Source organism: Advenella sp. EE-W14 (assembly GCF_012923605.1).
Lineage (GTDB): Bacteria > Pseudomonadota > Gammaproteobacteria > Burkholderiales > Burkholderiaceae_B > Advenella > Advenella alkanexedens.
In genome coordinates, this window is sequence record NZ_JAAVNG010000013.1 from 1 (window position 1) to 57671 (window position 57671).

Sequence of the window (57671 nt, forward strand, 5' to 3'; positions counted from 1 at the left end):
TCTCAATCAGTTAAAATGCGGAGTCACTGATGGAAGACGGTGCTTTTGTTCCGGCCACAGCACATATCTCAATCAGTTAAAATCTACGTTGTCCGCAATGTCCTCGATATGTAGTTCCGGCCACAGCACATATCTCAATCAGTTAAAATACAAAGCCAATAACCATTTGATTTCAAATAAGTTATTGGCTTTGTATTTAACTAATTCCATATTTATTTCAAAATAAATCAAATTGATCTGGTGATTTTTTAGCTGGTTCTTTCACTTTACTCTGGAAAGAAATAATCTTTTCATACTGTTTATCAGTTAATTGCAGTATATTTACTTTACCACCCTTAGGCAACCCTGACTCAATTTTCTTACAGCAGGTTTCTATTTGCTTGGAACTCGAAAAAAAACGCATATACACACTAAATTGCGACATTTCAAACCCCAAATCCAACAGAGCATTCCTGAAATCAGTCGCTGCTTTTCTTTCTGCTTTTTCCATAACAGGAAGATCAAACATTACGATTATCCACATAAGCCTGTATCCTGATAACATAGAAAACCTCAATTCAGGTAAGTGAAATCGGCAAACTTGGTAATGGCAACTCAAGCCTGTCTCTTTCTTTTAACATTACCAATGCCAATGAAGTAGCAAGTTTTTGAGTACAAACGGTTAAGGGAGTAATACCGGCAAGAGTTTGCATATCCTCATACATTGTTCTTACCAGCATTCTTTTGGTTTCCTGGTTAACCTCATTATTTCCAGCTTGGACCAATTGGTAAACCTTTAAATCCACCATTGGCCTGAATGGTTCCATCAAGTCATCTACTAACCTCATGGCATTGCCTGCATTACTATGATACAAGCCAATACTTGGATGTAATCCCGCAGCCACTATAGCTCTAGCAGTGGTAGCACGCAAAACCGTGTAGCCATAATTTAACAATCCGTTAATCTGGGTTTCATCACGATCTCGCCTAAAATCCTTCCCAAATAACAGTGACCAGTATCTTCTTGCTGCCTGCGCCTCAATATTTGTTGAGTCACCACTTTTTATTTTTTTAATCAAAGCCTGTATTGGTATAAAAGGTGCACCAATTACTTCTAGCACACATGCCTGCTGCTCAAGTTTGGATTTAACAATACTGGCCCAGAGTTTTTTCCTTAACGGAACAGATGCTGCAATTTGCGCATCCATTCTTTTTGACTGCTCATAGTTCCCCTCAATAGGCAGTAACATGCCAACGGCATTATGATTTTCAGCACATAAAACAAACGGTGCCCCCATATTTGCCAGTGCGACCAAAATATTATTGGTATAGCTAATGCCATAGGCATTAGCTATTACTGCCGAAATATCATCTAAAGGCACACGGCCAAGCTCCTCACGATCCCCCTCGGTTGAATTGACTTTTAAAAAACCTCGATAAAGAGAAAGATGACGGTTATCTTCTGCAATTTCGACAATTCTACCGAGCATAAGCCTAGTCCTTGAATCCTGGATCGTTTACCTGACCAATGGGTGAAATCGTAATTTTTCTTCCCTGACTTTTCTGAAGAGAGCTTGCTGTCTTTGATATATATCTAAAGGGATCATCTTTATCACGATTTCTCGCATCGACGTTAGACTCCTGGTGAGAAGCCAATAGCATTTGCCCAGATGATTTAATTACAGCTACTCTTAAAGTCATAATAATATCATCATGCATACATCTCAAAATGTCGCCCCTAATTAAGCGCATCACCAATGGCTTACCTGAAATACTTTGCTCTCTATTCCTTAATACTGCATCCCCATGTTTTCTGACAACTTGGTATGCCTCAAACGTTGAAACTATCTCACCGTCCCACTTCCCTTTTTCATTCTTGACTATTTCAAGACAATAGTTGCTGTCCCCCTTATATCCTTTATAAGGGCGTAATGAGCCATCAGGTAAAACGCCATGTCTTTCCCTGGCTTTATTGCTAGTCATTTTGATGACAGCCAGCTTTTCCCTTATGAATTCTTTTTGGCCATTATTATTTTTATGATAACCAACATATCCGTCCTCCAATAAAGAATACGCTGTATCATTGTGCATTCTACCTTCATGGCTATGATCCGGTTTATGACTAACCCAAATATTATTCACAGCACGTTCCACATGCTCACGATAGGTTTTCCATGGAGGAGTCAAATTCTCAACCAAACGCTCCAGCCTCTTTTCTCGGGCCTGTTGATTCGCCCTGGAAAATTGTTGCAGTAAAGACCTGTCAGTAATACCAATAACACATGCATCAACGGCATGATGCCTATGATCATTACGATTTTTTTCACCGTGCAAACCCAAGACGTCATTAAGACCGAACTGGCTTCTTAATCTGGCTGTCATTTGGCCAGGAATCACCCAAGTATTCGGACATATCAATTTGATATATTCACGAGTTAATTTACTTAAATAACGGGTGTCATTCAACGCTCTTGCCAGAAAATCCTTGTCGTTTTTCAACCAAAGTTCATAGCCATCAGGCAGAAAACGATAAGACTTTTCTTTTTTCATGCCTTTTGAACGTTGCACCATTTCATCGTAATTAAAACCGGCAATTTCTTGTGTGCCGAACGCCTCATAAGGTGTTTTATTAGCCTTATATCGATTTGCCAATCTCATACACAAAGTTTTGTTATTCATACCATCATCAAGCGTTCTGGAATAAGGCAGAATATGCTCAATTTCGACCTCAGGGCTAAAAAGCATTGAAGCACTAATTTGCACTCCAGAGTATGGGCACTTTCTGTCCATAGGATCATACGCAAGTTCTTCCCAAAGAATCATTTTTTGGATATCGCTGCGACTCACCCTTTCTTCGCTAATACCCAATATGCCGGCGATTTGTTCACGACGCCTTGCATTGTTTCTCTGATTTTCAGCTTGCTGTTTCCTTTCTTTATCTTTCTGCTCCTTGCTTTGCTTTAAATCCCTGGCTACTTCAACCACCACCTCGGTGGGATGACCATATTTTTTTATCAGGGCGTTCACTACAATCCTGATTTGGTTTAAACCGATATGCACTGTTGGATTGGCAATTTTTCCATATCTTTTTTCTAATGAATCCTCAGGCTTGCCACTGCCAAAGCCAACATGCCTTTCCAGTGGAAGACCGTAATATGGCAGCTCTTCATGCACTTCTCCATCACGCGACTCATCCAACATACTATGATGATCAAAACCAGCCGCTAATACCGCCTTGTCATACGTTATAACTTCCTCTTGCAAGTAAGGCAGGATTCTGCCGATCGCCTCATAAGACAAAGATCCATAACCATCAGGCAAAGCCACTGAAGACAGACTTTCTGCCGTTGCCTCATCAACACCTGTATTATTAATTAACCATTCAATGAGCTTGGCCTCATCCTCTTCGACCAATAACTTCTGAACAATTTCATCTTGTTTGGTGACAGGAAAGGTAAACCAATTATTACCAAAAAAACTTTTCTTAGCCAAAATAGAGGCTGTTTTATTACCATTTAAATCCTGTCTTTTATCATCTTCGATGTTGAATCTGACGGCCCCTGAAAAACCTAATTTTTTACGTATTTGATCAAAAGAACGTTTTTGATTTTTATTTAACTCTTCAACGATTGAATCACGTTGCTGCCTGTTTAATGGAATTAAATTAAATTTTTCATCCAGATAACGTAAATTATTTACCTCTTGATAAATCCTGAATAATTGGACACTTGGCAATGCCAATGGAGCCCTTTCCAATTCTGGCAAAAATGTACAACGCCCAGGCTTAACCGGCTTTAGATTTCGTTGAAAAAGGAGAGTATTTTTCAATAAGGCTTTGTTTGACTCATTAAACAGCACTGGATTCCAGTGTACCTGCGCTTGCCACAGCTGCTCAAATTCATCCTCAATCATTGAGCGGTCAATATACAAATCATAATTTTTTTCTATTTTGTCACGACCATTATCCTGAGCCATTCTGGTCTGACGTAAACGGGCACGTACGGTTTCACCATTCAGCATACGTTTATACAAGTATTCACCTATGGTTCGTGCTTCACTATTTTCAATTTTTTCTTTTACTTTTTTTATAGCTGTTTTCAGTGCACCATTTTCATTCTCATTCTTGTCTGTTTTCCGATTACTTTTAAAACCACGACGCTGATTAATATGAAAAAGCGCTCTGGCAAATTCTGCTGGCGTTAGAGCTTCATCCAACCCCCTTGCCCGTAACTCATAGGGATTCAGTTTTTCCAATTCTTTTCTGGCTTCTGCTGTTGCAGGAAAAAAACCCAATTCAATTAATTGCCCAAGCATTCTGTTTTTTCTTTTCAACAGACGATCACGCCTTCTCCTGGCTGAGCGTGCTTGCCGTCTTGTAACCGCTAAAGAGGTTCCATCCTTTGGATTACGCCCATCTGGAAAGATACGCACACCTGCTTTCATAATTGCAGTAGGTGTATTTGTATCAGAGGCCAATCTTAAAACAGCCCAACCGATCGATGTACTTCCAACATCCAAAGCAAGCCTATAACGTCGTAGTAATGCCATAATTCCCTCAACTTAAAAAAATATTTTGTTATTTTTGTAATTCTATGTTACTATAAAAACCCTTAATTGATTGAGATATGTGCTGTGGACGCTAACAAGCAAATATATGCACAAAATGAAAAGCCGCACATGTGCGGCTTTTACTTTTAATATAAAGAAAATTTTTCACCTAAAAAATCAGGTTTTTTCAGCAATGCAAATCCTAACCATCCGGCTTGGATACAAAATCTCAATCCTCTCCAAATCAAACAACCAGTCATCAAAACACATCATTTCCCAAAACCCGCCTGTGGAAGGGTCTATCAGTTTAGACAAATCTGATTGATCCACCTGTTTGCCAGGTACGCCCTCACCGGGCAACCCTACAACCTCTATCCGCCATGCAGGCCCGGCAAGATCATTATCGGCCCGGTTTACAAACAAGTTGTGATATTCCCGCTGCGAACGCCATTCAAAATTATGCTTGGGTGGCATTGCCTTTCTCCTTAAATTTGTCATTACACTTTATACACACTCTTACATCAATCATAGCACTCAAAAATGAAAACAAGAACGTAAAATTACCCCACCCTCACAACCAACGCCGCACTTTCGCCTTATACGCCAGATATTCCTGCCCAAACAGTTTTTCCATGACTCTTTCCTCGGGAATAATCTGGAAACGGGTGATATACAGTACGTATGCCAGCACACCCAACAAAGCCCATACAGACCCCAGGTAAATGGCCCACGCCAGCAACAACAAAGCCATACCCAGGTACATCGGGTTGCGTGAATACTTATAAATACCCGTACACACCAGGGCCGATGATTTTTCAGGGCTCATGGGGTTCACTGTGGTTTTTGCTTTCCGGAATGAAACAGCCCCCAGAAAATCGCATGCCAGACCAATAAATGCCACGATGGCGGCAATACTCTGGCGTATCAGCGCCCCCTCTTCAACGCTCATGGCCGCCGGGATCAATTGCCACATCACAAGCCCGATGACAATCGCAATGAGTGGTGGAGGAATTCTGGTTTCAAGCTTATTCATAACAATATCCATAAAAACATGTCTGCCCAGGAAAATGGTAACAAAAAACCCGCACCACCATAAGCAGTGCGGGTTTTACAAACAGGTTATTGCCTAAGCAATAAACCGGCTTACATGTTTTCAATCATTACCTGACCAAAGCCAGAGCAGCTAACCTGTGTTGCGCCTTCCAGCAGACGGGCAAAGTCATAGGTTACTTTCTTGGACAGGATAGATTTTTCCATAGAGGAAATGATCAGGTCTGCGGCTTCAGTCCAGCCCATGTGACGCAGCATCATTTCTGCAGACAAGATTTCTGAACCTGGGTTCACGTAGTCTTTACCTGCGTATTTGGGTGCTGTACCGTGAGTGGCTTCAAACATGGCAACAGAGTCGGACAGGTTGGCACCGGGAGCGATACCAATACCACCAACTTGTGCAGCCAATGCGTCAGACACGTAGTCACCGTTCAGGTTCAGTGTGGCAATAACTGAGTACTCGGCAGGACGCAACAGGATTTGTTGCAGGAAGGCGTCAGCGATAGAATCCTTAACGATAATGTCTTTACCGGTTTTAGGATTCTTGAATTTGCACCATGGGCCACCGTCGATCAATTCAGCGCCGAATTCTTTTTGTGCCAGTTCATAGGCCCAGTCACGGAAACCACCTTCGGTGTATTTCATGATGTTGCCTTTATGAACGATGGTAACGCTTGGTTTGTCGTTGTCGATCGCGTATTGGATGGCTTTGCGAACCAGACGCTGTGTACCTTCACGTGATACGGGCTTGATGCCGATACCGGAAGTGTTGGGGAAGCGGATTTTGGTTACGCCCAGTTCATTTTGCAGGAAATCGATCAGTTTTTTGGCTTGATCGGATTCTGCCGGGAATTCGATACCGGCATAGATATCTTCCGAGTTTTCACGGAAAATAACCATGTCTGTTTTTTCGGGCTCACGCACGGGTGAAGGAACACCTTTGAAGTAACGTACGGGACGCAGGCAGACATACAGGTCCAGTTGCTGACGCAGTGCCACGTTCAGTGAGCGAATGCCACCGCCAACGGGTGTGGTCAGAGGGCCTTTGATGGAAACAACGTAATCCTTGACGGCATCCAGGGTTTCTTCTGGCAGCCATACGTCTGGACCGTATACTTTTGTTGATTTTTCACCAGCATACACTTCCATCCAGTGAATTTTACGTTTGCCATCGTAAGCTTTGGCAACTGCAGCATCAACCACTTTCAACATGACTGGTGTGATGTCTGCACCAGTACCGTCACCTTCAATGTAAGGAATGATTGGCTGGTCTGGTACATTCAGAGAGAAATCGGCGTTAACCGTGATTTTTTCGCCCGCTGCCGGGACTTTGATATGTTGATAAGACATGTTGGCTCCGTAACCCACATTAAGACAATTAACCTAAAACCTGCGGCCTGATAGGAGTAAACCGCAAGTCTTATATAAGACTGACATAGTTTAACTGAAAAAATTTAAACCGCCTAAAAACATTGCCATTTTTTCAGAAATATTTCCTGATTCGGACAATTCTGAGGCAAAATAGCATGTAACCTGTTTTTTATCTTCACTATACTTATGTTCAACCCTTCCCGTGACCAGGTCAGAGACTTCTTTATCGATACCTGGCGCAAACACCAGACTAAACAAATCCTGACTCCTCTTGAGTCCATCGCCCTGAACTGGATACAGCAACACCCTGAATATCACGGCGTACTTGAAAACCCCGAATCCAAAAGCAAGGATTTTTCAGTCGACCAGGGTCAGGTCAACCCGTTTTTACATCTGTCCATGCATTTGGCCATTGAAGAGCAAATATCCATTAACAGCCCTCCGGGCCTCAAGGATATCTTCCAGACCCTGGCTGCCGGCAGCAACCCGCACGAGGCCGCTCACGAAATCATGGAGTGTCTGGGAACAGTCATTTGGGAAGCCCAACGCCTGGGTAAACCGTTAGACAACAATCAATATCTGGATTTGTTGCGTCAGCGGGTAAAACGCCATTAACCGGTCCGTCGGCCCTCCCTGGGCTCATCAACCGGCCTGCCAAACACCTTGCCTGTTAGCGCCGGTGGCTTAAACCGCTGGGCAAGGTGGCCAGCCAGGCCGAAATATTCTCAATATCGGTCAGCGTCAGGTTCTGGACCTGCACCATCATAATCGGGTTTTTACGGACATTGGCAGAAGCGGGTGCATTGCGCGCACCACGGGCATAAGCCAGCAGGGCATGCTTCAGGTAATCGCCATGCTGTCCGGCCAGAATGGGATACATGGACGCCAGTGTGGTAACGCCATCGGCACCATGACAGGCCACACACCCTTTTGTCTCAAACGCGACCTTTCCGGCCTTTAAATCGGTGGCCTGCGCAGCCCCCGAAATGACCAGAGCAACTCCTGCCAACATTACATTTACCTGTTTCATGACAGTGTCTCCGACTATTGAATTTGTGCGTAATAGGCTGCCAGATCAAGCATGTCCTGCTCTGACAGGCTATGGGCAATGGCAATCATTGACGGGAAGGTACGGGATCCGGCCTGGTATTCTTTCAGGGCAGCAACAATATATTCAGCATTCTGACCCGCAATCTTGGGAACCGGGTAAACTTCGGGGAAACTGGCCCGGTATCCCTCTATGCCATGACAGCCAATACACATAAATACTTTACCTTTCCCTGCCTCTACATCCCCAACAGGGGCAGCCTGCTGTGCAAATGACTGCGCCCCTGTTGCACAGCCCGCCATGATGGCGAACAAATTTATGGTACGCTTTAACGATTGTTTCGTCATATATGGCTCTTCTTGGTGATTGTTAAGAATTTTAATTAAAAACAACGGATAGAGCTGCGATGGATTGATTTTACGATTTGTACTATCAATTCGGTTTAGTATTAATACTTAATGTATTGAACCCCTATTTTTATGTTGCAGGATGGAAATGAATATACCTATAAACCCTAATGACTCAACAAAATTCTCTGGAACAGACCGTTATATAGCGACGGAAGACCTTAAGCTGGCGGTGAATGCCGCCCTGACTTTACAGCGTCCACTGTTAATCAAGGGTGAACCCGGTACGGGTAAAACCATGCTGGCCGAAGAAGTGGCCCATGCCCTGGGACGCGACTTGCTGCAATGGCATATCAAATCCACAACCAAAGCGCATCAAGGGCTCTACGAATACGATGCCGTCTCCCGCCTGCGTGACTCCCAGCTGGGCGATGAGCGGGTTAAGGATATCCGCAATTACATTAACAAAGGCGTGCTGTGGAAGGCTTTTGAGTCGGAAAAACCCTGCGTTGTCCTGATTGACGAGATTGACAAGGCCGACATCGAGTTCCCCAACGACTTATTGCGCGAACTGGACCAAATGGAGTTTCATGTATACGAAACCCAACAAACCATTGTGGCCAAACACCGCCCCTTGGTCATTATTACCTCAAATAATGAAAAAGAGCTGCCCGATGCCTTCCTGCGCCGATGCTTTTTCCATTACATCCAGTTTCCCGATCGTGCCACGTTAAAAGACATTGTGCATGTGCATTTCCCCGATATCAAGGCCGAAGTCCTGCGTGCCGCCCTGGATCATTTCTTTACCCTTCGCGAAGCGCCCGGCCTGAAAAAGAAACCCTCCACCTCCGAGTTTCTTGACTGGCTGTCACTGCTGATTGCCGAAGATATCAGTGCCGGCAAAATTGATGCCCATGCCGCCACGGCAATACCCATCATGGCAGGTGCCCTCCTGAAAAACGAACAGGACCTGAGCCTGCTGGAACGACTTTCCGCCATGGCGCAAAATATGCGCCGCTCATAAGTCAGGCTACCCATGTTTATCAATTTCTTTTACCACCTTCGCAATCACAAGCTGCCGGTATCTGTCAAAGAATACCTCACCCTGCTTGAGATCTTGCGTGAGCAGGTCATGGCCCCTACCCTGCATGATTTTTATCTGTTGTCACGCATGACACTGGTCAAGGATGAAACGCTGTTTGACCGCTTCGACCAGGCCTTCTCCCTTTTTGCCAAAGGGGTCGAGGCCCAACTGGCCGACAGCAAGGAAATCCCGCTGGAATGGCTGATGAACGAATTGCAGAATTCACTCACGCCAGAAGAAAAAGCGGCCATCGAAAAGCATGGCTGGGAAAAACTCATGGAGCTGTTCAAGCAACGCCTTGAAGAACAGCAGGAACGGCATGCCGGCGGTAACAAATGGATAGGCACAGGAGGCACTTCCGCTTTTGGCAACAGTGGCTATCACCCTGAGGGCATCCGTGTAGGTGGAGAGTCCGCTGGCCATCGCACTGCCGTCAAGGTATGGGATGAGCGCCTGTTCAAGGAATATGATGACCAACAGGAACTGGGCACCCGCAACTTCAAGGTTGCCTTAAGACGCCTGCGCCGCTTTGCCCGCGAAGGAGCGGCCGAAGAGCTCGATCTGGATGACACCATCCGCAGTACGGCCCGCAACGCCGGCTATCTGGACGTCAAAATGATTCCCGAGCGTCATAATAACGTCAAGGTCCTTATGCTGCTTGATGTGGGCGGCAGCATGGATGACCACATCGCCCGCGTTGAAGAACTGTTTTCGGCGGCCAGCAGCGAATTCCATCACCTGGAAGTGTATTATTTCCATAATTGCGTTTACGAACGCGTCTGGCGCTATAACAGTAACGGGCGCCGCAACTACATAGACACCTGGGAGCTGCTGAGAAAATACAATGCCGACTGGCGCCTGATCCTGGTGGGCGATGCCACCATGAGCCCCTACGAAATCATGCACCCGGGCGGCTCGGTAGAGCATTACAACAAGGAAACCGGTGCTGCCTGGCTGCAGCGGCTTCTGGAACACTGGCCCAAATCCATCTGGCTCAATCCCGAACCCACCAGTTATTGGCCTTACCGGCAATCCATCGAACTTATCCGCAATATTGTGCAAGACCGCATGTACGGAGTCACGGTTGCCGGTCTGGAAGAAGGTATGCGGTTCTTGTCCAAATAGCCGCTTATTGTCAACGCAGTATTTGCCTAATCATACAAATAGCCATGAGACAACATCTGCCACTTTCGCCTTACATTACTTTATTACTACTTTCTTTTTTCCTTTTTATGTCATTACCCATTCCCGCCGCAGGCGCCCTCACCCAGCCGGTACAAATCCACAGTATCGAAGGCATTACCGAATACAAACTGGATAACGGTTTACGGGTTCTGCTGGCTCCCGATCAATCCAAACCCACCACCACGGTCAACATGACCTATCTGGTGGGTTCCCGCCACGAACAATACGGGCGTACCGGCATGGCTCACCTGCTTGAGCATTTAATGTTCAGGGGCACGCCCAACACACCCAATGCACTGTCTGAATTTTCCAAACGAGGCTTGCAGGCCAATGGCTCCACCTCGGCAGACCGTACCAACTACTATGCCAGTTTTGCCAGCAACCCTGAAACCCTGAAATGGTATTTGACCTGGCAGGCCGATGCCATGCGTAATGCCTCTATCCAGGAAGAAGACCTGAATGCGGAACGGGGCATTGTCCTGAATGAACTTGAGCGCGGAGAAAACAATCCTTTCCGGAGCCTGACAGAAAAAATGCGTTCAACGGCCTACCAGTGGCACAATTACCGCAACAGCACCATTGGTGCCCGCAGTGATCTTGAAGGCATGCAGGCCAGTGAGCTGCGTGATTTTTACGACCGCTATTACCAGCCCGACAATGCGGTTTTGGTGGTTGCCGGCAAATTTGAGCCCGAGCAAACTCTCAACCTGATCAATGGACTGTTCAGCACCATTCCCAAACCCGAACGCACCCTGACCGAAGCTCCCACGATAGAGCCCCAACAGGACGGCGAGCGCCAGGTTATCCTGGAGCGCAGTGGTGGCATGCCCTTTATTGCCGCCACTTACCATATTCCTGCCGCGTCCAGTGAACAATATATCATGCTGGATATCGCTGCCAGCATTCTGGCCGACAGCCCTTCGGGTCAGCTTTACAAAGCACTGGTGGAAAACAGCCTGGCCACCGGTGTTTTTGGCTTTGCCATGGCACACCATCACCCTGGACTCATCTTTTTTGGCGCCCAGCTGAATGACACCATGGACATCGCCAAAGCGCAGCAAACCCTGCATGAGGTACTTGAGCAAAGTGCCAGGCACCCCATCACCCAAGAGCAGCTGGATCGAGCCAAAAACAATTGGCTGACCCAATGGGATGAGTTGTTTTCCAGTACAGAACAAATGGGTATTGGCCTGTCTGAAGCCATTGCCTCGGGCGACTGGCGACTTTTCTTTCTGGAACGCGACCGGGTCAAGAACCTCACCCTGGAAGATGTCCAACAGGCCATCAACACTTATTTGCTGGCCAGCAACCGCACCAGCGGACTTTACAAACCCGCCGATAATCCGCAACGTGCTCCGTTTGAAACCACGCCCGATATTGCACAATTGTTGAAAGACTATAAAGGTGATCCCTCTTTTACGCAAACGGATGCTTTCGACGCTTCGCCTGAAAATATCGACAAACTGACCCAACGGGACGTGATCCGGTTGCCCAATGGCACCATTAGCACCGCCATGTTGGTCAAGCCCACCAGGGGCAATCGTGTCCAGGCCGATTATAAAATCCAGTTCGCCAATGCCAAGGCTATGGAAAATATGGCCAGCCTGTCCGCGGCCGCGGCTTCGTTACTGGATAATGGCACGGCCACCATGTCGCGTCAGCAAATCCAGGACCGTATCGATGCCCTGCAAGGCAGCATTCATTACGGCATCAGTGGCAACCGCTTGATGGTATCCCTTTCCACCCATAAAAAGCATTTCCCGGAGTTGCTGCAACTCAGCCTTGAACTCATCCAACAGGCCAGCTACCCGCTCAAAGAAGTGGATGAGTACAAGGAACGGGTTATCACGTCGATTCGAAACGCCATGACCGAACCTGGGGCACTGGCCAATAATATCCTGAGTCGCCACAGCAATATCTGGCCCAAAGGGGATGTCCGTTATGTCCCCACGTATGAAGAATTGATCGAAAACATCCAGGCCATCAAACCCGAAGCACTTCGTGAATTCCAAAGCAACTTCTTTGGTGCGGGTGATATTGATATTGCCGTGGTGGGCGACTTTGACCCGCTGCAAATCAGGCAAATTCTTGAAAATGGCCTGAAAGACTGGAAACAGGCGCCCCGCTATGAACGCATAGACACGCCCTACCATGCCGTCAAACCCGAGACGTTCACGATTGAGACACCCGACAAGTCCAATGCCGTTTATATGGCCAGATTGCCGATAGAAATGCAAAATGACGACCCGGATTATCCGGCTCTGTTCATGGCCAACTATCTGCTGGGTGCTACGGAAACGTCCCGCCTCTGGACCCGTATCCGCACCCAGGAAGGGATGTCTTACAGTATCCGCAGTTCATTGAATATTTCCTCTTTCGAGCCTTCCGGTACATGGGCATTGCAAGCCATTTATTCGCCCACCGAAAAAGAGCGGCTCAAGTCCCTGATTGATGAAACCATTCAGAAAACCCTGAAGGATGGCTTTACCGAAGAGGAACTGGCCGATGGCATCCGTTCAGTCCTAAACCTGCGTTCACTGGCCCGCTCACAAGATAGCGTCCTGTCTTCGACCTGGCTGAAATACCTGTCACTGGACCGCACCTTTGAATGGAACCGGAAGTTTGAGGAGTCCCTTCAAAAGCTGACCACGGCAGATGTCCTCCAGGCCATGAAAACCTATCTGAAGCCGGAAAACATATCTGAAGCTTTTGCCGGTGATTTTTTGGGTAAGGCTGACTAACCCGGTACGGGGCAAACCCCGTTCCATGGCCCCCTTACCCAAAGGGGGCTTACGGCACATATTGATAAAAAAAATGCACGTTATAAAACGTGCATTTTTTATTAAAAGCTGATGTTTTCTTTACCGCTGACTAACTGAAAAACTTCTTGACCCGATCAGTCCAGGACTTGTTCTGGGGTGAGTGACGGTCTCCACCATCTTTCAGCGCCGCCTCAAATTTACGCAACAGCTCTTTCTGCTCTTCATTCAGACGTACCGGTGTTTCTACAATCACGTGACAATACAAATCGCCCGGATAATTGGAACGAACGCCTTTGATCCCTTTGCCACGCAAACGGAAAGTCTTGCCGGTTTGTGTACCCTCAGGAATGGTAATTTCACCTTTGCCCCCCAAAGTGGGTACTTCAAGGTTTCCACCCAGGGTTGCCGTCACAAAAGGTAGCGGCACCTGGCAGTGCAGGTCATCACCATCACGCTCAAAAATACTGTGTTCCTTAAGGTGAATCTCAACATACAAATCACCTGGAGGCCCACCATTGACACCTGGCTCACCATTGCCCGCCGAACGGATGCGCATACCTTCATCAATACCGGCAGGAATCTTGACCTGCAGGGTTTTGTTCTTGCGTTTGCGGCCTACCCCATCACATGATGTGCAGGGATCCTTGATTTCCTGACCCGAACCATGACAGGTGGGACATGTTTGCTGGACGCTGAAAAAGCCCTGCTGCATGCGAACCGCACCACTGCCGCCACACGTATGACAGGTGGTTGGCTTGGTACCTGGCTTGGCGCCCGTGCCATGGCAAACTTCACAGTTCTCCCAGCTGGGCACACGTATTTCGGTATCGAAGCCTTTGGCGGCCTGTTCAAGGGTAATCTCAAGACTGTAACGCAAATCGGCTCCCCGGTAGACTTGCGGGCCACCGCCACGACGACCGCCCCCAAAGATGTCTCCGAAAATATCACCGAACACATCTCCAAAGTTGCCGGCACCGGCCCCCATTCCTGCATTGGGATCTACACCTGCATGGCCATAGCGATCATACGCTTCCCGTTTCTCGGGATCTGAAAGCATCTCATAGGCTTCCTTGATCTCTTTGAATTTATCTTCGGCCTCTTTGCTATCCGGATTGCGGTCAGGATGGTACTTCATTGCCAGCTTGCGGTAAGCCTTCTTGATTTCCTCATCCGTGGCGTTTTTGGCGACACCCAGAGATTCATAATAATCACGCTTTGCCATTATTTATACGCCTTTATAACTCTTTAACAAATTTCATAGATTTAAAAACAATACCCGGTTAAGCCTTTTAAGACAGAAACCGGGTATTCAGCTCACATTGAGGTGATCACTTATGCGTCACGCTTGACTTCTTTAAAGTCGGCATCAACCACATTCTCATCTGCGGGCTGGGCTGCTTCAGCCTGACCTGCCTGGGCCTGCATGTCTGCATACATTTTTTCACCCAGTTTCTGGGAAGCGGTCATGAGCGCTTCTGTCTTGGCGTCAATCGCTGCCTTGTCACCATCCTGCAGTGTTGCCTCAAGGTCTTTGATCGCTGTTTCGATGGCTTCTTTTTCAGATGCTTCCAGCTTGTCACCGTATTCAGTCAATGACTTGCGTGTTGAGTGAATCAGGGCATCAGCCTGGTTGCGTGCCTGTGCCAACTCAGCAATACGATGATCCTCTTCGGCATTGGCTTCCGCATCTTTAACCATGCGCTCAATTTCTTCCTCAGACAAACCAGAGTTGGCTTTAATGGTAATTTTGTTTTCTTTACCAGTGCCTTTATCTTTGGCAGAAACGTGCAGAATACCGTTGGCATCGATATCGAACGTGACTTCAATTTGTGGAACACCACGAGGTGCTGGTGGAATGCCTTCCAGATTGAACTCACCCAGTGCCTTGTTACCCGCAGCGATTTCACGTTCTCCCTGAAACACCTTAATGGTTACTGCTGGCTGGTTATCGTCGGCAGTAGAGAAAACCTGAGAAAAACGGGTAGGAATCGTGGTGTTTTTCTGGATCATCTTGGTCATGACACCACCCATGGTCTCGATACCCAGAGACAATGGGGTAACGTCGAGCAACAACACGTCTGTACGATCGCCTGACAATACGGAACCCTGGATAGCTGCACCGGCAGCAACCGCTTCATCGGGGTTGACGTCTTTACGTGGTTCTTTACCAAAGAACTCTTTGACCTTTTCCTGCACTTTAGGCATACGGGTCATACCACCCACCAGAATCACGTCATCAATGTCGCTAACCTTGACACCGGCATCCTTGATGGCAACACGGCATGGTTCAATCGTGCGGTTGATCAGCTCTTCAACCAGTGCTTCAAGTTTGGCACGGGTGATTTTCAGGTTCAGGTGTTTCGGACCGGAAGCATCTGCCGTAATGTAAGGCAGGTTGATTTCGGTTTGTGCGGTTGAAGACAGTTCGATCTTGGCTTTCTCGGCAGCTTCTTTCAGGCGCTGCAACGCAAGCACGTCTTTGGACAGATCGACGCCCTGCTCTTTTTTGAACTCTTCAATAATGTAATCGATGATGCGTTGGTCAAAGTCTTCACCACCCAGGAATGTATCACCGTTGGTGGACAGTACTTCAAACTGCTTTTCGCCGTCCATGTCAGCGATTTCAATGATGGAAACGTCGAAAGTACCACCGCCCAGGTCATAAACCGCGATTTTACGATCGCCTTTTTCAGCCTTGTCCATACCGAAAGCCAGTGCGGCAGCGGTAGGTTCGTTAATAATGCGCTTGACATCAAGACCGGCGATGCGACCCGCATCTTTGGTGGCCTGACGCTGGCTGTCATTGAAATAGGCAGGCACGGTAATAACCGCCTCGGTGACTTCTTCACCCAGGTAGTCTTCGGCCGTTTTTTTCATTTTACGCAATACTTCTGCGGAAATTTGGGGAGGCGCCATTTTTTTACCTTGCGCTTCCACCCATGCATCACCGTTATCGGCCTTGATAATGCTGTAAGGCATCAGGTCGATATCTTTTTGCACTGCGCTTTCGTCAAATTTGCGACCAATTAAACGTTTGACCGCAAACAACGTGTTTTTAGGGTTGGTGACTGCCTGACGTTTTGCTGGTGCGCCAACCAGTGTTTCACCATCGTCCATGTAGGCGATGATGGAAGGTGTGGTACGTGCACCTTCAGCGTTTTCAATAACCCTGACTTTATCACCGTCAAGGACGGCCACACAGCTGTTGGTTGTACCCAAGTCAATACCAATAATTTTGCCCATTATGCTTACCTTAATAATAGCTAATCTGAAATTTTGTAAAAATCCTGTTTTAATAATTTAAAACAGGATTGTTGGATACCTTCAATATGGGGATACAAAAACCGTTTTCAAGATCCGTAACGTATTTTTTTTATCGCCTTTTTACTGCCAACCGGTTTATTGCTTACCGGCTGAAACCATGACCAGCGCCGGACGCAATACGCGCTCGGAAATCGTATAGCCTTTTTGCAAGGACTGCAAAATACAATTGGCTTCGACCTCTTCGGATGGTACGGAGGAAATGGCCTGATGCAGGTTGGGATTAAATTTATCTCCAACGGCAGGTGCCACTTCTTTGAGATGATTGCGCTCGAAAGCCTGGGTTAGCTGACGCAAGGTGCTTTCCACTCCTTCCCTGAGCGCTTCCATTGTCTGGTTTTCAAGCGCCAGGGCGGCTTCCAGACTGTCTTTTACCGGAACCAGGCTTTCCGCAAAACTTTCGGTACTGAATTTACGTGCCTTGGCCACTTCTTCCTGAGAGCGGCGGCGGATATTTTCCACTTCGGCACGGGCACGCAAAAGTTCATCATGATATTGGCTAACCTTGGCTTCAAGTTCCGAATATTTCTCGGCCAGATTTTCTTCCATCAGTACGGTTTCTTCCAAGGTATCCTCTTGGCTTGCATCAGCTTGCTGCTCAACTTCTGGATTTTGCGGCTGTTCCGGATTTTGTGAGTTTTGAGGATTATTCTCTTGTGACATTCGGTTCTCCAAACATGGGTTTATATTCAATGCACCCTAGATTGAGGCAAATTCCGGTATTTCAAGAGGGGGTTTTCATAAAAAACGCCCGCACCCAAAACGTCCAAACCCAGCCAATGAGCGCCAGGCAGGGTCTATGGTTAGCGTATTGGACCTGACAGCGTTGGGCACCAGCCTTGCAGGTGACGCTTGACAATCCCGTCCAAACCATTCATCCACTCGTCGTCACTATTCAGGCAAGGAATATATCTGAACTGTTCGCCACCGGCTTGCTTGAAGGCGCTGGCACATTCAAGCTGGATTTCCTCCAGGGTTTCAAGGCAATCGGCCACAAAACCCGGACACATGACATCAACCCGCTTGACCCCTTGGGCGGGATAAGACTCAAGGGTGTCCTGTGTTGCCGGACCAAGCCATTTTTGCGCCCCGAAGCGGCTTTGAAAACTGAAGTCCAGTTCAACACCCTCATCGGCAAGCGCCTGTTTTAACAGATGAACCGTTCCCTCACAATCTTTGTAATAAGGATCTCCCTGATCGACACTGCTCTGTGGCAGACCATGAAAACTGAGCAATAGACGCTGCGGCTTGCCGTTCTCCTGCCAAAAAGCCCTGATCTTGGCAAGGAGCGCCATGATATAGCCGGGCTCATTGTAAAAACGCTTAATGAAGCGAAACTCGGGCTGATCACGAAAACCGGCCACGATACGGGCGATTTGATCCAGAATGGTAGCGGTGGTACTGGCTGCATATTGTGGATACATGGGCACCACCAGGATACGCTCACATTGTTGCTGACGCAGGCTTTCCATGGCCGTTTCCAGTGAAGGCCGGCCATAACGCATGGCCAGCTCCACGGGTATGTCCAGATCCTGGCGTGCAAAACCTTCGGCAAGCCGTCGGGCCTGGGCCTGACTGTAAACCAGCAAGGGCGAGCCGCCTTCCATCCAGACCTGCTGGTACTTATGCACCAGTTTTCTGGCGCGAAACGGAAGAATCGCCCCTCTTAAAATGGGTTGCCACAGCAAAGACGGCAGTTCGACCACCCGCTTGTCAGAAAGGAATTCAGCCAGATAGCGACGAATATCCGCAGCTGCGTAAGAAGAAGGAGTACCCAGATTAACCAGCAATACACCCGCTTTCATATCCTGATGGGGTTGGTTGACGATATTGTTCTGATCACGCTTTTTTTCAGGTTCAGGTATATTCTGCATAAAGTTATGGTTCTTAGTACTGGCTTAAGGCGTTGGATAGTAACCGGGCGGTTATATCGACAATGGGGATTACTCGATCATAGGACATTCTGCTGGGGCCGATCACCCCCAATGTGCCAATGATTTTACCATCGACCCCATAGGGAGCAGTTATGACCGAGACATTTTCCATAGGCACCAACCGGGAGTCACCGCCAATATAAATCTGGACGCCTTGTGAGCGGCTTGAAATATCGAGCAATTGGATCAATTCGCTTTTTTGCTCGAATAAATCAAACATTTTGCGCAAATAATTCATGTCAGCCGTCATGTCCGTCACATCCAGCAAACGACGTTCGCCCGAAATAAGTACGGTATCTTGTTCTGAAGTATCGGTGCCGGCATCTACCGCGGCCTGCATCAGCTGTGAAATATCCTCTTTCAGTTTCGCCAGTTCACGGGCCAGTTCAGTACGAACCACGTCAAAAGACTTGCCGGAAAAATGCTGGTTGAAAAAGTTGCCGGCCTCTAGCAGTTCTTGTTCGGCATAATCGCGGGTCGCGGAAATAATCCGGTTTTGCACATCACCATCGGGCGTAACAATAATTAGCAAGATGCGTTTTTCGGACAGGCGGATAAATTCGATATGACGAAAAACCTGGGAACGCTGCGGTGTTAAAACCACACCGGCAAACTGGGTCAAATTGGACACCAGCTCGGCCGCGGCATTCATGGCCTTGCCCGGAGAAGCGTGCAACAGGGCATCCTTGATTTCACTATTGATGTTTTCTGGCGACAAGGTCTGATAATGGCGAACAGCCAGCAGACGGTCTACAAACATACGGTAGCCCTTGGGCGTTGGCACCCGTCCTGCCGACGTATACGGACTTTGGATCAGACCCAGCTCTTCAAGGTCTGCCATGACATTGCGAATTGTGGCCGGAGAAAGCTCAAAGCGCTTTGACAGCGTGCGCGACCCGACCGGTTGCCCATCCTCGATATATTGTTCAATTAAAGCTTTCAGTAAAGCACTAGCGCGTTCATCCATATTGCGATATCTTATAAATTCACACTTACATGTATGATATTTTTTACCAGCGACACATTCGTAGTATTCAGGAACATGCTGAAATTACGGTCAAGATGTCGTAATATCCACATTTCACCTTATTGTATATTGTTTTTGACATGCATTTTTCAACCGTCGCACTAATTGGCCGATATCAGGATTCCGGTATGGATGCTCCCTTGCGGGCATTGTCAGAAGTCCTGACAAAGGCCGGGCGTTCCGTTCTGATAGAAAAAGAGACCGCCACCAATACAGGAGTCGCTGAACTGCCTGTTGCGACCATTGAAGAAATTGGCAGGCAGGCTGACCTGGTGATTGTGATGGGTGGAGACGGAACCATGCTGGGCGCCGCCCGCCAACTGGCCCCCTACGGTATTCCGCTCATTGGCATCAACCATGGCCGCCTGGGTTTCATTACAGACATACCGCTTCAAAACGCCCTGCAAGCCATCCAGTCCGTCCTGGACGGGCATTTCTCCCTGGAATCCCGCACGCTCCTTGAAGCCTCGGTGGTTCGGGATGGGCAAACCTTAACCACGGCACTGGCCCTGAATGATGTCGTCCTGAACCGCTCGGGCCGTAGCGGCATGATTGAAATCAGCGTGGAACTTGACGGCGAATTCATGTACAAGCAACGTGCTGACGGCCTGATTATTGCCACCCCAACCGGCTCGACCGCCTATTCCTTAAGCGCCAATGGCCCCATTTTGCACCCTGGTGTCAGTGCTTTCCTGCTGGTGCCGGTTGCCCCACAAACATTGTCCAATCGCCCCATTGTGATTCCAACCAGTGGCACCCTGAAACTTACGCTCACTGAAATCGGGCGTGCCGAAACGGGTGCCAGCGTGCACTTTGACATGCAAACCTGGTCAAACCTTCAATTGGGCGACCAGATTATCGTAAAAAAAGCCCAACACCAGATTCAGTTTTTGCACCCCAAAGGCCTTAGCTTTTTCTCAACCCTGCGCAAAAAACTGCACTGGAACATCATGCCCGAGTCTTGAAGACAAGGTTACACTCACTCATGCTGCATTCATTACACATTCGCGATTTTGTCATTGTTGATCAGGTGGATCTGCACTTTGACCAAGGTTTTACCGTTTTTTCAGGCGAGACCGGTGCCGGCAAATCCATCCTGATTGATGCGTTGGCGCTGGCACTTGGTGGCAGGGCCGAAACCTATTCCATTCGTGAGGGCGCCGATAAAACCGATATCAGCGCGGTTTTCGACTGCCCGGACTCCCTGCGTGACTGGCTGCAAGAGCAGGAAATGGATGACTCCGAGCTGGTGCTGCGCCGGGTGTTTGACCGCTCGGGTAAAAGCCGGGCGTTTATCAATGGCGTTCCCGCCAACCTTGCACAATTACGCAGCATCGGTCAACACCTGGTAGACATCCACGGCCAGCACGCCCACCAAAGCCTGCTTAAAAACAGTGCCCAACGCGAATTACTCGATGCGCATGCCGACAATAACCGCCTGCTGCAAACGCTTGCACAACAATGGAAAGCATGGCAAAGCGACATTCGCCAGTACAAGGAATCACAGGAAAACGCCGCCCAGCAAAACCTTGAGCGCGAACGTCTTGAATGGCAACTTCAGGAAATTGCCAAATTGCAATTGGGTAAGAATGAATGGGAAAACGTCAGTACCGAACACAACCGTCTGGCACATGCCTCTTCCCTGCTGGAAGGCGCCACACAAACCCTGAATACCCTGGATGGCGAAGAGCAGTCACTGATATCCGAACTGAACAGCGCCACCCAGCGTATTGCTCAATTACTTAAAAACGATCCGGCCCTGCAAGGCGTTTACGATGCCCTGGAGTCGGCCCGGATTGCCTGCGTTGAAGCCGCATCCGACCTGAACAGTTACCTGGACAAAGTGGATCTTGATCCTTTACGCCTGGCCGAGCTGGAAACCCGCATGCGCAATATTTTTGACACGGCCCACAAATTCAGGGTAGAACCCGAGCAACTGCACGCTCTTGAGCAAGAGCTTGAGGTCAAACTTGCCCATTTCAATAAAATCAGCAATCTTGAAGAACTGGAAAAAAGCATAGCGCAACGTAAGGCCGCCTATATGGAAACCGCCCAGGAACTTTCAAAGGCCCGCAAAAAAACCGCCTCCACGCTTGGCAAGGAAGTGACCCAGGCCATGCAAAGCCTTGCGATGCAAGGCGGTGTCTTCGAGATCCATCTGCAAAAAGCAGAACCTGGCCCACACGGCCTGGAACAGGTTGAGTTCAATGTTGCCGGCCATGCCGGTACAACACCGCGCCCTTTAGCCAAGGTAGCATCGGGTGGAGAACTGGCCCGTATTTCCCTTGCCCTGTCAGTGATGGCCAACAAGGCAGGCAGGGTTCCCACCCTGATCTTTGATGAAGTGGATACCGGTATTGGCGGCGCGGTGGCCGAAGTGGTCGGAAAACTGTTACGTGAGCTGGGTAGCCGTCATCAGGTGCTGTGTGTCACACACCTGCCACAGGTGGCTGCCTGCGCCCAACAGCACTTTCAGGTTCAGAAAAACCAGAAAAACAAAACAACACATTCGGAAATTGTTTTACTGGATGAGCAGGAAAGAATCAATGAAGTTGCCCGCATGCTGGGTGGCGTCACAATTACTGAAACCACCCGTGAGCACGCAAGGGAAATGCTGAATATTCAGGTTTGAGCCCTGTTCCGTAAAGGGGAAGGCCCAACGTTATTTCAAATGGTTCTTGGAAGGGTGCCTGGACTCGCAGTCGGCGCAGGTACCATACAAAACCATCGAATGGCTCTCAAGATTAAAATTATAGTCTTTGGCAATTTTGTATTGCCGTTTCTCAATTTCAGGGTCGGTAAATTCATCTACTTTCCCGCAAACGGAACAGACCAGGTGATCGTGATGATCACCGTCGTCAAGCTCGAAGACAGCCTTGCCGTTATCGAACTGGCTACGCGTTAAAATACCGGCCTGTTCAAATTGAGTCAGCACACGATAAACCGTGGCAAGGCCAATATCGACATTTTCATTAATCAATAAACGGTAAACGTCTTCGGCACTTAAGTGGCGAGCTTCTGATTTACGGAAAATATCCAAAATCTTAAGGCGCGGAAAAGTTGCCTTAAGGCCCATGTTTTTCAATTCGGTTTGATCGTTGACTTGATCGTTCATATCACCCACACTAAATCATGCTGACCCAGCATCATAGTCAAATTTAGCCACAAAGAAAGCGCTTAATGAATAAATTTCCAAATATTTCAGTGCAATCAATCCTATAATTGCCCAGAACTATTATCATAACACTTTTAAATGTCCAAAATTATCATAGGATATTCACCCAAGTCATGAATAATACTGCACTTTTCCTTCGTCTCCGTAAAGGACTGTTTATCTCTGCCCTTGCACTTACTGCACTAACCGGTTGCCAATCAGGGAAATGGGGTTTTCCTTATATCGCCCCTGTACAGCAAGGCAACTGGATCACAGAAGAAAACGTGGCACTATTACAAAAAGGCATGACTCCGGATCAGGTGCGTTACGCCTTGGGCTCACCCACCCTGACCGACATCTTCCGACCTGACCGCTGGGATTATCCTTACTACTACCAACCCGGTTATGGTGAACCGGTCTCGCGCAATTTCTCAGTCTGGTTCGTGAATGGTGTTCTGGATCGCTGGGAAGGTGATCAACAGCCCAACTTCCAACCTTACGAGCAAAAAGCGGCTGCCCGCACGGTAGAATCAACAGCCAGCACCGCAGAAGCGGCAGCCAGCCAGGTAGAAACGGCTCCCTTGGAATAAATCGTTTTCTGCAATCACCAATAATTATCAAAACCAAAGGTTAGTTACATGCGTATAGCTATTTCCGGAGCCAGCGGCCGTATGGGTCGCATGCTCATTGAAGCAGTACTTGAACACCCCGAACTTGAACTTACCGTTGCCCTTGATCACTCGGGCAGCGAACAACTGGGCACCGATGCGGGTGCATTCCTGGGCAAACCCACCGGAGTTGTCATCACCGATGATTTGTCAGCCCTGCAAAACAGTGATTGCCTCATCGACTTTACCCGCCCTGAAGGCACCCTGAAGCACCTGCAGGCTTGTGGCCAGTACAAAACCAAAGCCGTTATTGGTACCACCGGCTTTGATGCCGCCGGTATTCAGGCCATAGAAGAAGCTGCCAAAGAAAATGCGATTGTGTTCGCCCCCAACATGAGCATTGGCGTCAATGCCACCCTGCGCCTGCTTGAGCTGGCGGCACAACTATTGAATACCGGCTACGATGTGGAAGTCTATGAAGCTCACCACAAACACAAAGTGGATGCTCCTTCTGGCACTGCATTGAAAATGGGTGAAGTGATTGCCGAAACCTGGGGTAAAAAACTGGATGACATCGCCGACTGGGCCCGGCACGGTCACACGGGGGCACGCAAAGACGGACAAATCGGTTTTTCGGTTGTGCGCGGTGGCGACATCATTGGCGACCATACCGTGATGTTTTGCGGTACAGGTGAACGAATTGAAATCACCCATAAATCATCCAGTCGTGCCACATATGCCCAAGGCAGCCTGAAGGCTGCCCTGTTCCTGCAAAAACACAAAACCGGCCTGTTCAACATGCAAGACGTCATTCAGGGTTGACAAACTTTATACCTCCGCCTGCCACTGGCATTCGAGGGTGCACTTAACGTTTGAGGCCTACAAAAACCGGTTCGGGTTCCAGCAAAACACCAAATTTATTCATGACATCACCGGCAATTGCCTTTGCAATGGCAGTAATATCCGCTGCACAGGCTTTGCCGGTATTCACAATCACCAGAGCCTGTCTTGCATGCACGCCGGCATTGCCCAATTTCCGCCCTTTCCAGCCACATTGATCAATCATCCAGCCAGCGGCCAGTTTATAACGGTTATCGGGCTGCTCATAAGCAACCAAGTCCTGGAATTGCGCTTTTAACTCCCGATACTGCTGCGCAGGAACAATGGGATTTTTAAAAAAGCTGCCTGCATTACCTGTCACCTTTGGATCGGGCAATTTACGACGACGTATCTCACAAACCGCCTCAAAAATGGCTTGTGCCGTCAGTTGAGGCCTGGCAGTCTCATAGGATTGAAGATCGGGATAAGACAATACCGGCACCCATTGCTTGGGCAAACGAAACCTGACCGCCGTAATGATGAGGCCTTTACCCTCTTCATGCTTGAAGATGCTGTCACGGTAGGCAAATTGGCACTGTTGATTATTGAAGACCTGTTCTGTTTGGGTTAACGGATCGTAAGCCACCACGCTATCGAGTCGGTCTTTCACTTCCACACCATAGGCACCAATATTCTGCACAGGTGCCGCCCCCACCGTACCAGGTATTAAAGCCAGGTTTTCCAGGCCATACCAACCTTGCTGTATGCAATTAACCACAAAATCATGCCAATTTTCACCCGCAGCCGCTTCTACAATCCAGTCGCTGTCGGTTTCCTGCCAAAGGCGAATCCCTTTAAGTTGGTTATGAACAACAATTTGATCGATTTGTTCACTTAATACAACGTTACTTCCCCCACCCAGAACAAAGTAGGGGACACCCGGCTTCAACAAGTCTGAAATAGCACTTAAATCTTTTTTATTACAAAGACTTATGTAATTATTTGCCCATGATTTCAAGCCCAGTGTATTAAAACCGCTCAGGTCCTTCTGTTGTATAAAATCCATATCTTCAACTATTCAAATAACGTTTTTTTGACATTATAAAGAAATAAATGCTATTATTTTGTCTTTCTTAAGCACTTCTTGCTTATTTCGAAAAACAGGCAAATAAAAAAAGCTTGCAAAACGAAAAAAGATTGCTTATAATTTAAAACTTCACTGATTCAGCAAAACACTGAAAATTGTGAAAAATGCGGGAATAGCTCAGTTGGTAGAGCGCAACCTTGCCAAGGTTGAGGTCGCGAGTTCGAGACTCGTTTCCCGCTCCAGAATTCAAATTTGCAGGCATTTCCTGCAAATACGCAAAAAGGACCTTTCGGTCCTTTTTTTTGTTTCTGCCACATGAATGCCTTAAACCCCACAACACACTCTACCTGGCAGAATCCAAGATCATCACCGCCCCGCCACGGGCTTCTTACTTTTCCTTAACCTCCTCTTTCTCGTGCCTGTTTGCATTTACGAGGTAATTAAAGGGCAAAAAACCGGCATTCAGCTGTTTAAACATATCAGCAAACATATTATTCCATGGCATCGTATTGGCACCATCGGCCAACGCAACAGACTGCCGCTGCCATTGCTGCAATATTTCTGCCATACCCGACAGGAACAAACGCTGATTTTCAAGTGCCTGCTGGGTCAAAGCCCGATTGCCATTGGCGCATTGCGACAAACTTACCATAAGATCGTTAAAAGCCTGGCCCCGCAGGGGATCATTATTGATATTCAGCAGTTTTTCCATATTAGCCCGACTCTCACCAAAAGCCGCGGCAATGAACTCACCCCAGCGCTGATTGTTTTCCTGAAACAGCTTTCCCATTTGTCGGGACAGCTCCATATTTGCATTGAATAAATTCTGCGACAACTGACCATCAGAATAAGTTGATGCCTTGTTATTGGTTCCCATACCTGCCTCCTATAGTTATATACCAACGTCTAAAGTACACCCCCAGTGTAGTCAAAAAATATTATAAAACAATGCGTTATATCAAACTAGAGCACAACGACCGCAGCAACCATCCCTTTCAGGCCAATCCCACGCCCCCCCCTATTGCCTATTTAGCTCATATAAAACACCTAAACACCTAAACACCTAAAAATGATGCACCATTACAACAAAAACAGGTTAAAAATCTATCCAATGATAATTTTGTTGCTTATTTCACAACAAAAACTTCCATTTTGGCTTAATGGTGCTATACTCATTCTCTTATTAAGTCTTTGGCACTGAACGGCAACGATTGCATTATCCGGACCTATCAGTTGCAATGTACTAAAGGGCGCAGTAGCAAAGCGGTTATGCAGCGGATTGCAAATCCGTCTAGGGCGGTTCGACTCCGCCCTGCGCCTCCAGTCAAAGACTTGTTAAAAATGCGGGAATAGCTCAGTTGGTAGAGCGCAACCTTGCCAAGGTTGAGGTCGCGAGTTCGAGACTCGTTTCCCGCTCCAGAATTCAAAAAAAGCCCAGACAAGTGTCTGGGCTTTTTTTTCTTCCTAACGTACTTTCCGCCTAAAACACATCATTCACCATTCACGCAAGTGCCTCATGCCCGGCCATGGATTTGCTGCGAATATTGGTTTCCAACAATTTGGACAGGTTGGTAATTTCCTCATTCAAACCAAATAAAAACGCCTTGATTTGTTCGGTGTTTTTCTCTGAAAAAGAATACTGTTCGCCATCATCCTGATGTTTCTGAATATGCTCAATCTGATCAAGTAAATAATGAATATCACTGCTGGCTGGAGGAGCTGAATCAACCGTTCGATGAATAAAATACACCGTTATTTTGTCGCATAAGCGCTCGGCTCCTGCCACCAAAGGAAACCAGCTGGTGGCCTCCACGCCAACAGGTGCGGGCTCCAGCATTAAGCGATGCAGCTCTGTTCTTAAATCGGAAACCTTTTGGTAAGCGGCAATCTTTGCCTTGAATACCTCTTGGGTTATTTTTTGGAACTCAGCTTCATCGCCATTGGCACTCTGGCAGGCTGACTTTAAATAATGCTTGATGGCATTCAAGACCTCATCAAATCTTTTGCCCAGTACATTATTTTTTCTTTGTGGCCAAAGAAAATAGTTGAAGACCAGGATAATAACGCCCGCAATAATGGTATCTATGACTCTTTGGCCCGCATAATTAACCGTCATGGGACCTGTACTTAACAAATCCAGAAGCAGCAATAAGACGGCGGTAATGATGATTACCTGAGTCGCGTAAGACACCATTTTTGCCCAGGGAATCAGCGCGGCCAATATGCCAATCACAACAATTAAGGCAACCCCCTTGGGCAACAGATACAAAACCACTGTCCCGATGCATGCCCCAAAAATGGTTCCCAGACAACGCATGAGCGTTCTGGCAAACACAGAGCCAAAATCCGGTTTCATGGTTAAGGCAATCGTTAAAGGCACCCAAAACCAATGGTTTTCATGAATGACGTACCTGGTCGCAAAAGCCGCCCCCATGCAGGATGCAAACACATAGGCCTGGGTAATGACTTCTTTACCCACAATCAAGCGCTTCAAGCCCATTTGCGCCCGCTGCTTTAAGGAAGTTTTGACTGAGAACCGTTTCTGTCTTGGCAAGGAATCAGAGGCGGAAGAAGGCCAAAGACTTTCCATCAGCCGGGTAAGACTATAAACAAAACCACTGGCTTGCTCAGGAAAATCCGGTAGCGGTGGTGGTGTTTTACGCTTCCGGACAAGGGCATCTGCGATTTCCTCCAGCAAATGAGCCGAATCCGCAAGCAACTTTGTATCCTTATTAATTGCAATCAGGTGCGATAAAGTGCTGTCCAGAGCCTGTAAAAGTGCAGCCTGACGATCTGCTTCCTGACTCCGCTCAGGAAAATTCCGGTATTTGCTATTCAATAAGGCGGAATAAAGTGTGAAGTAGCTGTCCAGGGCGCCATCCAGTGTTGTCCGCACTTTTTTATCATCCACTGGTGTTGGTGAGGTTTTCCGGGATTTTATGTGTGCATAATCGGCCAGTTTTTTTATATGCTCCGAAAGCAGTAAACGTTCGGGGGCATGAGAGTCCAGCAAGGCCTGACATCCCAACAGCAACAGGTAAAACACCGTCCCCAGCTGAAAACAGAGATAGAGCTTCCAGCCCATTCCCTCTATCGGCATACCCACAATGACCGAGGCCATGACCAGGGCAATCATTGTACCAACCGAATAAGGCATGCCGTAATTGCTGATAATGGAACAAAAGAAAGCCAGCATGGCCATGATGATAATCACCACCAGCCAGGGCAGCCCCACCAAAACACCGGCAAATGCCCCCAAACCACCGATTAAGGAAGCAATGACGGTATTTTTGAACATGGCACGATAGGAAATATTACTGGCTTCACCCGCTGAAAAACAAAGCGCGGCAATACAGATGAAAACGCCCTCCAGAACATATCCGCTTAACAAGCCCAAGGCAAATGCCAGACAGACAGACAAACCCGAGCGGACCGCTTTACCCACAGGAAAATGGGCATGTTTTAACTCGATCAGCTGCCTCAACCGGGCAACAGGGCGATAGTGCGTGATGAAAATTGACATAAAAAGATGTTCTCCGTCCCCGCTTAATAAAATATGATAAGTCAATTGTGCCGATAAGAACCAAAAAAACAAGACAATAAAAATAGATGTTTTAAGCCCATATAAACAAAAAACCAAATAAATTCAATCTTGCAACAATCACACACAGCTTAAATTGGTGCTTTGCAACACCCAAGCGATGCACTTACAATCACGAAAGTTGACTGCAGCACTGCCGCTTAACCCGTGGCAAGTGCTCAACATTCCTTGGGATTATGTTGAAAGCGCCGAACAATGGCCGCATCATCCATCCACCCATACTAATAACGGGGTATTTTCATGTGGTTGATTATCCATTTTATTATCATCACAGGGCTATCGATTCGCGTCTTGCTCAGACCTCGACGTGATCCGGCATCACGTGTTGCCTGGATCCTGTTCATCATGGCCCTGCCCTATGTGGGCGCATTAACCTATCTGATGCTTGGAGAAGTCCGGCCCAACAAAGGCCGGGTACCACAAAAACTGTCTGAAAGTACCTTACCCGACTTTTTCACGCAAGCACCAAACGAGCTTATCCCGGACATCAGCGCATCGGGGTTTTCAATTGGCCAATCAATCAGTGGCTTTAAACCGGTAGGCGGCAATACCGGATATTTGCTTGATAATTCAAACGCCACCATTGACGCCATCGTTGCGGATATTGATGCCGCCCAGGAACATGTACATCTTCTTTTTTATATCTGGCTGGCCGATAACAATGGCCGCAAGGTGGTTGATGCCCTGATTCGGGCAGCCCGGCGTGGTGTCACCTGCCGCGCGATTGTGGATGATCTGGGATCACGAAATTTTATTCGCAGTGAATACTGGACGGCCATGAAAGAAGCAGGTGTACAACTGGCCCGCGCCCAGCTCATCGGCAACCTGATGTTCCGCATTCTGAAAGGACGCGTGGATATTCGCAATCACCGGAAAATCGTGGTTATTGACAACCGGGTCACCTACTGCGGCAGCCAGAACTGTGCTGATCCCGAATTCGCCATCAAGGCAAAATACGCACCCTGGGTTGATGCGGTCATTCGCCTGGAAGGTCCGGTTGTCCGGCAAAACCAGTACCTTTTCCTAACCGATTGGCTGATCTGTACCAATGAGGACTGCCGTGAACTGGCACAACGCCCCATGCCACCAGCAGAACCCGGTTTTCTTGCCCAGGTGATTGGCAGCGGCCCCGAGAATCATTATTCGGCCACGCCAGAACTGTTTGGAACCTTAATGTTCAGTGCGCGCAAAGAACTGGTTATCTCCACACCCTATTACGTCCCCGATGATTTCATGCAGGCTGCACTTTGCAGCAGTGCTCGGCGGGGAGTTGCCACCAGCATTGTCCTGCCTGCCCGCAATGACAGCTGGTTTGTAGGCGCGGCAAGCCGAAGCAATTATTCAGAATTGCTGGAAGCCGGTGTTCGCATTCATGAATACACCGGTGGCTTGCTGCACGCAAAAACACTCACGATTGATGGCGAAATGACCTTGATTGGTTCGGCAAACATGGACCGGCGCAGTTTTGAACTTAACTTTGAGAACAATATCCTGCTTCATGACCAAGGCTTGACACAGGCCATTCGTTGCAGGCAAGCTGAATATATTGCGCAGTCCAATCCGGTTAACCAGGCTGATGTGGATGCCTGGAGCATGCCCTATCGGCTGCGCAATAATGTCCTGGCCATACTCAGCCCACTACTGTAATCGCAGGCAGGCAGCACAAGCCTGCCTGCCCACAAAATTACCCATGCAATTTCCAGCTGCCCATCAGGCATGATCAATAGAAGGTGCCCGATTGAAAACCGCGGTCACTGACAGCACCAGCACGGCCAGGATTAATGGTACAAATGAAACCCAAAGCACCATATCCCAACCATAAACAGCCAGTAAATTTCCCGACGCAAACGAACCAATCGCCATGGTGCCAAAAACGATAAAATCATTAAAGGATTGCACACGGGTAGCCTCTTCTGGCCTGTGGCATTCCAGCACCATGGCTGACGCCCCCACAAAACCAAAGTTCCAGCCGACGCCCAGTAAAATCAGGGTCAGCCAGAAATGCGCGACATCGATCCCTGCCAAACCAATGATTGCCGACCCACCAATCATAAGCAAACCGACCGTTACTACACACCCCGAACCAAAACGGTTTATTAAGCGCCCGGTAAAAAAACTGGGCAAGTACATGGCAATGACATGCCACTGCATGCCCAGATTAGCCGTTTCCAGGGGATGACCACACATTTGCATCGCCAGGGGTGCCGATGTCATGATGAAATTCATCAGCATGTAAGAAACCGCAGCGCAAATCATGGCAGTAATGAAGCGGGGTTGACGTACGATGAAGGAAAGCGACCTGCCACCGGCCACTTTTTTGGCTGACGGAAGGGGCAAATGAACCCCAAACAATACCACTGCCGACAAAGCCGCCACAGCCGCCTGCACTAAATAAGTAATTGCAAACGTATAGGGCGGCCAAAAATCCATGGTGTACGTAACCAGCTGCGGCCCAATCACACCGGCCGCCACACCGCCTCCCATGACAAAAGAAAGGGACCTGGCCCGCATTGCCGGCTCAACCCCATCGGCTGCCGCAAAACGGAAAGACAGCACCACTGCGGCATACGCACCGCCAAAAAATGTTGCCAGACAAAACAGCCAGAACGAACCCAGTACGACCGCCAACGCCGACAGCAAGCCCACCAACACACCACACCCTGTACCGGCCATGAAGGCCATGCGGCGACCATAACGCCGGGCAATGCTCCCCATGGGCAGGATACATGCCGCCATACCCACGACAAAAATACTAATGGGCAAGGTTGCCAATGATTTATCAGGGGCCAAGACATTGCCAACAACGGCACCGGTTGCATAAACCACAACCGAATTGGCACCCGCCAGAGCCTGGGCCACTGTAAGACGGGCGATATTCCCACATTGCTGGTGCAGGGACAGGGCAGATGCATTATCTTCCACTGAAACGGTATCGGTATGCGACAAAATTAACCCCAGTTCTATTAAAATTACAGGAACGATATGAACTGAAAATCCCAAACTGATTGCTTTACAAGCATTTAAGCTCCCGACAGATCTTGCACACATATCGAAATAAAAAATACATATTACTAAATTTCATAAACATATATAAATAAAACATAACAACTCAATGATAATATCCTATGCATACACCCAACTACCATCATTAACCACATGCCGCCATCCCACCCCCTCCACAGAAAACAAAAAATCGGTCTCATCCTGGGAAGCGGATCCGCGCGCGGATGGTCACATATCGGGGTTATCCAGGCACTGGAAGAAGCGGGTATCAAGCCGGACATTATTTGCGGTACTTCTATTGGTGCCCTGGTTGGTGCCGCCTATGCTGCGGGTGAAATAGAGGTTTTCAGAAAATGGGTTCTGGGGCTGAGCATCAGCAATGTGCTTTCTTTCATGGATATCCGCCTGAACGGTGGGGTCCTGAAAGGCGAAAAACTCATGAATTTTTTCAAAAGCCACTTCATGGACAGAAACATCGAAGAACTCAAACTGCCATTTGGCTCGGTGGCCACTTCGCTAACCACCGGCAATGAAATCTGGATGCGCGAAGGATCCACGATCGATGCCGTCAGGGCCTCTATTGCCCTGCCCGGCTTATTCACCCCCGTTATATATGATCAGGATATCCTGGTCGATGGTGGCCTGGTTAATCCGGTACCGGTTTCCCTGGCGCGAGCCATGGGTGCCGATTTCCTGATAGCAGTCGATCTGAACTCGGATCTGATTGGACGACATTTTTACACTCCACCCGAACCCACCTTTTCTTTTGGCAGCAATGCCGCCGAATGGCTTCGCAGGATCCAGCAAAATTTTGGCATACCAGGCAACCTTCCCGAAGAAACTACCGCGCAGATGAAAAACCCGTCTTTACTCGATGTCATTGCGTCAAGCCTGAATATCATGCAGGCGCAAATCACCCGCAGCCGGATGGCCGGAGAACCGCCACATATTATTATTGCCCCGCAACTGGCCCATTTGGGTTTATTGGATTTTCACCGTGCCGCCGAAGCCATTGAGGAAGGGCGTCGTGCCGTTGAAATATGCCTGCCCGCACTGGATAAGCTGAAAAAGAAAAACAGAATCTGAGTTTTCTTTACGGCTCCCGCCTGAGCACTCGCATCATTGAACCTGCTGTCATTCAGCGACCGCAAACAGCAGCTTGATGTCGTCCTATTACGTCAAATCCTGTTCTTGTAAATGTTTTTTTCTAACAAATCGGCTATTCTTATGTCGATTAATAAACTTAAACAAGGATTGCAATATGAATTTGAAAAATTATCTAATAACAGCGCTTATCTCTTTGTTTGCCCTTACCGGTTGCAATACCGTCAAGGGACTGGGTGAAGACATTTCCGCAGGCGGGCAGGCCATCGAAAGAGCGGCACAATAAGCAGCAAGCCAAACGATAACCGGCTTAACAATGTCCGTCAGCACATAAACGCCATCTTGGCAGCCTGTAACAACAAAACGTGAAAGGAACGACATGGACAAGAACGTACTGGATGCAATCAAAAAATGGCCTGATGTTCCTGCCGTCTATGGCTGGTTATCGCTGGACCTGAACGGAAAATGGAAGCTTCATCCTGCCGGGTCTTATCAACCCGGCAAACCCGGGGAATCCATTGGCAGCCCCCAAATCAACGACTTCATCAATCGCAATTATGCGGCGACCGACAAAGGCGAATGGTTTTTCCAGAACGGTCCGCAACGTGTTTATGTTTGTCTTGATTATGCACCCCACGTATTACACCTGGCTGAAGACGGCCATACGCTTGAGGCACACACCCGTCAGAAGGTAAAAGCCGTGCAAGCCTGGTATCTGGATGAGCAGGGCTTTCTGTATGCACAAACCGATCTAGGCGCCGCCATTATTGTTGGCCGCGATACCGCCCAGATCATTAAGCACTTCGCTATCCGGAATACCTATAATCCTGGTTCCCTTCCTGGTAATCTGTCAGAAAAACTCCTGATTGAACTGGAGCAAGGACAGCAACTGGACGTCAGTTACGAACACCACCCTGAATACAATGCTCCCTTGCAACAGATTGACAGTGAACAGATCCCCGAAACAATGCATTTTATTGCCTGTCCCGTTGCGCGATAATTTTTAGCAGACCATGGCAAACTTAAGCCATAATCCATGTATCATTGTACGTATACACGAATTACCCGTATTTTATGACTTCTCACGATACTTCCTTTTATTTTCCCGCTCCGGTTGAGCAGCGTTTTTGTTCACAATGTGGCTCCATCCTATCCCGAAAAATCCCCCCTGATGACAACCGGGTGCGTGACCTTTGCGAAAACTGTGGTGCCGTTCATTACAAAAATCCATTAGTAGTGGTGGGAACGGTTCCCGTCTGGGAAGATAAAATCCTGCTCTGTCGTCGCGCCATCGAACCACGCTATAACAAATGGACCTTACCCGCTGGCTTCATGGAGCTTAGTGAAACAACCAGTGTGGGCGCCATTCGTGAGACCACGGAAGAAGCCGGGGCAGATATCACGCTTAAACAGCTTTTTACCGTGATCGATGTTATTGGTGTCAACCAGGTACACTTGTATTTTCTGGCTGAAGCCAATAGCCCAAAGCTGGATCCCGGCCCGGAAAGCCTGGAAGCCCGTTATTTTGGCATTGATGAAATTCCCTGGGATGAACTGTCCTTCCGAACCGTTACCCAAACCCTTAAACGCTATATTGAAGACAAGGAACGTGGGGTTTTCACGACTCACTACCTTTCCTTGTCCTAAGCAATGGCGCTTTTCTGGCTAGACCTGCAAACCCCGTTCCCCCCGCCCGAGCTCGCCCTTAAAGAGCCGGACGGCCTGCTGGCCTGTGGTGGTGATTTATCCATGGCTCGCATGACAAGCGCCTATCAACAGGGCATTTTCCCATGGTATTCCGAGCCACAACCCATTCTGTGGTGGAGCCCTTCCCAACGCATGGTACTCAAGTGCAAGGATTTTGTCATCTCGCACAGCCTGAAGAAAAAACTCAGGCAAATTGCCAGGCAGGAAACCCAGCCAAATCCTTTCATCCAAATCAAGGTGGATACCGCCTTTGTCCAGGTCATGCAGGCATGTGCCGCTCCACGGCAGAATCAGGCCGGCACCTGGATCAACCAGGATATTATTACCGCCTACAGCAATCTGCATTTACACGGATTCGCCCATAGTATTGAAACCTGGATAGATGGCAAACTGGCCGGAGGCCTTTACGGTGTCTCAATGGGCAAGATGTTTTATGGTGAATCCATGTTCTCCACGGTTAGCGATAGCTCCAAGATTGCCTTGGCCTATGCCGTCCGTTTCCTGACGCGTCACGGTGTGGAATGGATAGACTGCCAGCAGGAAACCAGGCACCTGGGCAGTCTTGGCGCAGCACCTGTGCCACGTAAGGCTTTTATCGAACACCTGAATAAAACCATTTTTCAAACACCGCCTCCCTGGCAAGCGGGAGTTTTACTTTCAGATGGTAATATTTCTTGAATCGGGCTTAGATATTTAAGTATAGTTAACGCATGAGCGAAATTCATGACCCCAACCTGCATGTATTGCATTACTACTTAACGGCCTCTTATCCCTGCAGTTATATTGACGGCAGGACCGCCCGTTCCCGGGTGGTTGCGCCCGGTCATCTGGTTAATGACAAGGCCTATGCCAGCTTGCTAAGGGTCGGTTTCCGCCGCAGCGGCCTGTTCACCTATAAACCCCAGTGCGACAATTGCCAGGCCTGCATATCAGTCCGTATTAATACGTTTGCTTTCAAACCAGGCTCAACGCAAAAACGCATACTAAAGCGCCATCATGATCTATCTGCCCGCAAAGTCCCCATGCAATGGCAAGACGAACATTTTATGTTGTACAGCCGCTACCAGCATGAGCGGCATCCTGGCGGCGGCATGGATGAGCATAGCCATGAGCAATATGAACAATTCCTGCTGTCAAGCCATGTCAACACCGAGCTGGTCGAGTTCCGTTCACCCGATGGCGTCCTGCGTATCGTATCGATTATTGACGTCAGTGATGACGGACTGTCTTCAGTGTATACCTTTTATGATCCTGATTACCCGGGCAGCCTGGGCACCTATTGCATTTTATGGCAGATAGAACAATGCAGGCAGCTCGGTTTGCCCTGGTTATATCTGGGATATTGGATAAAAGAAAGTCCCAAAATGTCCTATAAAACCAGATTTCAGCCGCTTCAGTACTATATAAACCAACAATGGATTGACGATATTCCCGGCCAGGAATAGTTTTCAGTGACAATAAGCATTAAAATGGGCGGATTCCATTTTATTTCACAACCATGTTCAATACCTTCAAACTTTATCCCTTTGTTCGCCCACTGCTTTTTTCAATGGACGCCGAAACGGCTCATGAAATGACATTGAAATCGTTGCAAAAAGCGCATCACTGCAAGGTTACGCGCGACTTGCTAAAAGGTAACCATACCCTGCTTCCAAGCACCCTGATGGGCCTGCCCCTGCGTAACCCCATAGGGCTGGCTGCCGGACTGGATAAAAACGGCGAATGCATTGATGCCCTTGGCCAGCTTGGCTTTGGTTTTATTGAAGTGGGCACGGTAACCCCCCGGGCCCAGCCAGGCAACCCCAAACCCCGTATGTTTCGCCTGCCACAGGCGGAATCCCTGATTAACCGGATGGGTTTTAACAACCATGGACTGGACACCTTCCTGCAAAATGTCCAAAAAAGTGAATGGCGCGCCAAAAGAGGCGTTCTGGGCCTGAATATCGGAAAAAACGCCGATACCCCGATCGAAAATGCCGCCAGCGATTACCTGATCGGACTTGAAGGTGTGTATCCCTTTGCCGATTATGTCACCATCAATATTTCCTCACCCAACACCAAGAACCTGCGTGCCTTGCAAGGGGGCGATGAATTAAGTGATTTATTGCGACAAATTGCCGACAAACGTAAAGAACTGGCCGACCATTATGGTCGCCGGGTACCGGTGGTTGTAAAAATTGCTCCCGATCTTGAGACCGAGCAAATTCAGGCAATTGCCCATATTTTGCCGCTTTATGAAATTGATGGTGTCATTGCCACCAACACCACCCTTTCACGCAACGCGGTTCAGGGTCTTAAACACAGTGAAGAAAGTGGTGGCCTGTCAGGCCCTCCGGTTCATGAACTGTCCCTCAAAGTGATTGAATCACTCAGAAAAGAAATGGGCCCGGACTTTACCATTATTGGTGTGGGCGGTATTAACTCGGGTCAGCAGGCCCTTGAAAAAATCAATGCCGGGGCCAATGCCGTGCAACTGTACACGGGCCTGATCTACCAAGGCCCCAAACTCATTGCCGATTGTGTGGATGCACTTAGAAAGTGCGATGTTTTTATGCGTAAATAAACCTTTGCACCAGGATCCGCCTTCATGGGGCCAGGATCCTGCCAACATTTTTCTCCAAAAAAAAAGAGCCCTGACGGGCTCTTTTTACTGACTGCTTAACGCAGATTAGTTACGACCACCAGAACGCTGAGCTGTTTTGGCAGCATTTGCAACGTTATTGGCAGCAGCTGTCGTAGCAGCTGTGGCTGATTCGGTAGCCTTGATCGTGGCATTGGCTGCTGCTGTCAGATTGCTTTCAGCAACTTCAACGGCCTGTTTGGCAGCTTTGTTCAAAGAATCATAAGCTGTGTTGGCAGTTGCCAGTGAGGATTTCAACAACGCAACAGCGCTTTCTGAACCTGTAGGGGCATTTTTAGCCAATTGGTCAATTGTTTCAGCGATTTGTTGTTGGCCTTCTGCAACCTGGGTTTCTGTCAGTTTGATCAACTCGTTGCTAACGTTTGAAAGAATGTCATAAACATTTTTGGTGTAAGCAATCGCTTTTTCAGCATTGGGCTGGGCCAATGAAGATACAAAAGCAACCGCTTCCTGTGGATCTTTCAATTCAGAAACCTGTTGAGACTGCTCGGCAGCCTCACCCAAAGAAGCCTTGATGACTTTCATGTTCAGGTCGACCAGTTTTTCGAAACCACCAAAGATTGAACCTTGTACGGCCACGAAAGTGTTGATGGCTGATTTTTGACGATCTAGAATTTGTTGTGGGATTGCGCTCATGGTATGTCCTTGATAGAAATAAATAAGTTTGTGAAGTAAAAAGCTGCCATATGATATAAATTGAACAGCCGGTTGCAATATCATTTTCAGGAAATTACCGCCAACCTATTTATATTGCACCGCACAATTCAAATTATACGTCTTTTCAAAAGCTGGTCAAGTCTTTTATTGTGCAATGCACAAAAAAACAATACAAAAACCGAAGAACCCAACCTCTTGAAATATAATTATTTTTTATTAAGACTTGATGACAGGCTACTTTCATAGTCCGTCCTGGCTACCTGCCCGCTTTATACTCTTCCCTGCGACACTCATACCCCAGGTCTGCCGAAATCCGGGCTGCGGTATCCGTTAACAGCTCAACCCACTCATCACGCATCCGCTCTGAAGGCGAAGAGATGGACAGGCCTGCAACCAACTTTCCACTATCATCAAAAATACCGGCAGAAATACAACGAACACCCAACTCCAGCTCTTCATTATCCCGGGCATAGCCATGACGACGCACAAAAGCCAGCTCTTTTTCCAGTCGATCAAGATCTGTCAGGCTGTTACCGGTCGTACCGCCAAGACCGGTTCGCAATGCATATGCGCGTACCGTCCTGGGCTCGGCCGCTGCCAGAAAAAGCTTGCCAACCGACGTCAGGTGCAAAGGTGCACGACCACCAATAGCACGAACCACCTGCATGCCAGAGCGTTCACTCCAGGCCCGGTCTATATAAACAATATCATCGCCCTGCTGAATGGATAAATTGATGGTTTGCCCGGTAAGACGATGCAACGTCTGCATGTGTTCATGGGCGATTTCCCTCACGTTCAGCCTGTCTTTAACCAGGGAACCCAGCTCTAACAGACGCATGCCAAGCTGGTACATGCCGTTATTAACCCTGTCCACATAGCGACCGGCAGCAAGATCATTCAAAATACGGTGCGCGGTTGACGAGTGCAAGTTGGACAAGGCGGCAATTTCTTTCAGGGAGACAGGCTCATCCTGCTCGGCAAGTACATCAAGCAGTTTCATGGCCCGTTCCAGAACCTGGATGGTGATATCAGAAGAAGAAGGTTTAACCGGAGGTACGATTGAACTCTTGGCAGTCATGGCAATAACTTTGAATGTTGCAATGCAATATATTTTATCCCATCATGTGGAAAGAAGCCATGCTTATCTTGATACAGACAAGCATCACTTCTTATGCTTATATCCCTTGCCTTTGCAAGGCCACAGGGACATTAATGACTGAACCGTCCTCCGGCCCTGAGAATTTCTCCTTTCAAATAGGAAAAAGCCTCTTGAACAGCGGGTGACGGCCCTTTGACGCCCAAGTCAACAAAGGGCGGATTATTATCTTTGGCCACGGTCGGCAAACTGAAAGTCTTGACCCCCGGCCAGTTGGTTTCGATGAACTCCAATGCCGGTGTGATACGGGACTCGGGCAATGAATATGCCAGAATGGAGTGTTCTTCTACACGCTGAAGGTTATGATATTGTGCATACCGTTGGTCAAGTGTCCATTCGATCATGGGCCAGGCCATTTCAGGAAAACCGGGTACAAAGGTATGGTCCTGAATGAAAAAACCCGGAATTTTATTATAGGGGTTGGGCACGATTTCGGCCCCTTTGGGAAATACCCCCATAGCCAGCCGGCGCTGGTTTTCGGGCGTACCCATATCTATGCTGCCACGTCCTTCTTTGGCCAACTCCTGAAAACGTGAGGTAATGAGCTTGGCGGCGATGGGGTGCAACTCCAATTCAACACCCAAGGCCAACGCAACGGCATCCCGAGTCTTGTCATCGGGAGTGGCCCCAATGCCACCGCAAGAAAACACAATATCGCCCGAAGCAAAGCTGCGTTTATATTCCTGTACAAGCGTATCCAGATCATCGGGCAAAAACCGGGCCCATGACAACTGCATGCCCCTTCGAGACAGCATCGAAATCACTGTTGACAAGTGCTTGTCTTGGCGACGTCCGGACAGGATTTCATCACCGATGATAAACAGACCTATTTTTCTTATCGAGTTATTACTCATATTTCTCACCTTTTGAGCGGCTTGGCTCGAATACCAAATTACTGCATAAATGATTGATTAAGAAAGCACATAAATTTTGACTTAAAAACAATTATTGTTTTATGATGATAAGCCAATCGGCCGCGGAAAAACAGCGTCTGACACCTTGCTGGCGTTGTTTTTCATGCATGCTCGCCTTTTTCCGGCTATTATTGATTATGTTCATTCAAAATCCAAGTCAACACGCTTCCACTATTACACAAACACTTCATAATCCCAATGTCTGGCTCATCGCATGCTATTGCGCGCAGTGGTGCGGCACATGCAAAGAATACTTTACGGCATTTGAAGCATTAAGCCAGCGTTTTCCCCAACACCTTTTTGTTTGGGTGGACATAGAAGAAGAGCCCGAATTGCTGGATGATATTGATATTGAGAACTTTCCCACGCTCTTGATCCAAATCGAAGGAAAGAATCATTTTTTTGGCACCATGCTGCCTTACATCAGCCACCTGGAGCGAATATTGCAAAGCATCCGCCCCGATAGCCCTGTTCAGCCAGATGGCCCCGCTGCGTTCAGTCACCTGATTCAGCAGGCTTGATATTTTTAGGACGCCCACCTAACAAGACCGCCAACTGTGGCTGTTTGGACGTGGCATGGTGCTCCATCCATTTTTGCTCCTGTTGCAGCCGTTGCGCTTCTTTATGCGGATCCTTGACCGCAGGCTCGTAAGGCTTGAAGAAAAAATCATCGATAGGCGCCGGTCTTGATGCAGGAAAAGTCCGTTTAAAACGCTCTCCTTTACCACGTGCACGCGAATCACCACTCGTACTGGCATGGCCACGATGCTGGAATACTTCAGGAATATTAAGAGTGCCACGAGGCACTTTAATCTTGATAAGCTTTTCGATATCTTCAAGCAGCTTTTCCTCATGATCGGTATACAGGGCAATGGCCTCACCGGAAGCCCCCGCCCTGCCCGTACGTCCGATACGGTGCACGTAATCTTCAGGGTTAAAGGGAAGATCAACGTTAATCACACAGGGCAAACCGGCCACATCAAGGCCACGCGCCGCAACGTCGGTCGCCACCAGTACGGTGGTTTCACCCGATTTGAAGGACTCCAGTGCCTTGATCCGCTCGAGCTGGGATTTGTCACCATGGATGGATTCTGCCTTAATGCCTTCCTTGACCAGTTCATGCGTTAAACGGCTGGCACCAATTTTGGTATTGACAAAAATAATGACCTGGCTGAGGCTGCGTGATTTGAGCAAATACAGGACTGCGGCCTGCTTGTTATTGCCGGATACCGGGTAGGCAATCTGGGTCACGTTTTCGGCCGTGGCATTTTGCGGCGCCACATTGATTTCAATGGGCGATTTCAGGAATGAACGCGCCAGTTTCCTGATTTCACCACTAAACGTGGCAGAAAAAAGCAGACTTTGGCGGGATTTTGGCAACAATTTGACAATGCGCTCAAGATCGGGCAAAAAGCCCATATCCAGCATCCTGTCGGCCTCGTCAAGAACCAGGGTATTCACCTGGGACAGATTGATGGTTTTTTGTTCTATGTGATCCAGCAATCGGCCAGGCGTGGCAATCACCAGCTCACATCCTTTGCGCAGCTCTTCTTTTTGGGCGGAAATATCCACGCCTCCAAATACCACAGCCACACGCAAGGGGCAACTTTCGCTGTAACGCTTGACACTGTCAGCCACCTGATCGGCCAACTCGCGGGTGGGGGCTAAAATAAGTGCACGCACCGGATGCCTGGCAGGCGAAGTACTGTGACTGGCATAGGGCATTAAACGATGTAACAGGGGTAATGTAAAGGCCGCGGTTTTACCGGTTCCGGTTTGGGCAGCCCCCATAACATCACGGCCATCGATAATAGCGGGTATGGCCTGGGCCTGAATAGGTGTGGCGACCGTATAACCACTCGCTGAAATGGCCTTTAAGAGATCGGGGTGAAGACCAAATTCGCTGAAAGACTTTGCACTTTCAGTATTGGCATTAGAGGTATCCGTCATTGGGTCCTGAACAATAAAATAAAATATCCGTGTTTGCAAAAAATGCAAAAAATAACTATTAACCGCTTATTTTACTACTCTGGCATCCCATAATAGCCGATTCACGAAAGTCCGGGCTGAATTTATCCAAAAAACCAGCGTAACAACCATAAAGTTCCCATCCCGACCGCAATCAACACCAGGATACTGCGGAAGCGGAAAAACGCCAGTCCGGCAGCAACACCCGCAAACAACTCCGGCCCTATATGCGGCATTTCGCCTTGTGCCCAAGGCAGCAGACTGGGCACGATAATAGCCACCAGTGCGGCAACGGGCGCATAACGCAAACTGCTTTTTACATTGTCGGACAAGGGAATAAAGCCGCCAATCAGCAAGTAACCCACCCGGGTGATAAACGCACACAACACCATCAGGGCGGTGGCCTTCAATACGTATTCAACACTCATTTTGCACCGCCTTTTCTGGCTTTCCTGTCCTTTTTGCCATATTTTTCAGCCAGCACGCCTGCCACCACACCCACAATAATTGCCACAAACAGGCCAAGCCTGAAAGGTAACTGTTGCCCCATCCAGGAGGCGGTCCCTGCCGCCAGGACCGTAACCAGCATGGGTTGCGTCCGGACCATGGGAATAACAATGGCCAACAAAGTAAAAACACCGGCATATTCAAGCGACCAGGAACCAGGGATATAACTGCCAACATAGATGCCCAGAACGGTTGACACCTGCCAAACCAGCCATAACAGGATGGAGGCCGACATAAAATAACCGTAGTACATGCCTATCCGTCCAGGCCGCTGCGTGCGAAACCGGTTCATGAACAGGACAAACCCGATATCGGTTAGAAAATACCCGACCACAATTCGTCGCAAAACAGAAAAATGCCTGAAATAAGGATACAAACTGGCACCAAAGATAATAAAGCGCAAATTCACAACCATGGCGGCAAAAAAAACCGCCCACAAGGGCGCATTCAGGGCCATCAACGGTGCTACCGTCAGCTGCAGTGAACCGGCATAAACCAGGAAAGACATCAGTACAGCTTGCCAGGCAGCCAGTCCATAATTCACCATGGCAACCCCTGACACAAACCCCCACACAGACAGGGCAAACAGATTGGGCGCCATATGCCTGCTGCCCATTAACCAGGCCATTTTTTTAATTGAAAGCCGGGTAGGCAGCGATTTAACGCCTATAGATAACTGCACAGACAAAACGACTTCCTTGTACAATGATTGAAATTATTAACCGTAAAGCGAATTCTAGCAAAGCCAGGATGTTTTCATTAAAATAAGACCAGGTTTCATCCAGAAACAGGCCTGTTTTGCAGTATTTGCGTCCAAGCCCTGTATTTGTAAAGATTTTATGTTTCGGCTATCGCATGCCCAGAAGGAAAAAAATGTCATCTCAAGCAACACAAGACCCCGTTATTGTTACTGCACAAGATCTGCCCTTGCATTGCCCTGGCCCCAACGCCCCCCGTTGGAGCCTGCACCCTCGTGTGTTCCTTGACGTCACCAAAACCGGTGAAGTCAGTTGCCCGTACTGTGGCACCCATTACAAACTGAAAGAAGGCGAAAAAGTGCATGGGCACTAAAACACCCGGCGCCATCAAACGCAGTGTTTTTACCAGCCCTGCCGAGGTTGAGCAATCTTTTTACGAGGCGCTTCGCGAAGCTGACCTGGATAAACTCATGCAAACCTGGGCAGATGACGAAGATATTGTCTGCATCCACCCCAATGGTGAACGTCTGGTTGGCCAACAGGCCATCCAGACTTCCTGGAAAGAAATTCTTTCAAAAGGCCCCCTTAGCATCGAAGCAAAAATACCGGTCATTTTCCATCATGGCATGATCGTTATTCATACCGTTCTCGAACGGCATTACTTTGCTACCTCAATGGGGCAAAAAGAAATGCTTTGCCATGTCACCAATATTTATCAAAAGAGCCGTAACGGCTGGCACATGATCCTGCACCATGCTTCCCTGGCCCCGCCAGATACCGTGCTTGAGGATACGCATCCGACAGTCAGCATGCTGCTCCATTAACCCTTTACTTACCCGTCGCCCTTGAATACCCAGCTGGATCTTAGTGCCTGCCCGTCGCCAAAATGGTTACCCGACGGACAGTCGCAAACCATTTTTGCATCCCGGTTCGTGCCCCGGCCCTCTATCTTCTATGCCCGTGAAAGAATCATTACCACCGATAATGATTTCATTGACATCGACTGGAATATTCCCGGCCAGCATCCGCTTGTCCCTGCTGACAATATGCCCGCTACCTCTACAATCTACCGGAAAGGACAAGGCACGAACCCAGGCAGCCAGACGGACACACCTCCCGCCCTGGTCCTGTTTCACGGTCTGGAAGGCAGCAGCCAAAGCCATTATGCCCGTGCCATTTGCCATTATTTCCGGCAAAAGAACTGGGTGGTCGCGGTTGCCCATTTCCGTGGCTGTTCGGGTGAAGCCAACAAACTGCCCCGCTCCTACTTCTCTGGTGACTCTGCCGATATCCACACTATTTTCAAGCATGTACGCCACCACCTGCCCAATGTGCGCTGGCATGCCTGCGGCATTTCCATGGGTGGCAATGCACTGCTGAAATACACCGGCGAACAACAGGAAAGCCTAAGCTGGCTTCAGGCCGTGGCAGGCATATCTGTGCCCCTGGACCTGCTGGCAACCGGAAAACAGCTGGAAACCGGTTTTTTTGGTCGTTTCGTGTATACGCCACATTTTTTACAAACCATGAAAAAGAAAATCCGGGAAAAAAGCCGGCAATTTCCCAACGACATTAATATCCAGAAAATTCTGCAGGCCAAAACCCTGTTTGAATTTGATGATGCCTATACGGCACCGATACATGGTTTCAAGGGCGCGCTTGACTACTGGACCCGCTGTTCAAGCAAACCATTTCTTAAAGACATCCGTATTCCTGCCCTGGTCCTGAATGCCAGAAACGACCCATTCATCCCAGAGAACTCGCTACCCGGCCTCAGGGATATTTCTGCCTCTGTCACCCTGCATCTGCCTAAAACAGGCGGCCATGCCGGTTTTTCAACCGGCGCCTTCCCCTCAAACTTTAACTGGTTGACTCACCGGCTTGAGAAATTTTTCTGTCAGGGCAGCTAATGCACGCTGGCCGGCAGACGCCCCACTTCCCTGCCTCTGAAGGTTGTACGCAAACGCCCCTTGGCCGACAGCCGCATCATATTGGCCAAGGCCACCAGCAAACCGAAAGACTCTACCAAAGCGGCCGGAATCCACATGGTCAGTCCCCCAATACTTTGATCTTGCAGGGCGCTCATGGGCAAAGCCCGGCCACAAAGATCAAACAGAGGGTATAGATCAACGGAGGTAAAGGCAATATAAGCCCCTGCCACCATTTGCGGCAACATGGTCAAAATGGGGGAAAGCACCCGAGCTCCGGGTGACATGACCGCAGGCGAACCGCCTTTGACACACCACTGCCCCAGGCAACCCAACCAGGTTTTAGCCGTCAACAACGGCGGATTGGAGGGGCGACGATCCAGCACCAGGTTCCAGTACATAAAGCCGCTAATAACGACCGACCAGTTCATGAGCCGGTACAGTTTCCAATCGAGCATGGAATAAAACTGTATCGTGGGATCCAGCCAGACCAACACCAACATGATAAACAGGACCGGCACAAAAATTTTATTGGTCAGGACACCTTCAATGAAACGGCCGGAAAAAGTCTGACGGAAATCCTTGAGCCAGACTCTTGTCCGCAAAGGCAGCCCAGCACGCATGACCTGACCCGGATAAGCCGCCATGACAATAAGTGGTCCCAAATGGTGCAGCACCACATGTTGTATGCGGTGAATGAAAAACATACGCTCGGCGTAGTAGTCGATATGCGTATGCAAAGACAGGTAAATCATGAAAAACCCGATCCAGAACAGCCATTGCCGGGTACGGGTCACTTTGTGCACGGCCGTGCCGCGCATGAATAAAATACCACACACCAGAAAAGCGATGACCAGGGTGGGAGAAAACTCCCATGGCTGCAGCCAATGCATCAGGTCCAGATTCATAAACCACCGATCGAAAAAAATTAATTAAACTATTATAATCATGCAGATAGCGTATTGTAATGGCTGCCGGCCCGTTTTCGGGATAATCACCAAAAGCGCAAAAAAATGAAATTGTCGCCGAACGGCTCAAAAGAAGCGCTAAAATATGGCCATCATGGAAGAATTTGATTTTGATATTGCGATCCTGGGCGCCGGTCCTGCCGGCTGTGCGCTGGCCTGTACACTGGCTTCGGTCAGTCAGGGTTCTTTGCGTATTGCCCTTTTCCAGGGTATCAGCAAGCAGCATGACCCCGCCAAAGACACCCGCGTCCTGGCGCTCAATCACGGCAGCCAGGTTTTTCTTGAAAAGCACCGTCTTTGGCCCGACCACAGCGCGCCCATAGAAACCGTTCATGTTTCACAAAAAAACCGCCTGGGTCGCACGCTCATTTCAAGCAAGGATTTTAACGTACCCATGCTGGGTAGCGTGGTTGCCTATGCGCAATTGTATCGCAAACTGCAAGAGCGGCTTCAGCAGTTACCGGTTACGATGCTTAGTGGTGAACTGGCCAGTGCCACCCAGGAAAACGGCAATGCCCCGGTTATTGTCACGCAAGGCGAAAAAACCTGGCGTACCCGTATCGCGATCCAATGTGACGGTATCAAACCCAAAGGCATTCACCGCGAATATAACCAGCATGCGCTAATCACCTCGGCACGTGCACAATTCCCCAAACCCGGATGGGCCTGGGAGCGCTTCACCCGGGAAGGCCCCCTGGCTGTTCTGCCGCACCCCATTTACAAGGATGCCCAATCCATTGTTTGGTGTACCTCGCCAGCGCGCGCGCAGGAATTGGCCGAACTGGACGACGCCATGTTCTCCCAAACCCTGACCCAGCATTTTGGTGAGCGGCTGGGCTTACTAAGCGTACTGGAAAAGCGCACTGTTTTCCCGCTTCACTTAAGCGCCAGCAAAAATACGGTTAACGGGCATATCGCCACGCTTGGCAATGCGGCCCAAACCCTTCACCCGGTTGCCGGACAGGGCCTGAATCTGGGTCTTCGCGATGTAGCCACCCTGGTCCACTGCCTTAAGCCCTGGATGCTTGACACCCACCAGGATGCCGCCCCCTTCCTTGACAACTTTGCCAACAGCCGCAAACTTGACCGCAGAATAACCTGTGAACTGACCGACTTCCTGCCACGTATTTTCACAACCGGCAACCCGCTGGTCGAACATGCCTGCGGCTTAAGCCTGCTGGGCATGGACCTGATCAAGCCCCTGCGCCAACCACTGGCACTGCATTTGTTACAGGGCTTCAGAAACTGAATTTTCCGGAAAATCGCTCATTTTTTACTCAGCGACAGCCCAATTGGTTAAAATCTACGCATGCATATCGGTCCCTGGCACCTTCCCAACCCTGTTTTTGTCGCCCCCATGGCGGGAGTGACCGATCGTCCTTTCCGACAGCTTTGCAAGCGGTTGGGGGCGGGTTATGCCGTTTCTGAAATGGCCGCCAGCAACCCTAAACTCTGGAACAGCGTCAAAACCTCGCGCCGTCTTAACCATGAAGGCGAAATAGACCCCATCGCGGTCCAGATTGCCGGTGCAGCCCCTGACATGATGGCTGAGGCCGCCGTTTTCAACATAGAAAAAGGCGCTCGCATCATCGACATCAATATGGGCTGTCCCGCCAAAAAAGTCTGCAATGTTGCCTCGGGCTCCGCGCTGTTGCGCAATGAGCCGCTGATTGCCCAAATCATAGAACGCGTTGTCAAGGCCTGCTCTCCGTACAACGTGCCGGTTACGCTTAAAACCAGAACCGGCTGGGACCGGGAAAACAAAAACGCCTTGCGTGTGGCGCGTCTTGCCGAAAACCTGGGCATTGCCGCCTTAACGCTACACGGCCGTACCCGCTGCGATTTATACACCGGTCAGGCCGAGTACGACACCATTGCCCAGGTCAAGGCCAACATCTCCATTCCCGTTATTGCAAATGGGGATATCACCGATCCCTACAAGGCAAAATACGTACTAGACTATACCAAAGCAGATGCCATCATGATTGGCCGTGCCGCACAGGGAAACCCCTGGATCTTCCGGGAAATCAATCATTTCCTTGAAACAGGCCAATTACTGCCAAAACCCGGTTACGGGCACATGAAAGCCGTCCTGCTTGAACACCTGCATCATCATTACACCTTCTATGGTGAATACACCGGGGTTCGATCGGCCCGCAAGCATATCGCCTGGTACATCAGCAAACTGCCTGAAGCAGACGCTTTTTGTGACAGGATGAACCGAATCGACAACAGTCATGATCAATACACAGCTGTAGAGCAATGGTTTGATCAGTTGATTATCCACCAAGGGCAGCAACCGGAAACCAGCCCGGCCCACTGAAAATACCCTTGTATTTTTATATCCAATAATATAATTCCACTAATACCGTTACGCCATGAATAATACTCAAAATCTTCAAGAGTGTGTCCGTACCAACCTAGAGCTGTATTTCAAGGAACTCGGTGACAGCAACCCGAGCAATCTTTGGGAAATGGTTAACAACTGCGTTGAAAAACCCCTGCTTGAAGTTGTTATGCAAAAAGCCAACAGCAACCAATCCAAGGCGGCTGAAATGCTTGGCATTACCCGTAATACCCTGCGTAAAAAACTTATCACACATCACTTAATCTAATCACCATGAAACTTTCAACTGCCTTACTTTCGGTTTCAGACAAAACCGGCATTGTCGAATTTGCCCAAGCCCTTTCACAACGTGGCATTAAATTGCTCTCCACCGGTGGCACTGCCGCACTGCTGAAACAGGCCGGTCTTGCCGTTACCGAAGTTGCCGAACACACGGGTTCTCCTGAAATCCTGGATGGCCGGGTCAAAACCCTGCACCCCAAAATTCACGGAGGCCTGCTGGGACGTCGCGATGACGACATCCACCTGAGCACCATGAAAGAACACAATATTGACCCCATCGATCTGCTGGTGGTCAATCTGTATCCTTTCCGTGAAACCATTGCCAAGCCTGGCTGCAGTTTTGCTGACGCGATTGAAAACATCGACATCGGCGGCCCCGCCATGCTGCGTGCCGCGGCCAAAAACCATGGTACTGAAACCGGTGGTGTTACTGTCGTGATTGACCCTGCCGACTACGGCCAGGTCTTGCAGGAAATTGATGCAAATGGCCAAACCTCTTATGCCCTGCGCCTGAAACTGGCCAGCAAGGTATATGCCCACACTGCGGCTTACGACGGCGCCATTACCAACTACTTAACCAGCCTGGCCGATGCCGCTCCGGCACAAAACGCCGAACCGGCCCGCAAGCAATGGCCATCCGTGTTAACCGTGCAGGTTCAACAGCACCAGGAGCTGCGTTACGGCGAAAACCCGCACCAGTCAGCTGCCTTCTACGTAGACCCCAATGCCCCCGAAGGCCTGCTGGGACGCTATCGCCAGTTACAGGGCAAAGAACTGTCGTATAACAATATTGCCGACTCCGATGCCGCCTGGGAATGTGTGCGCACTTTCGAAGCACCCGCCTGCGTCATTGTCAAGCACGCCAACCCTTGTGGTGTAGCCGTGGCCGAATCGGCTGTAGCCGCTTACCAGAAAGCCTTCAAGACCGATCCCACCTCCGCTTTTGGCGGCATTATTGCCTTTAACCGTCAGGTTGACCTGGCCACTGCACAAGCGGTTAGCGAACAATTCATGGAAGTTCTGCTGGCCCCTTCCTACACAGCCGAAGCCTTGGAGCTGCTGGCTGCCAAGAAAAATGTTCGTGTCCTTGAACTGGCCATGGGCAATGGCAAAAACGACTTTGACATCAAACGCGTGGGCGGTGGCTGGCTGGTCCAGGACCCCGATGCTTTTGACCTGGATACCAGCGCCCTGAAAGTGGTCACCAAAAAACAACCCACCGAACAACAAATGCAAGATCTTCTGTTCGCCTGGAATGTGGCCAAATTCGTCAAGTCAAACGCCATCGTGTTTTGTGCCAACGGCATGACTATGGGTGTAGGTGCTGGCCAGATGAGCCGTATCGACTCTGCCCGCATTGCTTCCATCAAAGCTGAAAATGCCGGTCTTTCCCTGGAAAACTCCGCTGCTGCATCCGATGCTTTCTTCCCGTTCCGTGATGGCCTTGATGTCATCGTTGCCGCTGGTGCCAACTGCATCATTCAACCGGGTGGCAGCATCCGCGACGATGAGGTGATTGCCGCTGCCGATGAACACGGCATTGCCATGGTCTTCACCGGCACACGCCATTTCCGCCACTAATTGGCAATGCGCATACTTGGTATTGACCCTGGCCTTCGACGCACCGGTTTCGGTGTGATTGAGGCCAGCGGTATGCGCATTCAATATGTGGCCAGCGGAACCATCGTGGTGCCCACCGAGCTGCCTCTTTACCAGCGCCTCAAGGCCATTCTGGATAATATTCGTGAAGTGATCCAGACGCACCGGCCTGATGACTCGGCGCTGGAAAAAGTATTTGTTAATACCAACCCGGTATCCACGCTTTTGCTGGGGCAGGCCCGCGGTGCCGCCATGTGTGCCCTGGCAGACAGCAATCTGAACGTCAGCGAATACACGGCCCTGCAAATCAAGAAAGCCGTTGTGGGCAACGGGCACGCCAAAAAAGAGCAGGTGCAACTCATGGTTCAACACTTGCTGTCCCTGAATGGCTTGCCCTCATCCGACTCGGCCGATGCCCTGGCCTGTGCCATCTGTCATGCCCACGCCAATCCCCTGCTGCAAAAGCTCAAATCCCACGAGAAAAGCCAGCTGAGCCACCAATCGCGCATGCGGGCTGGCAGGCTGATTGGTTAACCTCTTTTTATATTGCATTACATATTATGATCGGACGTCTTACCGGAACCCTTATAGAGAAACTGCCGCCTACTGTCTGTCTGGATGTCAATGGGGTCGGTTACGATATTGATGTTCCCATGAGTACCCTGTACGACTTACCCGAATTGGGTGCCAAAGTCACCCTGTACACGCATTTGGCGGTCCGGGAAGATGCCCACACCCTGTTTGGTTTTCTGCATGCGGCAGAAAGAAGCACATTCCGGGCCCTGATCAAAGTCAGTGGCATCGGATCACGTACCGCCCTGGCCCTGCTTTCAGGGATGAGCGTAAGCGACCTGGCCAACGCCATCGCCAACCAGGATGCCGCCTTGCTACTTAAGGTTCCCGGCATTGGCAAAAAAACCGCCGAACGCCTTTTGCTTGAACTGCGCGGCAAACTGGGAGATACTCACTCCACACAAATAAATTCAGTCAACCACAGTCAAACCGATATTCTTAATGCCCTGATCGCATTGGGATATTCCGAGCGGGAGTCACAAGCTGCGCTTAAAACCTTGCCTGTTGAAATTACCGTTTCAGAAGGCATCCGTATGGCTTTGAAATCACTGGCAAAATAATTTATTAAATTTTATATACTCAATTTCAAGGAAATAAAATGCGTCCTCAATGGTTTAAAAAAGTTCTTGTTGCCACCGCCATCAGCAGCCTGTGTTTTTCAAGCGCAGCCATGGCCGAGAAAACCCTGAAAATGGCTTATGCCCTGTCTAAAGACTCTCACTATGGTGCCGGTGCCAAGGCCTTTGAAGAGTCTATTGGCAAAAGCACCAATGGTGAAATCAAAATTGAACAGTTTGCCAACAGCGCCCTGGGGGGTGAGCGTGAAGTGATTGAAGGCCTGCAAATCGGTACCGTGGATGCCGCCATTTTATCGACTGGCGCCACGCTGAACTTTGTGCCGCAAACCGGTGTTTTCGACATTCCTTTCCTGTTCCGTGACCTGGATCACGCACGCACCGTACTGGATGGCGAGATCGGCAACAACATGCTGGCTGAATTCCCCAAACGTGGCCTGGTGGCCCTGGCATGGGGTGAGCAGGGTTTCCGTCACCTGACCAACAGCAAACATGCCGTAAAGACACCTGCAGACCTGAAAGGCCTGAAAATCCGCACTACCGAAAACCCGATTCACATTACCGCCTTCAAGGAACTGGGCATGTTGCCAACCCCCATGGCCTGGCCTGAAGTGCAGACCGCCCTGCAGCAAGGCACCATTGATGGCCAGGAAAACCCGCTTTCAGTGATTGTTTCCGCCAAGCTGTCTTCCCAGCAAAAACACCTGTCCCTGACCGGACACGTGTATGGTCCTGCCGTAATTGTGGTTTCCCCCATGGTTTATGACAGCATGTCTGACGAAGACAAGGCAAAACTCAAGGAAGCTGCATTGGCAGCCGCCCAAGGCATGCGCGATTTCGTTGACAATGTAGAAAAAACAGGTCTTGAAACACTGACCAAAGAAGGCATGGAAATCACCCAGGATGTTGATCGTGCCGAATTTGCCAAAATTGTTCACAATGTCTATCCTGAATTCCACAAAAAATTCTCGAAAGAACTGATTGAATCCATCCAGAACACAAAATAAGTTTTTTCTTTTCCTGCGGGGCTGAATGGTTTTTCAGCCCCAACTCTTCAAATTGCCATGAAATCGCTCACTCAATTACTGGACAAGTCTGTCTTCAGACTGGTGTCCATAATGGCGCAATTGCTGCTGCTCTCTGCCGTGATTGCCTCATTCCATCAAGTTGTCAGCCGCTTTGTCTTTGAATCACCCGCCGACTGGACCGAAGTCTGGACCCGCTGCGCCATCATTTGGGTTGTGTTGCTGGGCTTGGTGCTGGCCTGCCGCCAGGGTGCCATGCTTAAAGTGGAAATGCTTGAAAATGCCCTGAATGAAAAACACAAACGCTGGCTGGCGACCCTGGTCATGATTATTACCAGCACCTTCCTGGGCATCCTGACCTGGGTGGGCGCCATGGCTGCCTACCGCTTCCGGTTCCAGACCATTGCAGGACTGGATTTCAGTATTGCCTGGATTTATGCCGCCATTCCCATCGGTTCATTTCTGGCCCTGATCGCCGTGATTATTCACTGGTCACAGGGGTCGGCTGAATCCAACGATGAAATCGCCGCCTTGTAAGGCGCATTGCATTCGTTATCGCTCAATATTCAGGTTGGTTTTATGTCTCAATTAATGATTCTTTCAATGCTGCTGTTTTTTGTCCTGACAGTACCAGTAGCTATTTCCATCGGTCTTGCCAGTATTGTCGGTGTCCAGGTTGCGGGCATTAACTGGCTGGTTATCGCCCAAAAAATCTATGCATCACTGGACTCGTACCCACTGGTGGCCATTCCCTTCTTCATTCTGGCCGGCAACCTCATGGAAGCGGGAGGCATATCCACAAGGATGGTCAATTTCGCCAAAAGCCTGGTAGGCAACATGCAAGGCGGTCTGGCGTGCAGTTGCGTGATTACCTGCATGATCTTTGCCGCCGTGGCCGGTTCAAGCGTGGCAACCACTTTTGCCGTGGGCGCCATCTTAATTCCCGCCATGGTCAAGCATGGCTATCCCAAACCTTTTGCCGCTTCTTTGCAGGCTACCGCTGCCGAACTCGGGGTCATTATTCCGCCATCGGTTCCCATGATTTTGTTTGCGGTGTCCACCGAAACCGATGTGGGCGAGCTCTTCATTGCCGGTATCCTGCCAGGCATGCTAATTGCTTTTGCCCTGGTTATTTATGTATGGCTATATGCCAAACGCAATGGCTATGGTAAAAACGATGGCGAAGGCCGTCTGGGCATCTGGGAATCCTTCAGGCAGGCATGGCTGGCCCTGCTCATGCCCGTAATTATTCTGGGCGGCATTTATGGCGGCATCTTTACCCCTACCGAAGCATCGGTGGTGGCTGTCGTTTATGCCCTGATCGTGAGTATCTTCATTTATCGCACAATTGGTTTTGGGCAGCTGTCGGAAACCTTCCGTAAAACCGTGATTGCCACCGCCGTCATCATGTTCGTGATTGCCAATGCCGGTCTTTTCGGCTTCCTGCTTAACCGTGCCGGGGTACCCAATGCCCTGGGAGAGTGGCTGAGCATGCTGTTCAGCGACAAAGTCAGCTTCCTGCTGGGCGTGAACATTGCCCTGTTCTTTATTGGTATGTTCATTGAAACTTCAGCCTCTATCGTGGTGCTGGCCCCGTTACTGCTGCCTGTTGCAATCAAGTTTGGCGTTGACCCTACCCACTTCGGGATCATCATGGTGGTTAACCTGGCCCTTGGCATGATTACCCCACCGTTTGGCGTTAACCTGTTTGCTGCATGTACGGTGGCCAAACTGCCCATCGAAAAGCTGATCAAACCCCTGATTCCTTTTGTGGGCGTCACGGTATTGTGCCTGATGATCATCACTTATGTACCTGAGATTGCCCTGGTACTGCGTGATCTGGCTTACCGCTAAGCAGCAATTAAAAACCGGCCTTATGGCAACATAAGACCGACTGTGCATCAAAGACATCGCTGTATGGACATACAGTCTCCAAAAGAGATTACAATACAGCGATGTCTTTTTCCATTATTGCGCAGCACGACCATGGCCATTTTTAACGATTCCTTATCAAGCAGTCCGCCCGCCAGGATTGTTTCCCCACAAGCCAGTTCACCCAATGAGGAATCGGTTGAACGCGCCCTGCGCCCCAAATCCCTGGCCGAATATACCGGCCAGCACCGGGTTCGCGAACAGCTTGAAATTTTCATCACCGCTGCCCGCAAACGTCAGGAGTCCCTGGATCATGTCCTGTTATTTGGGCCTCCGGGGCTGGGCAAAACCACACTCGCCCATATTATTGCCCATGAAATGGGCTCCCAGTTAAGGCAAACCTCAGGCCCGGTTTTGGAGCGCCCGGGCGACCTGGCCGCCCTGCTAACCAATCTTGAAGCCAATGATGTGCTTTTCATTGATGAAATCCATCGCCTGTCGCCAGTGGTTGAGGAAATCCTTTACCCTGCCCTGGAAGACTTCCAGATTGATATTCTGATTGGCGAGGGTCCGGCTGCACGCAGTGTCAAAATCGACTTGCAACCCTTTACCCTGGTGGGCGCCACTACGCGTGCAGGCATGCTGACCAACCCCTTGCGCGACCGCTTCGGGATTGTTGCCCGGCTGGAATTCTACAACACCGAAGACCTGACTCAAATTGTCAGCCGCAGTGCCGCTTTGCTAAACACCACCATGACCGAAGACGGGGCACGGGAAATTGCCCGGCGGGCCCGGGGTACGCCACGCATTGCCAACCGCCTGCTACGCCGGGTGCGCGATTATGCCGATGTCAAATCGGATGGTGTGGTAACGGTAGAGTCGGCCAGTGCCGCCTTAAGCATGCTGGAGGTTGATCCGCAAGGCCTGGATTTAATGGACCGAAAACTGCTGGACACCATCATTCATAAATTTGACGGAGGCCCGGTTGGGGTTGATAACCTGGCCGCTGCCATTGGCGAAGAACGCGACACGATTGAAGATGTGATAGAACCTTATTTAATCCAGCACGGTTACCTGCAAAGAACCCCACGCGGGCGCATTGCCACGCTAACCACCTGGCGCCACCTGGGGCTGCAACCCCCTTCACGAGGTGAAGACGGAAAGCTGTTTTAAGCCTGTATCCCCATTCCCACACTGGAGCATCGCTTCTTCTGGTTCAGAATGCGTAAAACGTGAGGCGCTATCACCACATGGTGGGATCCGCTCAACACTACATTTGATCAAGAAATTCAATAATCGCTTCGCCGTAAGCCTCTAACTTATGCGCCCCCACCCCGCTGACAAAACTTAAATCTTCAAGCGTTTCCGGGTTATTCAGGGCAATCTGCCGCAAGGTGGCATCATTGAAAATCACATAGGCTGGCACTTCATGTTCCCGGGCAATGGCCAGCCGCCATTTTTTAAGCTGGACGAAGCGCTCCTCGGCTTCGGGCGGAAGACTGATAACCGGCTTCCTGGCTTTGGGCATAATGTTGCGTGACTTGGATGCCATGCGCTCGGACTCCTGACGTAGCATCAGCACCTCTTCACCCTTGAGCACCGCCCGGCTTTTTTCCGTTAATGCCAGGGTGCCATAACCTTCGATATCCAGTGCCAGATAATGATTGGCCAGCAACTGTCGCAATACGCTACGCCAGGCCGAATCGCTTAAATCCTGTCCCACCCCGAATACACTTAATGTATCGTGCTGGTTTTGCGTCACGCGGTCGGTTTTCTTGCCCCGCAAGATATCAATAATGTGACCTGCTCCAAAACGCTGTCCACGTTCTTTAAACAGGCGATAAACCGTCGACAGGATTTTTTGTGCGGCCACCGTGCCATCCCACATTTTGGGCGGGCTCAGGCACACATCACAATTGCCGCAAGGCTCGATATGCTGGTCAAAATAAGCCAGCAAACGAACCCGCCGGCACTGGGCGGTTTCGCAAAGCCCCAGCATGGCATCCAGCTGGGCCGCAGAACGACGCTTGAAGATTTCATCGCCATTTGAATCCTCAATCATTTTTCTTTGCTGCACCACATCTTGCAGGCCGTAAGCCATCCAGGCGGTGGCTGCCAGGCCATCACGTCCGGCACGGCCGGTTTCCTGGTAATAGCCCTCGACCGACTTGGGCAGATCAATATGCGCCACAAAACGGACATCGGGCTTGTTAATACCCATGCCAAAGGCAATGGTGGCCACCATGACCAGATCATCTTCCTGCTGGAAACGGGCCTGGTGTTCGGCCCGACGGGCCACATCCAGACCGGCATGATAAGGCAGGGCCTTAATCCCTTCCTTATTCAGGAATTTGGCAATATCTTCGGTTTTATTGCGTGACAGGCAATACACAATACCCGAGTCACCCATATGCTCTTGACGGATAAACTGCAGTAACTGGCGACGGACATCATGCTTTTCAACAATGTGATAAGTGATATTGGGCCGGTCAAAACTGGCAATAAACTGCCTGGCATTATCCAGCGCCAGACGCTGGATGATTTCCTGGCGGGTATGAGTGGTGGCGGTGGCAGTTAAGGCAATGCGTGGCACATCGGGCCAGCGCTCGTGCAAAATGGACAGCCCCATATATTCAGGGCGGAAGTCATGCCCCCATTGGGATACACAATGGGCTTCATCAATCGCGAACAGGGATATTTGCCCCTGGCTTAACAATTGCAGGCAACGTTCACCCAGCAGGCGTTCGGGAGCAATATAAAGCAGGTCCAGCTCACCCCGCAAGAAGTCTCGCTCTACCGCGCGGATTTCCGACCAATCAAGGGTGGAATTCAGGTAAGCCGCCTGCACACCCAGCTCTTTGAGGGCATCCACCTGGTCTTTCATTAAGGCAATCAACGGAGACACCACAATAGCGCATCCTTGCCTGACCAAGGCAGGCACCTGGTAACACAAGGACTTGCCGGCACCGGTGGGCATCAGGACAAGCGCATCCCCACCAGAAACAAGATGTTCGACAATGGCCTGCTGTTCGCCCCGGAAAGATTCGTAGCCAAAGACCGTTTGTAAAACCTGGCTGGCTGAAGATAGTGACACTGCTGAAATATGCTGTAGTTGATTTAACCGTTATTAAAACAATTCTGAACCAGAAAAGTCGTATGATGTTGACATTATAGTCAATGCTGAACAACAGAAATGAAAAAATCCGTTTTTTACAAATTGCT

57 protein-coding genes and 3 tRNA genes (1 of these 60 running past the window's edge) are annotated in these 57671 nt (G+C 49.3%); 34 read left to right on the plus strand and 26 right to left on the minus strand.

Annotation, left to right across the window (positions count from 1 at the left end; all coding sequences use genetic code 11):
- Positions 1-217 precede the first annotated feature (217 nt).
- From cas2 to icd, 6 genes are all read right to left on the minus strand, one after another.
- Entirely contained in the window at positions 218-544 is a 327-nt protein-coding gene (cas2, locus tag HCX92_RS12375) for a CRISPR-associated endonuclease Cas2 (protein ID WP_211182396.1), read from the minus strand.
- Positions 545-557: 13 nt separating this feature from the next.
- Positions 558-1469, minus strand: a complete 912-nt coding sequence (gene cas1 / locus HCX92_RS12380) for a type II CRISPR-associated endonuclease Cas1 (RefSeq protein WP_169295276.1) — start codon at positions 1467-1469, stop codon at positions 558-560.
- A 4-nt stretch (positions 1470-1473) separates the two neighbouring features.
- A complete protein-coding gene (cas9, locus tag HCX92_RS12385; RefSeq protein ID WP_169295277.1) occupies positions 1474-4527 on the minus strand; it encodes a type II CRISPR RNA-guided endonuclease Cas9 in 3054 nt (1017 codons plus the stop codon).
- A gap of 177 nt (positions 4528-4704) precedes the next feature.
- Positions 4705-5001 carry a hypothetical protein gene (locus tag HCX92_RS12390; protein WP_169295278.1) on the minus strand — a complete coding sequence of 99 codons (297 nt, stop codon included), beginning with the start codon at positions 4999-5001 and terminating at the stop codon, positions 4705-4707.
- Between the two features lie 97 nt (positions 5002-5098).
- On the minus strand, positions 5099-5560 hold the full coding sequence (locus HCX92_RS12395) for an isoprenylcysteine carboxylmethyltransferase family protein (protein ID WP_169295279.1): 462 nt from the start codon (positions 5558-5560) through the stop codon (positions 5099-5101).
- Positions 5561-5670: 110 nt separating this feature from the next.
- A complete protein-coding gene (icd, locus tag HCX92_RS12400) occupies positions 5671-6927 on the minus strand; it encodes an NADP-dependent isocitrate dehydrogenase (RefSeq protein ID WP_169295280.1) in 1257 nt (418 codons plus the stop codon).
- A 207-nt stretch (positions 6928-7134) separates the two neighbouring features.
- Between icd and HCX92_RS12405 the strand changes: the two genes are divergently transcribed.
- Positions 7135-7563, plus strand: coding sequence for a DUF1841 family protein (locus tag HCX92_RS12405; RefSeq protein ID WP_169295281.1), 429 nt, complete (start codon positions 7135-7137; stop codon positions 7561-7563).
- A gap of 55 nt (positions 7564-7618) precedes the next feature.
- Here the strand turns inward: HCX92_RS12405 and HCX92_RS12410 are convergent, their stop codons facing one another.
- Both HCX92_RS12410 and HCX92_RS12415 read right to left on the minus strand, forming a co-directional pair.
- Positions 7619-7978, minus strand: a complete 360-nt coding sequence (locus tag HCX92_RS12410; RefSeq protein WP_169295282.1) for a c-type cytochrome — start codon at positions 7976-7978, stop codon at positions 7619-7621.
- Positions 7979-7992: 14 nt separating this feature from the next.
- Positions 7993-8343 carry a c-type cytochrome gene (locus HCX92_RS12415; protein ID WP_169295283.1) on the minus strand — a complete coding sequence of 117 codons (351 nt, stop codon included), beginning with the start codon at positions 8341-8343 and terminating at the stop codon, positions 7993-7995.
- Between the two features lie 148 nt (positions 8344-8491).
- Here HCX92_RS12415 and HCX92_RS12420 point away from each other — a divergent pair, with 148 nt between their 5' ends.
- The 3 genes from HCX92_RS12420 to HCX92_RS12430 all read left to right on the plus strand — a co-directional run bounded on the left by HCX92_RS12420 (position 8492) and on the right by HCX92_RS12430 (position 13353).
- The gene (locus tag HCX92_RS12420) at positions 8492-9367 is read left to right on the plus strand and encodes a MoxR family ATPase (RefSeq protein ID WP_246587452.1); all 876 of its coding nucleotides are present in this window, start codon (positions 8492-8494) and stop codon (positions 9365-9367) included.
- 12 nt (positions 9368-9379) lie between these two features.
- A complete protein-coding gene (locus tag HCX92_RS12425; protein WP_169295285.1) occupies positions 9380-10552 on the plus strand; it encodes a VWA domain-containing protein in 1173 nt (390 codons plus the stop codon).
- A 107-nt stretch (positions 10553-10659) separates the two neighbouring features.
- Positions 10660-13353: a pitrilysin family protein gene (locus HCX92_RS12430; protein ID WP_248290057.1), complete on the plus strand. Its 2694-nt coding sequence runs from the start codon at positions 10660-10662 to the stop codon at positions 13351-13353.
- 130 nt (positions 13354-13483) lie between these two features.
- On the opposite strand, the gene dnaJ is transcribed toward HCX92_RS12430, so the two are convergent.
- The 5 genes from dnaJ to hrcA form a co-directional block, all read right to left on the minus strand.
- Positions 13484-14596 carry a molecular chaperone DnaJ gene (dnaJ, locus tag HCX92_RS12435; RefSeq protein ID WP_169295287.1) on the minus strand — a complete coding sequence of 371 codons (1113 nt, stop codon included), beginning with the start codon at positions 14594-14596 and terminating at the stop codon, positions 13484-13486.
- Positions 14597-14706: 110 nt separating this feature from the next.
- Entirely contained in the window at positions 14707-16617 is a 1911-nt protein-coding gene (gene dnaK, locus HCX92_RS12440) for a molecular chaperone DnaK (protein ID WP_169295288.1), read from the minus strand.
- 156 nt (positions 16618-16773) lie between these two features.
- Entirely contained in the window at positions 16774-17358 is a 585-nt protein-coding gene (gene grpE / locus HCX92_RS12445) for a nucleotide exchange factor GrpE (RefSeq protein WP_169295289.1), read from the minus strand.
- Positions 17359-17498: 140 nt separating this feature from the next.
- On the minus strand, positions 17499-18569 hold the full coding sequence (gene hemH, locus HCX92_RS12450) for a ferrochelatase (RefSeq protein WP_246587450.1): 1071 nt from the start codon (positions 18567-18569) through the stop codon (positions 17499-17501).
- A gap of 13 nt (positions 18570-18582) precedes the next feature.
- Positions 18583-19596 carry a heat-inducible transcriptional repressor HrcA gene (gene hrcA / locus HCX92_RS12455; RefSeq protein WP_169295290.1) on the minus strand — a complete coding sequence of 338 codons (1014 nt, stop codon included), beginning with the start codon at positions 19594-19596 and terminating at the stop codon, positions 18583-18585.
- A 140-nt stretch (positions 19597-19736) separates the two neighbouring features.
- On the opposite strand from hrcA, the gene HCX92_RS12460 reads away from it, so the two are divergent.
- Positions 19737-20621, plus strand: coding sequence for an NAD kinase (locus HCX92_RS12460; RefSeq protein WP_169295291.1), 885 nt, complete (start codon positions 19737-19739; stop codon positions 20619-20621).
- A gap of 20 nt (positions 20622-20641) precedes the next feature.
- The gene (gene recN, locus HCX92_RS12465) at positions 20642-22288 is read left to right on the plus strand and encodes a DNA repair protein RecN (RefSeq protein WP_169295292.1); all 1647 of its coding nucleotides are present in this window, start codon (positions 20642-20644) and stop codon (positions 22286-22288) included.
- A gap of 30 nt (positions 22289-22318) precedes the next feature.
- Here the strand turns inward: recN and fur are convergent, their stop codons facing one another.
- Positions 22319-22771: a ferric iron uptake transcriptional regulator gene (gene fur, locus HCX92_RS12470; protein ID WP_169295293.1), complete on the minus strand. Its 453-nt coding sequence runs from the start codon at positions 22769-22771 to the stop codon at positions 22319-22321.
- A 173-nt stretch (positions 22772-22944) separates the two neighbouring features.
- On the opposite strand from fur, the gene HCX92_RS12475 reads away from it, so the two are divergent.
- Entirely contained in the window at positions 22945-23400 is a 456-nt protein-coding gene (locus HCX92_RS12475) for an outer membrane protein assembly factor BamE (protein WP_169295294.1), read from the plus strand.
- Between the two features lie 48 nt (positions 23401-23448).
- The gene (gene dapB / locus HCX92_RS12480; protein WP_169295295.1) at positions 23449-24240 is read left to right on the plus strand and encodes a 4-hydroxy-tetrahydrodipicolinate reductase; all 792 of its coding nucleotides are present in this window, start codon (positions 23449-23451) and stop codon (positions 24238-24240) included.
- A 43-nt stretch (positions 24241-24283) separates the two neighbouring features.
- Here dapB and murB read toward each other — a convergent pair whose 3' ends face one another.
- Positions 24284-25303, minus strand: coding sequence for a UDP-N-acetylmuramate dehydrogenase (gene murB / locus HCX92_RS12485; RefSeq protein WP_169295296.1), 1020 nt, complete (start codon positions 25301-25303; stop codon positions 24284-24286).
- A 187-nt stretch (positions 25304-25490) separates the two neighbouring features.
- On the opposite strand from murB, the gene HCX92_RS12490 reads away from it, so the two are divergent.
- Positions 25491-25566, plus strand: a tRNA-Gly gene (locus HCX92_RS12490).
- A 146-nt stretch (positions 25567-25712) separates the two neighbouring features.
- On the opposite strand, the gene HCX92_RS12495 is transcribed toward HCX92_RS12490, so the two are convergent.
- Entirely contained in the window at positions 25713-26201 is a 489-nt protein-coding gene (locus tag HCX92_RS12495; RefSeq protein ID WP_169295297.1) for a hypothetical protein, read from the minus strand.
- Positions 26202-26573: 372 nt separating this feature from the next.
- Here HCX92_RS12495 and HCX92_RS12500 point away from each other — a divergent pair.
- Together HCX92_RS12500 and HCX92_RS12505 are read left to right on the plus strand one after the other, a co-directional pair.
- A tRNA-Cys gene (locus tag HCX92_RS12500) sits at positions 26574-26647 on the plus strand.
- Positions 26648-26667: 20 nt separating this feature from the next.
- A tRNA-Gly gene (locus HCX92_RS12505) sits at positions 26668-26743 on the plus strand.
- Between the two features lie 82 nt (positions 26744-26825).
- Here HCX92_RS12505 and HCX92_RS12510 read toward each other — a convergent pair.
- Positions 26826-28847, minus strand: coding sequence for an FUSC family protein (locus HCX92_RS12510; RefSeq protein ID WP_169295298.1), 2022 nt, complete (start codon positions 28845-28847; stop codon positions 26826-26828).
- A gap of 318 nt (positions 28848-29165) precedes the next feature.
- On the opposite strand from HCX92_RS12510, the gene cls reads away from it, so the two are divergent.
- On the plus strand, positions 29166-30572 hold the full coding sequence (cls, locus tag HCX92_RS12515; protein WP_169295299.1) for a cardiolipin synthase: 1407 nt from the start codon (positions 29166-29168) through the stop codon (positions 30570-30572).
- A 63-nt stretch (positions 30573-30635) separates the two neighbouring features.
- Here the strand turns inward: cls and HCX92_RS12520 are convergent, their stop codons facing one another.
- The gene (locus tag HCX92_RS12520) at positions 30636-31871 is read right to left on the minus strand and encodes an MFS transporter (protein WP_371808421.1); all 1236 of its coding nucleotides are present in this window, start codon (positions 31869-31871) and stop codon (positions 30636-30638) included.
- A 210-nt stretch (positions 31872-32081) separates the two neighbouring features.
- On the opposite strand from HCX92_RS12520, the gene rssA reads away from it, so the two are divergent.
- From rssA to HCX92_RS12555, 7 genes are all read left to right on the plus strand, one after another.
- Positions 32082-33014, plus strand: coding sequence for a patatin-like phospholipase RssA (rssA, locus tag HCX92_RS12525; protein ID WP_169295301.1), 933 nt, complete (start codon positions 32082-32084; stop codon positions 33012-33014).
- A 175-nt stretch (positions 33015-33189) separates the two neighbouring features.
- Entirely contained in the window at positions 33190-33318 is a 129-nt protein-coding gene (locus tag HCX92_RS12530) for an entericidin A/B family lipoprotein (RefSeq protein ID WP_211182397.1), read from the plus strand.
- Between the two features lie 93 nt (positions 33319-33411).
- Positions 33412-34032 (plus strand): DUF2946 family protein, encoded by a 621-nt coding sequence (locus HCX92_RS12535; RefSeq protein ID WP_169295302.1) that lies wholly within the window; start codon positions 33412-33414, stop codon positions 34030-34032.
- Positions 34033-34106: 74 nt separating this feature from the next.
- Complete coding sequence (locus tag HCX92_RS12540; protein WP_169295303.1) at positions 34107-34679, plus strand: NUDIX hydrolase; 573 nt, start codon at positions 34107-34109, stop codon at positions 34677-34679.
- A gap of 3 nt (positions 34680-34682) precedes the next feature.
- On the plus strand, positions 34683-35417 hold the full coding sequence (gene aat / locus HCX92_RS12545) for a leucyl/phenylalanyl-tRNA--protein transferase (protein ID WP_169295304.1): 735 nt from the start codon (positions 34683-34685) through the stop codon (positions 35415-35417).
- A 32-nt stretch (positions 35418-35449) separates the two neighbouring features.
- A complete protein-coding gene (locus HCX92_RS12550; RefSeq protein WP_169295305.1) occupies positions 35450-36184 on the plus strand; it encodes an arginyltransferase in 735 nt (244 codons plus the stop codon).
- Between the two features lie 53 nt (positions 36185-36237).
- Entirely contained in the window at positions 36238-37302 is a 1065-nt protein-coding gene (locus tag HCX92_RS12555; protein WP_169295306.1) for a quinone-dependent dihydroorotate dehydrogenase, read from the plus strand.
- Between the two features lie 105 nt (positions 37303-37407).
- Here HCX92_RS12555 and phaP read toward each other — a convergent pair whose 3' ends face one another.
- The 3 genes from phaP to HCX92_RS12570 all read right to left on the minus strand — a co-directional run bounded on the left by phaP (position 37408) and on the right by HCX92_RS12570 (position 40047).
- Complete coding sequence (phaP, locus tag HCX92_RS12560; protein ID WP_169295379.1) at positions 37408-38016, minus strand: TIGR01841 family phasin; 609 nt, start codon at positions 38014-38016, stop codon at positions 37408-37410.
- Between the two features lie 277 nt (positions 38017-38293).
- Positions 38294-39115, minus strand: a complete 822-nt coding sequence (locus tag HCX92_RS12565; protein ID WP_169295307.1) for an IclR family transcriptional regulator — start codon at positions 39113-39115, stop codon at positions 38294-38296.
- 131 nt (positions 39116-39246) lie between these two features.
- The gene (locus HCX92_RS12570; RefSeq protein ID WP_169295308.1) at positions 39247-40047 is read right to left on the minus strand and encodes a molybdopterin-binding protein; all 801 of its coding nucleotides are present in this window, start codon (positions 40045-40047) and stop codon (positions 39247-39249) included.
- Between the two features lie 197 nt (positions 40048-40244).
- Here HCX92_RS12570 and HCX92_RS12575 point away from each other — a divergent pair, with 197 nt between their 5' ends.
- Positions 40245-40628: a thioredoxin family protein gene (locus HCX92_RS12575; RefSeq protein WP_169295309.1), complete on the plus strand. Its 384-nt coding sequence runs from the start codon at positions 40245-40247 to the stop codon at positions 40626-40628.
- Here the strand turns inward: HCX92_RS12575 and HCX92_RS12580 are convergent.
- From HCX92_RS12580 to HCX92_RS12590, 3 genes are all read right to left on the minus strand, one after another.
- On the minus strand, positions 40603-42057 hold the full coding sequence (locus tag HCX92_RS12580) for a DEAD/DEAH box helicase (protein ID WP_169295310.1): 1455 nt from the start codon (positions 42055-42057) through the stop codon (positions 40603-40605). The two genes, HCX92_RS12575 and HCX92_RS12580, sit on opposite strands and share 26 nt — an antisense overlap.
- A gap of 122 nt (positions 42058-42179) precedes the next feature.
- Complete coding sequence (locus tag HCX92_RS12585; protein WP_169295311.1) at positions 42180-42503, minus strand: AzlD domain-containing protein; 324 nt, start codon at positions 42501-42503, stop codon at positions 42180-42182.
- Positions 42500-43264: an AzlC family ABC transporter permease gene (locus HCX92_RS12590; RefSeq protein WP_343212452.1), complete on the minus strand. Its 765-nt coding sequence runs from the start codon at positions 43262-43264 to the stop codon at positions 42500-42502. Before HCX92_RS12590 ends, HCX92_RS12585 begins: the two co-directional genes overlap by 4 nt.
- A gap of 191 nt (positions 43265-43455) precedes the next feature.
- Here HCX92_RS12590 and HCX92_RS12595 point away from each other — a divergent pair, with 191 nt between their 5' ends.
- From HCX92_RS12595 to HCX92_RS12605, 3 genes are read left to right on the plus strand one after another with little or no spacing between them, the layout of a single operon-like run.
- On the plus strand, positions 43456-43653 hold the full coding sequence (locus HCX92_RS12595; protein WP_169295312.1) for a zinc-finger domain-containing protein: 198 nt from the start codon (positions 43456-43458) through the stop codon (positions 43651-43653).
- The gene (locus HCX92_RS12600) at positions 43643-44104 is read left to right on the plus strand and encodes a nuclear transport factor 2 family protein (protein WP_169295313.1); all 462 of its coding nucleotides are present in this window, start codon (positions 43643-43645) and stop codon (positions 44102-44104) included. Before HCX92_RS12595 ends, HCX92_RS12600 begins: the two co-directional genes overlap by 11 nt.
- Before the next feature lie 21 nt (positions 44105-44125).
- Positions 44126-45190, plus strand: a complete 1065-nt coding sequence (locus HCX92_RS12605; protein ID WP_169295314.1) for a YheT family hydrolase — start codon at positions 44126-44128, stop codon at positions 45188-45190.
- Here the strand turns inward: HCX92_RS12605 and HCX92_RS12610 are convergent.
- Positions 45187-46116, minus strand: a complete 930-nt coding sequence (locus HCX92_RS12610; RefSeq protein ID WP_211182398.1) for a cytochrome c oxidase assembly protein — start codon at positions 46114-46116, stop codon at positions 45187-45189. The genes HCX92_RS12605 and HCX92_RS12610 overlap by 4 nt on opposite strands.
- Positions 46117-46270: 154 nt before the next feature.
- Between HCX92_RS12610 and HCX92_RS12615 the strand changes: the two genes are divergently transcribed.
- The 10 genes from HCX92_RS12615 (at position 46271) to ruvB (ending at position 55622) form a co-directional block, all read left to right on the plus strand.
- The gene (locus HCX92_RS12615; protein ID WP_169295382.1) at positions 46271-47425 is read left to right on the plus strand and encodes an FAD-dependent monooxygenase; all 1155 of its coding nucleotides are present in this window, start codon (positions 46271-46273) and stop codon (positions 47423-47425) included.
- A 60-nt stretch (positions 47426-47485) separates the two neighbouring features.
- A complete protein-coding gene (gene dusB, locus HCX92_RS12620) occupies positions 47486-48499 on the plus strand; it encodes a tRNA dihydrouridine synthase DusB (RefSeq protein ID WP_169295315.1) in 1014 nt (337 codons plus the stop codon).
- A 55-nt stretch (positions 48500-48554) separates the two neighbouring features.
- Positions 48555-48791, plus strand: coding sequence for a helix-turn-helix domain-containing protein (locus tag HCX92_RS12625; protein WP_169295316.1), 237 nt, complete (start codon positions 48555-48557; stop codon positions 48789-48791).
- Between the two features lie 5 nt (positions 48792-48796).
- On the plus strand, positions 48797-50386 hold the full coding sequence (purH, locus tag HCX92_RS12630) for a bifunctional phosphoribosylaminoimidazolecarboxamide formyltransferase/IMP cyclohydrolase (protein WP_169295317.1): 1590 nt from the start codon (positions 48797-48799) through the stop codon (positions 50384-50386).
- A gap of 6 nt (positions 50387-50392) precedes the next feature.
- The gene (gene ruvC / locus HCX92_RS12635; protein ID WP_169295318.1) at positions 50393-50938 is read left to right on the plus strand and encodes a crossover junction endodeoxyribonuclease RuvC; all 546 of its coding nucleotides are present in this window, start codon (positions 50393-50395) and stop codon (positions 50936-50938) included.
- Positions 50939-50964: 26 nt separating this feature from the next.
- Positions 50965-51537 (plus strand): Holliday junction branch migration protein RuvA, encoded by a 573-nt coding sequence (ruvA, locus tag HCX92_RS12640; protein ID WP_169295319.1) that lies wholly within the window; start codon positions 50965-50967, stop codon positions 51535-51537.
- 38 nt (positions 51538-51575) lie between these two features.
- Positions 51576-52559, plus strand: coding sequence for a TRAP transporter substrate-binding protein (locus tag HCX92_RS12645; RefSeq protein WP_169295320.1), 984 nt, complete (start codon positions 51576-51578; stop codon positions 52557-52559).
- Positions 52560-52616: 57 nt separating this feature from the next.
- The gene (locus HCX92_RS12650) at positions 52617-53114 is read left to right on the plus strand and encodes a TRAP transporter small permease (RefSeq protein WP_169295321.1); all 498 of its coding nucleotides are present in this window, start codon (positions 52617-52619) and stop codon (positions 53112-53114) included.
- Positions 53115-53156: 42 nt separating this feature from the next.
- Complete coding sequence (locus HCX92_RS12655; protein WP_169295322.1) at positions 53157-54431, plus strand: TRAP transporter large permease; 1275 nt, start codon at positions 53157-53159, stop codon at positions 54429-54431.
- A 132-nt stretch (positions 54432-54563) separates the two neighbouring features.
- Positions 54564-55622, plus strand: a complete 1059-nt coding sequence (gene ruvB, locus HCX92_RS12660) for a Holliday junction branch migration DNA helicase RuvB (RefSeq protein ID WP_169295323.1) — start codon at positions 54564-54566, stop codon at positions 55620-55622.
- A 97-nt stretch (positions 55623-55719) separates the two neighbouring features.
- On the opposite strand, the gene recQ is transcribed toward ruvB, so the two are convergent.
- Positions 55720-57543, minus strand: a complete 1824-nt coding sequence (gene recQ, locus HCX92_RS12665; RefSeq protein ID WP_169295324.1) for a DNA helicase RecQ — start codon at positions 57541-57543, stop codon at positions 55720-55722.
- 99 nt (positions 57544-57642) lie between these two features.
- On the opposite strand from recQ, the gene HCX92_RS12670 reads away from it, so the two are divergent.
- On the plus strand, positions 57643-57671 hold the 5' end (the start) of the coding sequence (locus tag HCX92_RS12670) for a hypothetical protein (protein ID WP_169295325.1). The gene runs 409 nt beyond the window's last position; the window shows 29 of its 438 coding nt (coding positions 1-29); it begins with the start codon at positions 57643-57645; its stop codon lies off the right edge, out of view.

Bases quoted from the DNA above. Each gene is read 5' to 3' on its own strand.
- HCX92_RS12650 (WP_169295321.1), top strand. From the start codon at position 52,617: ATGAAATCGCTCACTCAATTACTGGACAAGTCTGTCTTCAGACTGGTG.
- HCX92_RS12610 (WP_211182398.1), bottom strand. From the start codon at position 46,116: ATGAATCTGGACCTGATGCATTGGCTGCAGCCATGGGAGTTTTCTCCC.
- recN (WP_169295292.1), top strand. From the start codon at position 20,642: ATGCTGCATTCATTACACATTCGCGATTTTGTCATTGTTGATCAGGTG.
- HCX92_RS12565 (WP_169295307.1), bottom strand. From the start codon at position 39,115: ATGACTGCCAAGAGTTCAATCGTACCTCCGGTTAAACCTTCTTCTTCT.
- HCX92_RS12585 (WP_169295311.1), bottom strand. From the start codon at position 42,503: ATGAGTGTTGAATACGTATTGAAGGCCACCGCCCTGATGGTGTTGTGT.
- grpE (WP_169295289.1), bottom strand. From the start codon at position 17,358: ATGTCACAAGAGAATAATCCTCAAAACTCACAAAATCCGGAACAGCCG.
- dnaJ (WP_169295287.1), bottom strand. From the start codon at position 14,596: ATGGCAAAGCGTGATTATTATGAATCTCTGGGTGTCGCCAAAAACGCC.
- HCX92_RS12550 (WP_169295305.1), top strand. From the start codon at position 35,450: ATGAGCGAAATTCATGACCCCAACCTGCATGTATTGCATTACTACTTA.
- HCX92_RS12390 (WP_169295278.1), bottom strand. From the start codon at position 5,001: ATGCCACCCAAGCATAATTTTGAATGGCGTTCGCAGCGGGAATATCAC.
- HCX92_RS12510 (WP_169295298.1), bottom strand. From the start codon at position 28,847: ATGTCAATTTTCATCACGCACTATCGCCCTGTTGCCCGGTTGAGGCAG.
- dnaK (WP_169295288.1), bottom strand. From the start codon at position 16,617: ATGGGCAAAATTATTGGTATTGACTTGGGTACAACCAACAGCTGTGTG.
- ruvA (WP_169295319.1), top strand. From the start codon at position 50,965: ATGATCGGACGTCTTACCGGAACCCTTATAGAGAAACTGCCGCCTACT.
- HCX92_RS12555 (WP_169295306.1), top strand. From the start codon at position 36,238: ATGTTCAATACCTTCAAACTTTATCCCTTTGTTCGCCCACTGCTTTTT.
- ruvB (WP_169295323.1), top strand. From the start codon at position 54,564: ATGGCCATTTTTAACGATTCCTTATCAAGCAGTCCGCCCGCCAGGATT.
- cas2 (WP_211182396.1), bottom strand. From the start codon at position 544: ATGTTATCAGGATACAGGCTTATGTGGATAATCGTAATGTTTGATCTT.
- HCX92_RS12655 (WP_169295322.1), top strand. From the start codon at position 53,157: ATGTCTCAATTAATGATTCTTTCAATGCTGCTGTTTTTTGTCCTGACA.
- aat (WP_169295304.1), top strand. From the start codon at position 34,683: ATGGCGCTTTTCTGGCTAGACCTGCAAACCCCGTTCCCCCCGCCCGAG.
- HCX92_RS12595 (WP_169295312.1), top strand. From the start codon at position 43,456: ATGTCATCTCAAGCAACACAAGACCCCGTTATTGTTACTGCACAAGAT.
- HCX92_RS12535 (WP_169295302.1), top strand. From the start codon at position 33,412: ATGGACAAGAACGTACTGGATGCAATCAAAAAATGGCCTGATGTTCCT.
- HCX92_RS12580 (WP_169295310.1), bottom strand. From the start codon at position 42,057: ATGACGGATACCTCTAATGCCAATACTGAAAGTGCAAAGTCTTTCAGC.
- fur (WP_169295293.1), bottom strand. From the start codon at position 22,771: ATGAACGATCAAGTCAACGATCAAACCGAATTGAAAAACATGGGCCTT.
- dapB (WP_169295295.1), top strand. From the start codon at position 23,449: ATGCGTATAGCTATTTCCGGAGCCAGCGGCCGTATGGGTCGCATGCTC.
- HCX92_RS12600 (WP_169295313.1), top strand. From the start codon at position 43,643: ATGGGCACTAAAACACCCGGCGCCATCAAACGCAGTGTTTTTACCAGC.
- HCX92_RS12460 (WP_169295291.1), top strand. From the start codon at position 19,737: ATGCATTTTTCAACCGTCGCACTAATTGGCCGATATCAGGATTCCGGT.
- HCX92_RS12540 (WP_169295303.1), top strand. From the start codon at position 34,107: ATGACTTCTCACGATACTTCCTTTTATTTTCCCGCTCCGGTTGAGCAG.
- HCX92_RS12570 (WP_169295308.1), bottom strand. From the start codon at position 40,047: ATGAGTAATAACTCGATAAGAAAAATAGGTCTGTTTATCATCGGTGAT.
- purH (WP_169295317.1), top strand. From the start codon at position 48,797: ATGAAACTTTCAACTGCCTTACTTTCGGTTTCAGACAAAACCGGCATT.
- cls (WP_169295299.1), top strand. From the start codon at position 29,166: ATGTGGTTGATTATCCATTTTATTATCATCACAGGGCTATCGATTCGC.
- HCX92_RS12425 (WP_169295285.1), top strand. From the start codon at position 9,380: ATGTTTATCAATTTCTTTTACCACCTTCGCAATCACAAGCTGCCGGTA.
- HCX92_RS12575 (WP_169295309.1), top strand. From the start codon at position 40,245: ATGTTCATTCAAAATCCAAGTCAACACGCTTCCACTATTACACAAACA.
- icd (WP_169295280.1), bottom strand. From the start codon at position 6,927: ATGTCTTATCAACATATCAAAGTCCCGGCAGCGGGCGAAAAAATCACG.
- HCX92_RS12645 (WP_169295320.1), top strand. From the start codon at position 51,576: ATGCGTCCTCAATGGTTTAAAAAAGTTCTTGTTGCCACCGCCATCAGC.
- HCX92_RS12405 (WP_169295281.1), top strand. From the start codon at position 7,135: ATGTTCAACCCTTCCCGTGACCAGGTCAGAGACTTCTTTATCGATACC.
- dusB (WP_169295315.1), top strand. From the start codon at position 47,486: ATGCATATCGGTCCCTGGCACCTTCCCAACCCTGTTTTTGTCGCCCCC.
- HCX92_RS12615 (WP_169295382.1), top strand. From the start codon at position 46,271: ATGGAAGAATTTGATTTTGATATTGCGATCCTGGGCGCCGGTCCTGCC.
- rssA (WP_169295301.1), top strand. From the start codon at position 32,082: ATGCCGCCATCCCACCCCCTCCACAGAAAACAAAAAATCGGTCTCATC.
- HCX92_RS12430 (WP_248290057.1), top strand. From the start codon at position 10,660: ATGTCATTACCCATTCCCGCCGCAGGCGCCCTCACCCAGCCGGTACAA.
- ruvC (WP_169295318.1), top strand. From the start codon at position 50,393: ATGCGCATACTTGGTATTGACCCTGGCCTTCGACGCACCGGTTTCGGT.
- HCX92_RS12420 (WP_246587452.1), top strand. From the start codon at position 8,492: ATGAATATACCTATAAACCCTAATGACTCAACAAAATTCTCTGGAACA.
- cas9 (WP_169295277.1), bottom strand. From the start codon at position 4,527: ATGGCATTACTACGACGTTATAGGCTTGCTTTGGATGTTGGAAGTACA.
- hemH (WP_246587450.1), bottom strand. From the start codon at position 18,569: ATGCAGAATATACCTGAACCTGAAAAAAAGCGTGATCAGAACAATATC.
- murB (WP_169295296.1), bottom strand. From the start codon at position 25,303: ATGGATTTTATACAACAGAAGGACCTGAGCGGTTTTAATACACTGGGC.
- HCX92_RS12495 (WP_169295297.1), bottom strand. From the start codon at position 26,201: ATGGGAACCAATAACAAGGCATCAACTTATTCTGATGGTCAGTTGTCG.
- HCX92_RS12415 (WP_169295283.1), bottom strand. From the start codon at position 8,343: ATGACGAAACAATCGTTAAAGCGTACCATAAATTTGTTCGCCATCATG.
- HCX92_RS12475 (WP_169295294.1), top strand. From the start codon at position 22,945: ATGAATAATACTGCACTTTTCCTTCGTCTCCGTAAAGGACTGTTTATC.
- HCX92_RS12410 (WP_169295282.1), bottom strand. From the start codon at position 7,978: ATGAAACAGGTAAATGTAATGTTGGCAGGAGTTGCTCTGGTCATTTCG.
- phaP (WP_169295379.1), bottom strand. From the start codon at position 38,016: ATGAGCGCAATCCCACAACAAATTCTAGATCGTCAAAAATCAGCCATC.
- hrcA (WP_169295290.1), bottom strand. From the start codon at position 19,596: ATGGATGAACGCGCTAGTGCTTTACTGAAAGCTTTAATTGAACAATAT.
- cas1 (WP_169295276.1), bottom strand. From the start codon at position 1,469: ATGCTCGGTAGAATTGTCGAAATTGCAGAAGATAACCGTCATCTTTCT.
- HCX92_RS12395 (WP_169295279.1), bottom strand. From the start codon at position 5,560: ATGAATAAGCTTGAAACCAGAATTCCTCCACCACTCATTGCGATTGTC.
- HCX92_RS12530 (WP_211182397.1), top strand. From the start codon at position 33,190: ATGAATTTGAAAAATTATCTAATAACAGCGCTTATCTCTTTGTTTGCC.
- HCX92_RS12625 (WP_169295316.1), top strand. From the start codon at position 48,555: ATGAATAATACTCAAAATCTTCAAGAGTGTGTCCGTACCAACCTAGAG.